This window comes from uncultured Adlercreutzia sp. (genome assembly GCA_910585575.1).
Classification (GTDB): domain Bacteria; phylum Actinomycetota; class Coriobacteriia; order Coriobacteriales; family Eggerthellaceae; genus Adlercreutzia.
Map to the genome: position 1 here is coordinate 1 of CAJUFS010000019.1, position 44,316 is coordinate 44,316.

A 44,316-nucleotide genomic window follows, 5' to 3' on the forward strand; every position below is an offset into this window, starting at 1 on the left:
CGGCGGCCATGCTCACGTCGTCGGGCCAGGCGGCGAACTTCTTCGCGGTGTTCAATATTGCCGGCGCGGGCGACCACGTGGTGGCGTCCTCGTCCATTTACGGCGGCACCTACAACCTGCTGGCCCACACCATGGGCCGCATGGGCATCGAGTGCACCTTCGTGGACCCGCACTGCTCCGACGAGGAGCTGGAGGCGGCCTTCCGTCCGAATACCAAGTGCGTGTTCGGCGAGACCATTGCCAACCCGGCGCTGACGGTGCTTGATATCGAGCGCTTCGCCGCGGCGGCCCACGCCCATGGCGTGCCGCTTATTGTGGACAATACTTTCCCGACGCCGGTGCTGTGCCGTCCCATCGAGTGGGGCGCCGACATCGTCACCCACTCCACCACCAAGTATATGGACGGGCACGGGGCTTCCGTGGGCGGCGTCATTGTGGACTCGGGGCGCTTCGACTGGACGGCGCACGCCGACAAGTTCCCGGGACTCTGCGAGCCCGACGAGAGCTACCATGGCGTGGTGTACACCGAGCGCTTCGGGCTGGAGGGCGCCTATATTACGAAGGCGACTGCCCAGCTCATGCGCGATTTGGGCTCCATCCAGTCGCCGCAGAACGCCTTCCTCATCAACCTGGGTCTGGAGAGCCTGCACCTGCGCATGGCTCGTCATGCGGAAAACGGTCGCACGGTGGCCGAGCACCTGGCGGCTCATCCGAAGGTGACCTGGGTGCGCCACCCCTCCCTGGAGGGCGATGCCGAGGCCGCGCTGGCGGCGAAGTACCTGCCTGATGGCTCCTGCGGCGTCATCAGCTTCGGGGTGGCCGGCGGCCGTGCGGCGGCCGAGACGTTCATGGCGAACCTGAAGCTGGCGCAAATTGCCACCCATGTGGCCGACGCCCGCACCTGCGTGCTGCACCCGGCCAACGCCACCCACCGCCAGATGAACGACGAAGAGCTGGCGGCCGCCGGCATTGGCGCCGACCTCATCCGCCTGTCCTGTGGCATCGAGGACGCTGCCGATCTCATCGCCGACATCGACCAGGCCCTGGCCTGCGTGGAGTAGGGGAGGCCGCCATGCCCATCCGCATTCCCGATTCGCTGCCGGCCACGGCGGCGCTTGAGAGCGAGAACATCTTCGTCATGACGGAGTACCGCGCCATGCACCAGGACATTCGTCCTTTGCGCGTGCTTCTGCTGAACCTCATGCCTACGAAGATCACTACCGAGACGCAGATTCTTCGCAAGTTGTCGAACACGCCCATTCAGGTGGAAATCGAGTTGCTGCAAACGGCCAGCCATCAGTCGAAGAACACGGCCGCCGAGCACCTGGAGTCCTTCTACACCACCTTCGACGAGGTGCGCCATCAGCACTTCGACGGGCTCATCATCACCGGGGCCCCGGTGGAGAAGCTGGAGTTCGAGGACGTGGACTACTGGCCGGAGCTCTGCGAGATCATGGAGTGGTCGAAGACCCACGTGCATTCCACGCTGCACATTTGCTGGGGCGCCCAGGCGGGCATCTACTACCATTACGGCGTGCCGAAGCACACGCTGGACCACAAGGTGTTCGGCGTGTTCGACCATCAGTTGGTGAAGACCACCTCGCCTTTGGTGCGCGGCTACGATGACTGCTTCTGGGCGCCGCACTCGCGCTTCACCGAGGTGGAGGCGGCCGACATCGAGGCGCACCCCGACTTGGAGCTCATTGCCGTGTCCGACGAGGCGGGCGTGTACATTGCGAAGTCCACGGACTCGCAGAACTTCTTCGTGTTCGGGCATCCGGAGTACGACCGCGACACGCTGAAGGCTGAGTACGACCGCGATATTGCCAAGGGCATGGACATGGCCGTGCCGGCCCATTACTTCCCGAACGACGACCCCGCCCAAACGCCGCGCTCCAGCTGGTTCTCCCACGCCCAGCTGCTGTACACTAACTGGTTGAACTACTACGTGTACCAGACCACGCCCTACGATATCACCCAGGCAGGTAGGGAGTAGGGCGCGAAAGGAGGCCGCCATGGCCATCGATCCTGCGCGTGACCCCCATGCGCGCATTGTGACAAAGCCGCTTCCCAGTCAGATCGCGGCGGCAAAGGCGGCGAAGGCGGCCCAGGAAAAGAGTGGGGAAGGGGAGTCAGACGACCCGTTCTTGCGCGCCGAGAACGAGGACGACGACGGCTACGACCCCTATTCCGACCGCCCCGCCGAACGCGAGCCCCTGTTCCAGGAAGATCCCTGGGCATAGGCGGCGGCTAAAGAGCTCTCGCGCAATCAATGAGTAAGGCCTTCGGCTGCAAGAGTCGAAGGCCTTACGTGCGCTTAGATGAAGATCATGAACATGCCCAAGGCCAGGCCGACCATGACGGCGAAGGCGGGCAGCTTGCTGCGGTAAATGAGGTAGGCCTCAGGCAGGATTTCACCGAACACCACGTAGAGCATGGCGCCGGAGGCAAAGCCCAGGGACATCGTCAGACCCAAGGGGCCGATGTCGCCCAGCCAAAAGCCCAGCCAGGCGCCGAGTACGGTGGGAAGCCCGCAGGCGGCTGTCAGCAGGGTGGCCTTCACGCGCCCCGTGCCGCCGGAAATGAGCGGCACGGCCACGGCCATGCCCTCGGGAATATTGTGCAGGCCGATAAGCACGGCCATGATCATGCCCGTACCCCACATAAGGTTGTCGGATACGGCGAAGCTGGCGCCGATGGTCATGCCTTCGGGAATGTTGTGCAGGGCAATGGCGCAGGCCATGACAATGCCGGCCACGAACAGTGACAGCTTCGAGTCGTTGTGGCGCTTGTGCATGTTCAGGTGGTCGGCATGGATAAGCTCGTCGATGTCGTCGTGGGTTTCGGGGTGGGCCGCATCGGCGGTGTGCGACACCTCGGCGCGGGTCTTGCGGTCGATAAGGTAGTTGAGCAGGTACACCACGGCCACGCCCAGCACCACGGCGCCAATGACAATGAGAACGCCCAGGTCGGTCATGGTCTTCGCCGCATCCACGGCCTCGGCCAGAAGGTCGAAGCACACCATAGCCGTCATGACGCCGCCGGCAAAGGCCAAAAGCAAGCTGATGGTGCGGTTCGATTCGCTCTTGAACAGGGCGCCAATCAAGCCGCCAACGCCCGTGCCTCCCGCACCGGAAATCAAGGTAACCAGCGTGACGAAGACAAAGGGCGAAAGAGTTTCCATGAGGGAGCCTAACTAATATACGATGTTGACTATCAGGTTCGCCTTCTATTGTCCCCCAAGCCCGTCGGAGCGCAACCCCTCTTTTGCGTCTCGTAAGAGATTGGGCATTCAATGGCGGAGCGCGTAGCCGCCTGAATTATGGCGAAGCGTACGCGTGCTCGCATTATGGCGGAGCACGCGACCTTTGGAAATGTTGTTCGAGGGGTGAAAAAATCTCGGCATCTCGATCGTGTTGTAGGTGAAGGGCCACGAAACGTGCAAGGTGCCTGCAGCAGGGAAGGAGCCGTGTGTCAGATCGAGGTATCTCTCTTGAGCGTCTGCTGAACGAGCATGGACGCATGCTCGTGAGGCTGGCGGCCACGCGGCTTGATTCAACGGCCGACGCCGAAGACGCGGTGCAAGATGTGTTTTGCAAGGTGGTTGCCAATCGCCTTGTTTTCCGCGATGAGGAGCACGCCAAGGCGTGGCTCGTGCGTGCAGTGATCAATCGCGCTACCGATTTACGCCGTCGTGCGGCTCGTCGCAACGTGCCTTTTGACGAGGCGGCGGAGCTGATCAATGGTGCCGATGACCTCGCTTGCGAGGTGGAACGTAACGAGATGCTCGAGGTATTGCGCTCGCTTCCCGAAGCATACGCCTCGGTCCTTCATTTGCATTACTACGAAGGCTATACCGCGCGTGAGATAGGCGCTTTGCTCGGCATACCGGCGGCAACGGTGGGCACTCGTTTGGCGCGGGGCCGGCAGCGGCTAGCGCGGATACTTAAGGAGGATCGGTAATGGACTGGAATAGCTATCGACGGGCCATGGACGCCCTGCCGATTTCTGAAGACTTTGAAGCACGGGCATTGGCGGCCGCCCTGGCGGTCGAGGGTGCTTCCCAAGAGGCAACCTCGGCGTCGGCTCGATGCGCAGGGGTTGCGGGTGCTGCTTGCGAGACATCCCAGGCGACCCCTCGACAGAGGCTGGCGAGGCGTTTCGTGGGGGTGGCTGCGGCGGTGGCGGCTACCTTCGCCTTTGCTGTCTCAGCATTTGCGATTGGCGGCTTTCTAGCGCCCGAGGAGGTGGCTCACGAGTTGCTAGACGCCTCTCTGGAAGCGGCATTTGCGGGGAACGATGCGGTGCCGGTGGACGAGACGCAACGCGTGGGAGATTACGATGTCACCCTAGAGGGCTTGGTGACCGGCGAAAATCTATCCGACTGGATCGACAACTATGACCGGAGTGCCACCTATGCCGTAGTGGGGCTGCGCCGCGCCGATGGCACACCTCTGACGGAAGAGATGCTTGCTGCCATGCGCGACAAACGATATGCAGCCGGGGAGATGATCGGGGCCGATGAATATTACTGGCCCGATGGCGCAAAGGCGCTCTCGAACCGCGAAACTCTGTCGGCTGAAGACACTGATCTGGAGCTTGTGACGTGCTACGCGTTGGTGCAGGGCCTCGAGGGGTCTGTCCTGAGCGACTATGCGACGGACGGCGCGAGCTGCACGAGCGTGCTGATCGATGGCGCTTATTATCTGGTGGCGGCCGTGAACGATCTGAGTGTGTTTGCGGATCGGCCCGTGTACCTGGCGGTGTACGAGGGCGTTGATAAGCCGGCAAGCATTTTGCAAGAAAACCCGGACGGCTCTTTTTCCTATCGCGAAGGTCATGGGGGCGCCCTGTTCAAACTCCCCTTGGATCCCGCTGACGCCGACCCGGAAAAGGCCGCTCAAATTGCAGCGGAGCGCAGCGCGGCTTGAGGCGCGCTGCCGAAAAATGGTCTGAAATGAACGGTTTAGCAGAAGCGGTGATTAAGCGCCCGTGTGCGACCTGGGGTTTCTCGGGCTCGTGAAGGGGCGACGCCTTGTAGTTGATCCCAAAGCGACGGTTTAGCATGTTAAACCGTCGCTTTGAGGCCATTTTTCGCGGGTGCTTCCGCGCACAGCCTCCGCGCCTCGCACGCGCGCCAACGGGCAAGTGCCTCACGCGCCCCCCGGCGCGCCGCCAGCCCCGTTCTCCGCGGAATCTTTCTGCAAAATGTGCCGTTTGCCGACCGTGCCCGTTGACATTCGCGGACGAACGGGTGAGAATGCAAAAGTTCGCTTTCAAAAGCCCCGTAAACGCATGCCTTTAAGGAAGCGCAAACGCCAAGGGAGTCCAGGCCCGCGGCACCGCGCGTCGGCGTAGGAAACCGGCATCCAAGAAGCTTGCACTTTTGAAAACAAACACCTCTGGCGGACGGTTCCGCCCCGGCTATCGCGGCTGCCACGCCGACGCGGGGGAGGAGGCTTCACCCGCCCGACAGAACCTGCAATCTATTGGAGGAAAACAGTGAAGACGTATCATGCAAAGCCCGGTGAGGTTGAGCGCGAGTGGGTCATCATCGACGCTGAGGACCAGGTCCTCGGTCGTGTGGCCACCAAGGCTGCTCAGATTCTGAAGGGCAAGCACAAGCCGCAGTACACCCCCCATGTGGACACGGGTGACTTTGTCATCATCATCAATGCTGACAAGATCAAGGTCACCGGTACCAAGGCTGCCACCAAGATTTACTATCGTCACAGCGGTTTCCCGGGTGGTCTCAAGCAGGAGACCTTCACCGAGGCTATGACCAAGCACCCCGAGCGCGTCATCGAGCATGCCGTCAAGGGCATGCTGCCGAAGAACACGCTGGGCCGTGCGATGGGCAAGAAGCTGAAGGTGTACGTTGGTGCGGAGCATCCCCATGCTGCGCAGCAGCCCCGTAAGATCGAACTGGAGGGTTAATCATGGCAGATGAGGCTTTGTACTACGGCACCGGCCGCCGCAAGAACGCGGTGGCGCGCGTCCGTCTCGTTCCCGGCACTGGCAAGGTGACCATCAACGGTCGCGACGGCCAGGAGTACTTCGGTCGCGAGGCGCTGTTCAACTACGCGATGACCCCCTTCAAGGTAACCGACACCACCGATCACTTCGACGTGAAGGCCCGCATCGACGGCGGCGGCGTGTCCGGTCAGGCCGGCGCTCTGCGTCACGGCATTGCCCGCGCCCTGCTGGAGGCCGGCGACTACCGCGCCGAGCTGAAGAAGGCCGGCTACCTCACCCGCGACGCCCGTATGGTGGAGCGCAAGAAGTACGGTCTGAAGAAGGCCCGCAAGCGCCCGCAGTTCTCCAAGCGCTAGTTTGGAACTGCCGCTCGGCTCGCTTCGGCGAACCGGCGCTGGCTACTTCATCGCATGCAAAGAGGCTCGTCCCCGCAGGGGCGGGCCTCTTTTTCTTGAGCGGGTGTGCTTGCAAGGGGAGGGGTGGCTCTGGCTGCGAGTTCGGAAAAGCGGGCTCTCAGCTGCGCGTAGCCGACAAGGATGACTGAAAGCCTTGCCAAAAACGGAGTTCTGCCGACGTTTGCCAACTTCTCTCCCGCAGCGCGCTAAGAAACGTTATTCTCAAGGGCGAACAGCAAGGCTTGGTCCCCTTTGCGAAAGGAGCGTCCCATGGGAACAACGCGGCGACAGCGAGAATACATCGGCTACCGCGTCTACTCCACGCAGCGGGCGCTGTATCGCAGCCTGGAAGCCTGCGTGGCCGAAGCGGGGCTCACCCCGGGCCAGTGGAACGCCTTGAGCCAGCTGGCCGAGCACGGGGCCATGACCCAGCGCCAACTGGCCGAGCGCCTGCAGAAAGAGCAGGCCACGGTCACCCGTTCGCTTGATCGTCTGATGCAGCGCGGTCTGGTGCAGCGCACGCAAAGTCCTCGCGACCGTCGCGCCAACATTGTGGAAATCACTCCTGCGGCCCTGAAGCTCCTCACCGATCTTGAGCCAAGCGTCACCCGCCGCAATGCGGAAATGGCCGCCAATATCTCCGATGAGGATCTTGCCGTGTTCCTCAAAGTGCTCGATCAGCTTGAAGCCAATGCTGAACACTCCGCGGGCGAGAGCGAGGCTTCGTAGCCCGTCTTTCCCCTGCAATTTCGTCAATAAATTATTCCAATAATCCAAGATTAAGCCCCGTATTCGGGGCTTTTTCGCTCTGTCAACTCCTTGCATAAATATTTTCCGATGCTACTATTTCCTCGTCAATATTTGCATAGCTAATTATTTACCCACTATGCAAATATGAAGAGGAGAGGGCAATTGAATAAGAGGAGGAGACTATGTCACTGAAGTTGACACGTCGCGACTTTGTCAAAGCCTCGGCCGTGGCCTCGGCTTCGGCTCTGGTGCTCGGCGCTGCCGAATCAGCTGTGGCCGACGAGGCATCCGACGGGGCAGGGGCAAGCGACGACGTCAAGGTGATTCCCAGCGCCTGCCGTCAGTGCTACGGGCGCTGCGCCCTGTTCGGCACCGTGGAAAACGGGCGCCTGACGAAGATCGAGGGAAACCCCGACCTGTTCAGCGAGGGAACGCTGTGCGGGCGCGCTTTCGCCATTCCCCAAGAGCTGTACAACCCCACCCGCGTGCGCTACCCGCAGAAGCGCGTGGGCGAAAAGGGCTCGGGGCAGTGGAAGCGCATCACTTGGGAAGAGGCCTATCAGGAGGCCGCCGATCGCTTCACCGAAATTGGCGAAAAGTACGGCTGGCATACCATCGCCCACCAGTACGGCACTGGCCGTGACATGCTTCAGTTCCAGGCCATCAACAAGCTGTGGCTCGAACTGGGCTCCACCGCCACCTTCGGCGTGGGCAACCTGTGCTGGGTAGGCAGCTACTTCACCAGCCAGCGTCTCTACGGCGACGAGACCCAGTACACCGGCTGGGACGGCAACAACACCGACTGCATTGTCATCTGGTGCCGTCAGGAGCGCAGCCGCGGCTACTACGACTGGCTGACCGTCAAGCGCGCCCAAGAGCGCGGCGCCAAGGTCATCTGCGTGGACCCGCGCTTCACCTGCACGGCCTCGAAGGCCGATCTGTGGCTGCCCATCCGTCCCGGCTCCGACATGGCGCTCGTGCTGGCGTTCATCAACGAGATCATGCACTCCGAGAAGTGCGCCACCGACTTCGCCCGCCAGTACACCAACGCGCCGTTCTTCATCGACGAGGAGGGCACCGGCTACCAGCTGCGTCAGTCCCTCATGCGCGAAGGCGGCAACGAGGAGCTGTACCCGGCTTGGGACGAGGCGCACGATCAGCTGATTTACTGGTCGGGCGACTGGCAGAACACCGCTGGCGTGGGCGGCCCCAAGGCCTTCCAGTGGCTGGACGAGAAGGGCAACATTGTGGCCGACGCCAAGCCGGCCCTGACCACCCCCGACGGCAAGGGTCGCGAAATCGAGGGCAAGACCTACCGCACCTCCTGGGATATCTTGCTTGAGCATGTGACTCCCTGGACTGTGGAGCGTGCGGCCGAGTTCTGCGAGCTGCCGGAGGACAAGATCCGCGAGGCCATCGATACCTATATTGCCGCGAGCCCCCATGCGTGCTTCACCCGCGGCCAGAAGGTGGAGTTCTCCATCAACACCTCCGGTATCTCTCAGGCCTTCACCATCATGATGGCTTTGGCTGGCAACTTCGATACCGTGGGCGGCCAGAACATCGGCCGCGAGCCTGCCACCGGCTATGACTCCTTCATGTTCGACGTAGTGCCGAACCGCGAGGGCCGCATGGGCGAGCGCCGCAAGCAGACGGCCATGAACATCAAGCAGCTGTCCGTGTGCCAGAACACCGGCTATCAGCAAATTCTCCAGGCCGACGACGTCACCGGTGAGCTGCGCGAGGTTACCCAGAACTCCGGCGGCCAGGTCATCTATGGCCAGCAGGGCGGCTTCGGCGCTGTGACTACCAAGGCTATGGCCCAGGGCGATCCGTTCCAGATTCATGGCTATTGGCAGCAAACCTCCGAGCCTATCTTGTCCATTGAGGGCGGCAAGGAGATCATTGAGGGTTTCAAGAATCTGGACTTCTTCGTGAACGTCGACATCTTCATGACTCCCTCGGGCGAGTTGGCCGACATCATCCTGCCGGCGGCCCACCCCAACGAGGTGGACCGTGTGGAGTGGGCCCACTCCGGCCACGGCTATCCCACGAGCCACACTTACCTCATCCGCCAGCCCTTCCATGAGCCGCTCGGCGAGGCGAAGGACGATATGGACATCTGCTTCGAGTTCGCCGAGTACATGGGCGTCGATATGTACTGGAAGGACAAGTACGAGTTCTTCGACTACATGGTGAAGGGTCCCGAGACCCTGCCGCCTCAGCTGTCCTGCGCTAGCTTCGAGGAGTTCCGCGAGCGCATTTCCGTCACCGGCGTGCAGATGACCGACGTGAAGGGCGGCGCGCCGAAGTACGAGACCGGCTTCATGCGCAAGACGAGCGACTTCCGCCCCGGCTTCAACACCATGTACCGCGGCAACAAGATGGGCTCGGTGTACCGCTTCCCCGGCACCACCACGCCCGACGGCACGGTCATCCCGCCGCACCCGCAGTCGGACAACGGCAAGATGGAGCTGTGGAGCGAGGACTTGCTGCTGTACGGCAACGGACCTTTGCCCATGTACATCGAGCCGCCGGTGACCGCCCGCTCTCGCGAGGACCTGCTGGCCGAGTACCCCTACACGCTGATCACGGGCGGCCGCAGCCACGCCTTCTTCCACACCGAGTACCGCAACTCGCCGTGGATGCGCGAGGTGCACATGTTCCCCACCATGGACATCAACCCCGCCACGGCCGCCGAGCTGGGCATCGAGCAGGACGACTGGTGCTGGATCGAGACTTACGTGGATCGCATCCGCCAGCGCGCCAACCTTACCGAGGCCATCAACCCGAACACCATCCACGTGGAACACGACTGGTGGTTCCCCGAGCGCGCCGCTACCGACGATCTGCACGGCGCCCTGGACGCCAACTGCAACATCCTGTTCGAGAACAACGGCCCCTACGACCCGGCCGTGGGCACCGACAACTTCGGCGGCCTGTGCAAGGTGTACAAGGCCGAAGAAGGCGCCCCGGACAACATTTGCATGACCAGCGAAGATCTGCGCGTGTTCCTGCCGCTTACCCGCGAGCAGCTGGCCCAGGACGGCCAGGAGAACGGCGTGACCACCGTCGAGACGTGGAAGGAGGCCTAAGCCATGACCCGCTACACTATGGCGATTGACCTGGACAGCTGCATTGGATGCCATTCCTGCGCCGTTGTCTGCAAGCAAGAGAACAACGTGGGCCTGGGCACCTTCTACAGCAAGGTGCTGACCATCGGCCCCTCGGGCACCTACCCCGACCTGGAGATGTACTACCTGCCCGTAGCCTGCCAGCACTGCGACAACCCCCAGTGCGTGACGGTGTGTCCCACGGGTGCCAGCTACAAGCGCGAGGACGGCATTGTGCTGGTGGACCATTCCAAGTGCATCGGCTGCCAATACTGCGTTATGGCCTGCCCCTACGGCGTGCGCGCCTACGATAACGATCGCGACAAGGGCGTTATCGAGAAGTGCACCCTGTGCGCCCACCTGGTCGACGACGGCAAGAAGCCGGCCTGTGTGCGCCACTGCCCCGGCCAGGCGCGCCTGTTCGGTGACTTGGACGACCCCGAGAGCGATGTGAGCAAGATGATCGCGTCCAAGCAGACCCATAAGCTGACCGACGTGGGCAATGCCCCCTCAGTGACCTTCGGCTTGGACAAGTGCGAGTGGAAGGGAAGTAACTAACATGGACGTACAGTGGCCCCTGCTGATCTTCAGCGTTCTATTGGGAATGGGCTCCGGCCTGCTGGTGTTCATCGGCATCGGCGAGCTGAAGGGCGCGTTCAAGAAGGTGCGCTTCGTGCTGGCTGTCAGTGCTCTGGTCCTTTTGGCTGCCGGCGGCGTTGCCTCGACGTTCCATCTTGGGCACATCGACCGCGCCTTCCATATTCTGGGCAACCTGAACTCGGCGTTCTCCCACGAGTTGTTCGCGGTGGCCTTTGCCGCTCTGGTGGCGCTGGTCTACGCCGTGCTTGCGCGCAAGGACTACCCCGGCGCTTCCAAGGTGGTGGGCATTCTGGCCCTTATCGCTGGCTTGGTATTGCCGCTGACGGCGGGTATCTCGTTCATGATGCCGGCCCGTCCCGCCTGGGACAGCTTCACCCTGCCGCTCATGTACCTGGGCACCGGCCTGGGCATGGGCATGGTGCTGGGCGCCGCCCTGGTGTACGCCAAGGGCGATGCCGAGGACGCACCGCTGGCCCTGCGCGTGGCCATCATCGGCGTGGTGTGCTCCATTGTCACCATGGTTGCCTATGTGGCCGCCCTGGCACTGGCGCCCTTCGCCCATGAGAGCCGTTCGCTGGCCCGCCTGTTCAGCGGCAGCTTGGCCGTGGAGTTCTGGGTGGGCGTCGCGCTGCTGGGCATTGTGGTGCCCGCGGTGCTGGTGGGGCTGGCTGCCAAGCGCAGCCCGAAAGCCAGCGCGGGCGGCAGCGCCGTAGCTGTCAAGCAGACGGCGGGCTACCTGTGGGCCGCCTTCGTCTGCCTGGTCATTGGCAGCGTGGTCTTGCGCGTCATCATGTACGCCGTGGCCACGTCGGTCGAGTCGCTCATCTACTAGAAGATCGCGCCGTCTCCATGGCGCTCTTCAAGGCAGCCTTTCTCTCCCTTCCTTTTGGAACGGCCGCCTTCCCGGCGCCCCGCAGGCCTCAGACCCTCGGGGCGCCCCCGTTTCCGTACCCGCTGCGGGCTCTGTCCCGCTCAATTGCAAAGGAGGTCCCTGTGAGCGACAACGCCATGGATCGCGAAACCCGCACGGCCCTCATTGACTTGATGGAAAGCCGCGCCCATGTCTACCAGGTGCTGTCCCGAAGCTATCGCACTGAAGTGGACGCCGCCTTCGCCCGCGAATTTGTCGAGGACTTTGTCTTCGAAAGCGACGATGTCGTCCTGAGCGCGGCCTTGACCGCCATGCGCCGTGCCCTGGTCGATGCCGACGAGCAAGCCCTCGAGCAGTTGGCTGTTACCTTCGATCGCGTGTTTTTCGGCATGGGACCGTTGACGGCCCGCCACGCCTTTCCCTACGAGTCGGTGTACACCTCCGATAAGGGCATTATGATGCAGGAGGCCTACACCAGCGTAGCCCGCGCCTATCGCGAGCAGGCACTGGCCAAGGACCCCGCCTTCACCGAGCCTGAAGATCACCTGGCCGTCGAGCTGGCCTTCATGGCCACATTGGCCGCGCGCGCCAGCCTGTTCCTCCGTGCCGAGGACGAGGCCGGCGACGAGGCGGCCACCGAAACGGTGCGCCAGTCCCTGGTCTTCGCCCAGACGCATTTGCTGAACTGGCTCGATCGCTTCTGCGGCGAGCTGGCCCTGGCCGCGCGGCCCGATGGCGAAGACGGCTTCTACGTGGCGCTGGCCCAGTTCACCGCGCGCTTTGTGGAAGGAGACGCCGCCCTTCTGGAAGAGATGCTATGAGCGGCGAGGTGACCCGGCGCCAGTTCTGCCTGGCGGGCGGAGCCGCTGCGGCGGTGGCGGCCTTGGGAGGGGGCGGTGCCCTGGCGCAGCAGAATGCCTCATCGGTGTACCTGCGTCCGCCCGGTGCCGTCAGCGAAGCGCATCTGCTGGCCCACTGCGACCGCTGCCAGCGCTGCGTGCAGGTGTGCCCCTACAACCTAGTGCAGCCGCGCCCGCTTTCCTGGGATTTTCCTACGGTGGGCACGCCTGAACTGATCTTCAAGGAGGGCTACTGCGACTTCTGCATGCTGTGCGTGGACGTATGTCCCACCGGCGCGCTGAGCTACGAGGCTCCCACGGCCGAGAACATCGGCGTGGCGAAACTCATCAGCGACGCCTGCGTGGCCTGGGATTGGGGCGGCTGCACCGTGTGCGCCGACGTCTGCCCCGTCGAGAGCGCCCTGACTTTGGACGAGAAAGGCCGTCCTCATGTAGACGAAGACCTGTGCAACGGGTGCGGCCTGTGCGAGCTGGAATGCCCGGCGCCGTCACTGCGCGCCTACGACCCCTCCACCGTGGCCAAGGGCATTTACGTGGTGAGCCGGATGAGCGAGGCGGCGGCCCTGCCCGGTGCGCTGACTTCGGCCGAGTACGAGGCCACCTGCCGAAAGGAGGCCGGCCATGAATAAGATGCGCTACCTGCGCATAGGGGTGGCCTTGGCCGTCCTGGTGGTAGTCTTCGGCTGCACTTTGGCCCACGTGCCCGTGGGCACGCTGTGCGCGCTGTGTCCCGTGGGGTTTGCCGAGCTGACCGTGGCCGGCGGGGCCGTGCCCTGGGAGCTGCTGCCCGGCGTGCTGGTGCTCCTGGCCGTGGTGTTCCTGCTGGGCCGCGTGTTCTGCTCCTGGGTGTGTCCGACGAGCCTTTTGCGCAACCTGTTCGGCGGCCGCACGCCTCGCGGGCTGACCGGCCAGACGGGCACCTGCGCCGGCTGCGCCACCGATCCTGCCAATCCCAACACGGCGCGCACCCGCAACAACCTGGCCTCTCAGGGGCTGGTGCTGGCGGTGCTTCTGGCGGTGTCCTTCATCGTGCACTTCCCGGTGTTCTGCCTCATCTGCCCCATCGGTCTGGTGTTTGGCACGCTGTTTGCCGCCAGCCGTCTGCTGGTTACCTGGCAGCCGGGCTGGGAGCTTCTGGTATTTCCCGCCATGCTGGTGCTGGAGGTGTTCGTGCTGCGCCGCTGGTGCTCGGCCATCTGCCCGCTCGGGTTCTTCTTCGGTCTTATGGCGAAGGCGCGCTCGCGCCTGACCTTCCTGCCCGACCCGCGGGTACGCAAAGACGTGTGCCTTCATAACGAGGGCTGCAACGTGTGCGCCACGGTGTGCCCCGAGGATATCAGCGCTGCCACCGCCGAGCCTCATGATCTGGAGGATTGCACGCTGTGCCTTGACTGTCGGGAGCACTGTCCGACGCGGGCTATTTCCCTGAAGGTTCCCAAGGAGTAGGGGGGTAACGGCGGGTCAAAGCAGCTCTGGTCTTGGCGGGACGAAAGAGGCCGCCCGCGGTGGGATGCAAGAGGCCACGGTCTCGCATTGCTGTGCTGCAACGCTCAAGCTTGTAAGAGGCGCCCGACCTGAAGGCCGGGCGCCTCTCTTTGCGGCAAGGAGCGGATGATGCCGCTTCGACAAGGTTTTTAGTCATCGTTGTTGATTTGTTACAGACGAGCACCTGTTTCTTTCTGTGGGGTTGAAACGGGACAGCCCCTGTTATAGTGAGCGCCGTATTGTTCATCGACCATAGTCTTTTCCAGGTAAAACCTAAGAAAGACACTCAAAGATAGGAAGATGCTTATGGCGCAGTCCGCATGCGAGACGGCCCCTGAAACCGTGTCTGGGGTGCGGCGCGATTGCTACGCCGCCGTCGACATCGGAGCCTCTTCGGGGCGCGTCGTAGTCGGCTTTGTCCAGGATGGGCGCATCTGCTTGGAAGAGGTGCACCGTTTCGACAACCGTCAGGTACGCCTGCACGGCCACGATTGCTGGGACATCGATCTGCTCTTCGGCGAATTGGTGCATGGCTTGGCCCGGTGCAAAGAGCAGGGCTTCGCGCCGAAGTCCGTGGGCATCGACACCTGGGGCGTCGACTTCGTGCTGCTGGACGGCGACGACAACCTGGTGGGCGACCCGGTGGCCTACCGCGATGAGCGCACCCAGGGGATGTTCGAGGTGGCCGACGCCATTATGGCGCCGGAGGAGCTGTACCAGCGCACCGGCATTCAGCGCCAGCCCTTCAACACGCTTTATCAGTTCCTGGCCCTGCAGCGTCAAAACCCCGAGCAGCTAGAAGCGGCGGAAACCTTCCTCATGATCCCCGACTATCTGGGGTTCCTGCTTACGGGCGAGAAGGCCATCGAGTACACCAACGCGTCCACCACCGGCATGCTCAATGCCGAGACCGGCGCCTGGGATGAAACGGTGCTGGCGGCCTTCGGCATTCCGCGCCGCCTGTTCCGCAACGTCACCATGGCCGGTGCCTGCCTGGGGCCCGTGAAGCCGGACATTGCCCAGGCCATCGGCTACGACACCTGCGTGGTGCTGCCGGCCACCCACGATACCGGTAGCGCCTATCTGGCCGTGCCGGCCTGCGATTTGCCGGCGGTGTTCCTCAGCTCCGGCACCTGGAGCCTTTTGGGCGTAGAGAATCGCAGCCCCCTCACCACGGGCGCGGCCTATGCCGAGAACTTCACCAACGAGGGCGGCTATCACTTCCGCTACCGCTTCCTGAAAAACATCATGGGCCTGTGGATGATCCAGTCCATCCGTCGCGAGCTGAACGGCATCAAGTACGTAGTGGACGAGAAGGCCATCCGCAAGGGGCGCCTGCATCAGTACACCGGCATCGAGGGCCTCGGTCGCGAGGTGGGCTTCGAGGACCTTATCAAGGCGGCCGACGACGCCGAGGCCGCCGGCGTGCAGGCTTCCATCGTAAACGTGAACGACGACCGCTTCCTCTCGCCCGACTCTATGATCGAGGAGATCTGCGCGGTGTGCGAGGAGACGGGCCAGGCGGTGCCGAAGACCTTGGGCGAGCTCATGATCTGCGTGTACGAGAGCCTTGCTCTGTGCTACCGCGATGCCGTCGAGGGCCTGAGCACTCTGGCCGGCCATCCCTATAAATCCATCAACATCGTGGGCGGCGGCTGCCGCGATAACCACCTGAATCGACGCACGGCCGAGCTGTGCGGCCTGCCAGTGTACGCCGGCCCTGTCGAGGGCACCGCTCTCGGCAACCTGGCCGTGCAGATGCTCGCCGACGGCGTCTTCCCCAACCTTCGCGCCGTGCGCGCTGCCATAGCCGAATCTTTCGACGTTCGAAAAATTGAGCCCTAAGGAAAGGACCGACGAATGACCACTATGTACGATCTTGCCAAGGAAGAGTACGCTGCCATCGGCATCGACACCGAGGCGGTCATGGAGAAGCTGGCAAAGAAGCCCATCTCCGTGCACTGCTGGCAGGGCGATGACGTGCTCGGCTTCGACCAGGAGGGCGGCCTGTCCGGCGGCATCCAGGCCACGGGCAACTACCCCGGCCGAGCTCGCAACTTCGAGGAGTTGACCGCCGACTTCGACGCCGCTATGGCCTTGGTGCCCGGTGCGAAGCGCATCAACCTGCACGCTTCCTACGCGGTGTTCACCGACGAAAACCCCTGGGTGGACCGCGACGCGCTGGAGTACAAGCACTTTGAACCCTGGGTCCGCTGGGCCAAGGAGCGCGGCTACGGCATCGACTTCAACCCCACCATCTTCGGTCATCCGGCCATGAACAACGAGCTGTCGTTGTCCTCGCCGGACAAGGAGACGCGTGACTTCTGGATTCGCCACTGCAAGGCCTGCCGCAAGATTTCCCAGCAAATTGCCGAGGCACTCGATGACGAGACGCTGTGCAACATCTGGATTCCCGACGGCCTGAAGGACGTGCCCGCCGACCGCTACGGCCTGCGCGAGCGCCTGCGCGACTCCCTCGACCAGATTTACGCCGAGAAGTACGACCGCGTTATCGACTGCTGCGAGTCGAAGGTGTTCGGCATCGGCCTGGAGTCCATGACCGTGGGCTCCAACGAGTTCTACCTGGCCTACGCCGCCATCCACCCCGGCGTGTACGATCTGCTCGACCTGGGCCACTTCCATCCGACGGAGAACGTGGCCGATAAGCTGTCGAGCTTGTTGGTGTTCTTCGACAAGGTGCCGCTGCACGTCACCCGTCCCGTGCGCTGGGATTCCGACCACGTGGTGCTGTTCGACGATCCCATCAAGGAAGTGGCCACGGAAATTGCCGCTATCCCTGGCGCCTGGGACAAGGTCATCATCGGGCTCGACTTCTTCGACGCCTCCATCAACCGTGTGGGCGCCTGGGCCACGGGCACCCGCGCCATGGAGAAGAGCCTGCTCTACGCGCTGCTGCAGCCGTCCGCCCGTCTGAAGGAGCTGCAGGACACCTACCAGTTCACCGAGAAGATGATCCTCGGCGAGCAGGCGAAGTCCATGCCCTTCGGCGCCGTGTGGGACGAGTACTGCCGCCGCCAGAACGTGCCCGTCGACGGGGGTCTCTTCGTCGAAGTGTCCACCTACGAGGCAAAAATCCTCCCCGAGCGCGCTTAGGAGTTCACATGACATTCTTAGATCAAGCCCAGGAAGCGCTTACGCAGGGCTTCGATACGGCCCGCGGCGCGGTGTCCGGCGTGGCCATGGAGCAGCTGGGATTCGTCCGCGGCTTCGTGCGGCTGTGCAACGACGGCTGGGACCAGGGCTGGCACGAGCGCAACGGCGGCAACCTCACGTACCGTTTGACTGACGAGGACGTGGAAACCGCCCGCAAGTTCTTCGACAAGGAACCGCGCGAGTGGACGCCCATGGGCGTTGAGGTGCCCAGCTTGGGTGGCGCGTACTTCCTTACCACGGGCACCGGCAACTACATGCGCAACGTGGCTGGCAATCCGAAGAAGAACATCGGCATTGTCCAGCTGAATGAGACCGGGGACGCCTACCGTATTGTGTGGGGTCTTATCGACGGCGGCCGACCCACGTCGGAGTTCCCGACCCACGTCATGAACCACGCCGTGCGCGTGGCGGCCACGGACGGGGAGTGCCGCGTCATCTATCACGCGCATCCCACGAACGTGATCGCCATGACTTTCGTGCTGCCCCTCGATTCGCGCACGTTCACCCGCGTGCTGTGGAAAGCCATGACGGAGTGCGTGGTGGTGTTTCCCCAGGGTGTGGGCGTCGTGCCGTGGATGGTGCCCGGCGGCGCCGACATTGCGAAGGCCACCAGCGAGTTGATGAAGGATCACGACGCGGTGGTGTGGGCCCAGCACGGGCTGTTCGTGTCGGGCGCCACGTTCGATTCCACCTTCGGGTTGCTGCACACCATCGAGAAGGCGGCCGACATCTACGGTAAGGCCCGCATGATGAACGGCGGCTCCGATGCGTTCATGAACACCATCACTGACGAGGGCCTGCGCCAGATTGCGAAGGACTTCAACATTTCCATTAACGAAAGCTACCTGGATTAGGAGACGTCATGGCACTGTCCCAAGAGAAGAAAGGCACCATTGCCGTTTCTCTGACCAACTTCCTGGACTCGGGCTGCATTGTGGCCTCGTCTGTGGCGCTGGCTGCCTGGGCCATCGCCTTCAACTTCGACAACGTATGGGTGTCCATCCTGGGTGCCGTGGGCGCGAACGCCTTCGGTGCTGCCGTGGGCGCGCTTATCGGCGGCTTCTTGGCCGACCGTTTCGGGCGCAAGTTCATTTACACCTACAACTTGCTGGTGTATGCCCTGGGCGTCTTCCTTATTATGGTGGCGCCGAACCTTATTGTGCTGTGCCTGGGCATTGTCATCTCGGGCCTTTCCGTGGGCGCCGGCGTGCCGTCGTCGTGGAGCTACATCTCCGAGATGTCCTCGTCCACCAGCCGTGCTTCCAACATCGGCATCAGCCAGTTCGCCTGGTCTTGCGGCCCGGCGGTCATCTTCCTCATCGCACTGTTGTTCTCGTTCATCTTCCCGACCTTTGGTCCCGACGGAGCGCTGCTGCCCGCAGGCACCTATGGCCCCTTCGATGGCCTGTTCGGCATGCGCCTTTTGTTCCTCATCCTGTTCGTGGTGGCGCTTATCGCATGGAACCTGCAGCGCAAGCTTGAGGAATCGAAGGACTGGACGGAGAAGCAGCAGGCCGGTGGCAAGCAGGACACCTTCATTGCCATGATGGGCCGCGCCCTGACGAACTCCGTGAACATCAAGTCCATTGTGTTCCTGGTGGCCGTGTACCTGACCTGGAACATTGTGGCTGGCACCATGGGCCAGTTCATGCCCTACATGTACGCGGCGGCTGGCCATTTGGACGACACCACCATTTCGCTTTTGCAGGCGGTTATGTGGGTGCTCACGGCGGTAGGCTCGCTGGCCATCTTCTCGAAGTTCGGCGACAAGATTCCGCATCGCATTCTGTTTGCCGCTACGGCGTTGATGGCTCTGGCGGCCTGGGTGGTCATGGTGTTCTTCGGCATGCAGCTGCAGGCCGGCACCGCCGATGCCTGGGGCTGGCTCCTGTGGGTGTTCGTGGCCCTGTGGGGCATTTCCGCCGGCTTCTCGGCCCAGTGCTTCTATGCGCTGTGGTCCACCGAGCTGTTCCCGACGCTTTATCGCGGTGGTGTGCAGGGCATCATGTTCTTCCTGGTGCGCGGCGTGCTGGGCATCTGGTCGCTGGTGGCTGTGGCTGGTCTGGGCGTGGAGACGTCCGCGGGCTTCGTGACGGCTGGCATTATCATGTGCGGCTTCTTGCTGGTGTCCTTGGTGGTGGGCGTCGTGTGGTGCCCCAACACCCAGGGCCGCACCTTGGATGAGATTACCGAGGAGCGCTACGGCAAGCACATCGACTAGTGCATCGGCGGACGCATCAACGAGCGCTCCGCTTATCACGGCAAGTACGACGGCCGGCTTCCTGGGGAGCCGGCCGTTTTCTTTTGCGCAGGTTCTTCGCCGTCGCAAACTCCTCGAAACAATGCGCCATTAATTTGATAAACGGACCCGCGCCGCGCTCGATGGAGAAGGGGCGTGGTATCTTTAGCCCCATCATCCCATGAGTGAGGAGCGGACACAGATGTCTAAAGTCACCGATATCTACGGATCCATGGTGTTCAACGAGCACGTTATGCGCGAGCGCCTGCCGAAGACCACATACAAGCAGCTGATGAAGACCATCAAGCAGGGCGAGCCCCTCAACGAGGACGTGGCCAACGTGGTGGCGCACGCCATGAAGGAGTGGGCCATCGAGAAGGGCGCCACCCACTACACTCATTGGTTCCAGCCGCTGACGGGCATCACCTCCGAGAAGCACGACAGCTTCATCGATCCCACCGACGACGGCCTGACCATCATGACCTTCTCGGGCAAGGAGCTCATCCAGGGCGAGCCCGATGCCTCCAGCTTCCCCTCGGGCGGTCTGCGCGCCACCTTCGAGGCCCGCGGCTACACCGCCTGGGATCCCACCAGCTACGCCTTCATCAAGGACGAAGTGCTGTGCATCCCCACGGCCTTCTGCTCCTACACCGGCGAGGCCCTGGACAAGAAAACGCCGCTGCTGCGCTCCATGAAGGCCATCGAGACCCAGGGGCGTCGCGTGCTGGCGCTGTTCGGCGACGACGCCACCGAGCGCGTGACCACCACCCTCGGTGCCGAGCAGGAGTACTTCCTCATTTCCGAGAAGGACTACGAGAAGCGCCTCGACATCATGCTCACCGGCCGCACGCTGTTCGGCTATCCGCCGGTGAAGGGTCAGGAGCTGGAGGAACATTACTTCGGCGCCATCCGTCCCAGCGTGAACGAGTTCATGAAGGAGCTCGACGACGAGCTGTGGGCCCTGGGCATTTCGGCGCGCACGAAGCACAACGAGGTGGCTCCCGCCCAGCACGAGCTGGCGCCCATCTTCGCCGAGACCAACCGCGGCGTGGACGAGAACCTGCTCACCATGGAGAAGATGAAGCTGCTGGCCAGTCATTACGGCCTGGTGTGCCTGCAGCACGAGAAGCCCTTCGAGTCCATCAACGGCTCGGGCAAGCACAACAACTGGTCCATTTCCGCTGGCGGGAAGAACCTGCTCGACCCCGGCGAGAACCCTATGGAGAACTTGCGCTTCCTGGTGTTTCTCACCTGCGTTATCCAAGCGGTGGACGAGTACCAGGAGTTGCTGCGCATGACCACGGCGTCGGCGGGCAACGATCACCGTCTGGGCGCCCACGAGGCACCGCCGGCCATCGTGTCCATGTTCCTTGGCGATGAGCTGGGCAACATTGTGGAAGCGCTCATTGACGACCACGACTATCGCTCGGCTGAGCGCGTGTCCATGGACCTGGGCGTCGACGTGCTGCCCAACTTCATCAAGGACAACACCGACCGTAACCGCACCAGCCCCTTCGCCTTCACGGGCAACAAGTTCGAGTTCCGCATGCCCGGCTCGGCCCAGAACCTGTCCGACGTGAACATGGTGCTCAACACCGCCATGGCCAAGTCGCTCAAGGAGTTCGCTGACCAGATGGAGGGCAAGACGGGCGACGAGTTCGAAGCGGCGGCCATCGATTACATCAAGCACACCCTGCGCGACCACCAGCGCATCATCTTCAACGGCGACGGCTACTCCGAGGAGTGGGAGGCCGAGGCGGCCCGTCGCGGCCTGGCCAACCACCGTACCACCGCCGATGCGCTGCCGTGCTTCGTGGATCAGAAGTCCATCGACCTGTTCGGCGAATTCGGCGTGCTCACGGAAACCGAGGTGCGCAGCCGCTACGAGGTGAAGCTCGAGAAGTACAACAAGATCATGAATATCGAGATTCGCGCCATGAAGCGCCTGGTGCGTCGCGACTACCTGCCGGCTATCAACCGCTATGCGGCGAAGCTGGCCAACGGCATTACGGCCATTCGCAGCGTGCTGCCCGACGGCGATACCTCATTTATGGAGGACAAGCTGCGCAAGCTGGTGTCGGGTGCGGCCGAGATCAACGTGCAGTTGGAGAAGCTGCACAGCCTGCATCGGGCTTCCCTGGAGATCGAGGACCAGCAGGAACGCGCCAACATGAACGCCCACGAGATTGTGCCGGTCATGGACGCCCTGCGCACCGCTGTGGACGCCATGGAGATCATCGTCGAGCGTGAGGCCTGGCCGGTGCCCACCTACAACGAGATCCTCTTTTATGCGTAGTTAGAAGGGTTCCCCTTCTAACTACGCCTGACGCTGCGGTTGCGACTGCACCTGGCCTCGCACTTCACCGCTTTCCTTCGCGTAACGAAGTACGCTCAGCCGCGGTTCAGCACGATTCCAGGCACCTGTCGAAACCTCGCTGACTTCCTTGGGCGCATCCCTGAGTTCTTATTAAATAATTTGAAAAGGCCCGTGAGGGCCTTTCGCTTATACACCCTGGCGGAGGCTGGCGGCCACGGCGTGGAGGATGTCGTTGCGCTGGGTGGAGGCCACCAGGCTGGCCAGGGGCGCCGCAGCCAGAGGCATGTCGGCATCGCAGAGGCCGATGAGGGCGCGGCCGACCACTTCCATGACGTCGTCGAGGGGTGCCAGGGGCACGCCGGCGGTGCGCAGGGTGGCCGTGGAGTCCCAGTCGCTGCCGGGCACGTTGTTGCCCATTTCCGCAATGAGGTCGTTGCGCTCGCGCAGGCCTGCCTCGCCCATGGGGCTCGACTCGGGGACGCGCAAATAGCAGGCAAGGGCCTCCAGCAAGCGACCCGTCTGCCAGTAGGCGAAAGCCAGGCGGTAGTACACGTAGGCGATGTCGTTGCCCGTGACGGCGACGCGCAGGGCCTCTTTGGCCACGTCGATGATGCGGTCGTAATGATCGCCCTCGGCATAGCAGGTAATGAGGTCGTTGTAGGCCGGAGTGCTGGTGGGGGCCAGGTCGATGCACACGCGCGCCTGGGCCTCGGCGGCATTCAGGTCGCCCATGTCGCGATAGATGCGCGAGAGGGACGAGCGGGCCGCCTGACCGATGTCGGAGGCGCGGCGATAGCGCACGGACGGATCGGACTCCACAATGCTGACCAGATAGCGGGCGAACACGTTCTCGCAGTATAGCAGCTTCAGGGGGTCGCCTTCGGCGTTCTCGGGCGGATCGAGGGGCTTGTCCGTCTCGGCAACGATGTCCTCCAGCTGGGCCACGGCCAGCAGCAGGGAATCGTCCTTCTCGTCCATGATGGCGCGGTAGCGCGCGCCCAGGGCCGCGTCCTGCTCGCTCATAACGTCGAGGTCGGACACGATGTCGGCATGGAGCAGGTTGCGCAGGTCTTCCGGCAGGGGACGGGAGTCTTCGGCCACGGGGGTGCGGTTGACTTTCAGCTCGACGGGCAGCGCCTCGACGGGCTGCAGCGCGCCGTCCTCTCCGAACTCCAAGACGCTGTTCTGCAGGAAGAGCATAGCCAGCAGGGCCTGCGGATCATATTCGGTTTCCGGGGCACTGAACTCGCCGCCGCGAATTTTCGCGATGGTGCCCATGGTGAAGGGGATGCGGGCGAATTCCAGGGAAAGGCAGGTGAGCCCGGCGATGCTGCCCTCTTTGCCGTTGACGACGACGTGGGTGACGCCCACGCTGCTGCCAAAGGCAGCGCTGGCGATGAGCGCCGCCAGGCGCAGGGCGTAGGATGCGGCCGCGGCGCCGCGCTGGGCGGAGCAGTCGACCCACTGGCCCGTGGCGGCGTCGAAGCGCGACTTCGGGAACACGTCGGCTGTGGGCACGGATACGTCGGCGACGATGGTGCCCGAGGCGCTGTCGCACACGAAGCGGTATTCCAGGCGGAAGGGGAGCACCATGGCCTCGCAGGCCGTGGCAAAGCGCGTGGACAAATCCCAGTTGCCGCCACGGGTGCCCGTGGTGCCGTACTGAGTGTCCAGCTTGTTGTCGCGCTCGGCGGCGCTCAGGTACTCCGGGGCCTCCGCGGCAATAGAGCGCAAGGCGGTCCAGTCCAGCTCGCTGCATTGGCCCTCGGAAAATTGGTTGACCCAGGCCACGCCCTCGCCGTCCTCGAGCGCCTTGGATACCATGGCCAAGCGGTCCAGGATGGACTCGATGCGCAGGATAGTGCCGCGATCGGCGGCGCTGATGGTGGAGTCGTCGAAGACCGACCAGAAGAGCCCCGTGGTGTTCAGGCGACGCAGCTCGATGGGGTGCTCCACGGCAATGGCTCGCAGTCGCGGCGCGTCGGCGTCGGACAGCAAGCGGGCGGCGTACTGCTCGAAACCCGACGAGGAAGCCGGGTCGGCCGGATCGGCCATGGACATGCGGAACAGCAGGCCGTCCACGGCGTCGGGCAAGGGGGCGCTGGTGAATTCCTGCAGGACGTCGCGGGTGGTTTTGGTGCCCTCGTCGGCTGCCGTAGTGTTGCCCGAGGCATCGCCACGGGCGCCTTCGTCATGGCTGTCGCTGTTCTGGTTCTTCTTGCGGAAAAAGTCAAACACGGTGTCTACCTCCCACCGGGGAGCTTTGGGTAAGTCGATTCATTCTCCCACAGCCCTTGACGAAAGACCAGGTAAAAAACGGGGAAGATGCCAGACCCCCACAGCTTTCCAGGGGTTTTGCCCTTCTCGTTGACAGCAACGTTCGATAGTCAATAACAAACATGAGGTAGAAGGTCATTAAGAGGGCTTGTCGAGGGCGAGACAGTTGGCCGCCTTATTGTCGGAGGAAGAAGAGGCGCTACGCCAGCTTGTAGCCCAGGCCCCAGACGGTTTGCAGGTAGTCGTCGGTGCCGGTGGGCTTGAGCTTGCGGCGCAAGTTCGAAACGTGCACGTTGATGGTGGAGTCGTCAACGGCGTAGGGCTCGCCCCATACCAGCTCAAACAGCTCTTGCTTGGTGAACACCTTAGTGGGACGACCCATCAGCAACGCGAGGATGCCGAACTCGGTGCGGGTAAGCGCAAGCGGCGTGCCCGCGGCGGAGAATTCGTAGGACTCGGGGTCGAGCGTCCATTCTTTATAGCGCAGGAGCTGGACGGCTCCTGCGCCCTGTGCAGCATCCGCTTCCGGGCTCTCGCTCGCGGTTGTCTTCTGCGCCATTCGGTGCCTGAGCTGCACCTCGATGCGGGCGGACAACTCCTCCAGGTCGAAGGGCTTGGTCAGGTAGTCGTCGGCGCCTAACTTCAGCAGCGCCACCTTGTCGGCCGGTGTTATGCGCGCCGAGATGACGATGAGGGGCAGGTCGGGGGCTTGCTCGCGCACCTTCTGCACCACGTCTTCGCCGCAGGCTCCGGGCAGCATGAGGTCGGTGATGACCAGATCGAAGGGCTCGGCGCCGAACTGCAACAGTCCCTCGCTTCCCGAGTAGGCTTGGACGCAGCGGTGGCCCGCGCGCTCCAGATGAGCGGCAACGATTTCATTGATGGAAGGATCGTCCTCGATGATCAGTATGTTCAGGGGCTCGGCCATGGGGAAAGCATAACGAGCCACGCCGCCCCTGTCAGCTATCTTCAAACTTTCTTAAGGCTTGCGTACGAGTTTCTTTATTTTCGCCGCGCACACTGAGGACCGTAGGAAATGCGGTATACCTAGGCAAGCGAAAGGAGACGAGATGGCGGTCATTGAGGCTCGCGGCCTGGCGAAGGCCTACGGCGGGCGACGGGTGGTAAGCGATTTCGCTATGACGGTGTCGCCGGGCGACATCTACGGCTTTGTGGGGAAGAACGGCGCGGGCAAGTCCACGGTCATGAAGATGATCTGCGGCGAGGTGACGCCCACGGCTGGCGAGGTGGTGCTGTTCGGCGGCGCTTCCGAGGGTGGTGCGCGGCGCATTGGCGTGCTCATCGAGCAGCCGGGGCTTTTGCCGGGGCTCACGGCTTATGAGAACGTGATGGCGAAGGCCCTGGCATTTGGCCTGGTCGATGCCAAGGAGCGTTGCGCAGAAGTACTGCGTTTGGTGGGGCTGGACGGCACGGGCCGCAAAAAGGCGAAGGGCTTCTCCCTGGGCATGAAGCAGCGGCTGGGGCTGGCCTCGGCGCTGCTGGGCAATCCGGACGTCCTGCTGCTCGACGAGCCGTTCAACGGGCTCGATCCGGAAGGCACCCGCGCCCTGCGCAACCTGATCGTACGACTGAACGAGACCTTGGGCGTGACCGTGGTGGTGAGCTCGCACGTGCTCGATCAGCTCGATCGCTTCGCCACGCGCTACGGTGTCATCGCCGACGGGCGCATGGTGCGTCAGATGACGGCCGAAGAGGTGGCAGCCGAGTGCGCCACCAGCTTGCGCGTGCGCACAGCCGATGCCGCCCGCGACCTGGCCCTGCTGGAGGAGGCCTTTCCTGCGGCGCGCTTTACGGCATACCCCGATGGCTCGCTCGTGGTCGGTGGCGTTTACGATGCGGAAAGTATCGCGCGCACCTTGCGCGACAACGGTGCCGTGGTTCTGGAGTTCTCCCAGGAAACGCGCGATATCGAGGACTACTTCGTGGCGCTGATGGAAGGAGGCCGCCATGTTTAACCTCCTGAAAAGCGACCTGTACCGTCTGGTGCACGGTAAAATGCTCTGGGTCATGACGGCCTGCGTGCTGGGCATCGCGGCGTTGACGGTCTTCGCCGTTGCCATGGTGTCGAGCCCTGAGTTTCTGTACGCCTCTTCCCAGAGTTTCGAGATGGCTATCGACTATGTTGAGGACGAGGGCTTGGGCGATTCTTCTGGGGGCGAAGGCTCGGCGGCGTATCCCGTAGAGAACGTTGTCGGTGCTGCCGGGGAGGGGAGCGCGGAAGGGCCTGCCTCGGTGAATGCTGGTGAGGTGGAGACAGGCTTCAATGACGATGATACCGGCGTCGCGGTTGCCCAGACCTTGGAAGCGACGGGCAAGTCGGCGGCGGATCTGACCGTGGCGGATTTCGAGGACGCCTCTCGCGATATGCGCACGTTTGCCTCTCCGACGGACATGCTGGGCGATGCCATGCTTTCCGGTGGCTTCGCATCGCTGCTCACCTGCTTGCTGGTGGCGCTGCTGTTCGCCAGTGATTTTGCGACGGGCTTTGCCCGCAATCTGGTGATGGATCGTCGCGGCCGGCTGTGCTATTACGGCGAGAAGCTGCTGTTGACAGGCATGGCGGCGCTGTACTTCGTGCTGCTGGCGGCCGCCGCCTGCGCGGCGTTCTTCGCGGTGGCCGGCTTCACCTATGCGGCGTCCAACAGCGTGGGCGAGGTGGCGGGCTATCTGGGCCTGGGGTGGCTGATCGCCTGGGCCTATGGCTGCCTGACGGCCGTTGTCGTGTGGATGACGCGCAGCGGCGGCGCGGGCATCGCGTTTGCCATTGTGGTGGGTACGGGCATGCTGGGAGCCATGCTTGGCCAGGTGCTTCTCATTCTGGCGGGAGGCATTGTCCCTTGGGCCGGCGCGGTGGAGCCGTGGCTCTTGGCCAGCTGCCAGGGCGCGCTGGGTCTGGGCATGCCCGATCTTATGGAGGGCGCGTTGGTCGGCCCTGGATCGAGCATCCTTCCTGCGGTGCGCGTAGTGGTGGTGTCGGTGTTCTGGATCGCCGCAAGTGCCGTGATCGCTTTCGCATGGCTTCGCAAGCGGGATGTGTAAAAGTCGATCCGCCAGGTACGATTCAATTGCTTGTCAGAGGGCGGGGCCTGGCCCTTGCCACTCGAGAAAGGAAGGCTTCATGGCGTTGGCAACCTGCCTAGGTGGCCTGGCGGTGTGCGCATTCGTCGTGCTCTGGCTTTATGGACGCGAGCTGTGCCGCATGGCGCGGTGGCTGCGCTATCACGATGCGGCCTCTAACGAGCGACTGACGACGGAGATGCCCGGGCCGGGCTTTACGGCCATGGCCCGGGCGGTGAACGACGCTCTCGATGCCGCTGCTGCTCGGCAGCGGCAAGCAGCTGCCGAGCAGCGCCAGTTCCAAAGCGATTTGGCAAGCCTGTCCCATGACATTCGCACGCCGCTTATGGGGGCGAAGGGCTATGTGTCCCTGGCCGCCGATGAGCCCGATGCCGCCCGTCGTGCTCACTACCTGCAAGCAGCTGAGGCGCGTCTAGGGGACATGGAAGGTTTGCTGAACTCGCTGTTTGCCTATGTGCAGGCGGTGGATGCCGAGCGGGAGTTGGATCTGCGGCCGGTAGCTGTGCTGCCAGTATTGGCCGACGTGCTGATGGGCCAGTACCCTGCGTTCGAAGCCCGTGGCTGGGAGCCCGAGGTGCGCTTCGAGAACGAGGCGTTCACCGTGGAGGCAGACCCTGATGCCCTGGCACGCATCTGCGAGAACCTCGTCGGCAACGCGTTGCGCCACGGGACGGAGGCGCCCGTCATCACCCAGTGCGGTCGCACGATAATGTTCGCCAATGCTGTGGTCGATGGAGCCGCCATCGATCCGGCGCGCCTCTTCGAGCGTTTCTATCGCGCCGACTCCACGCGCACGGGGGCGGGCGCGGGCCTCGGCTTGGCCGTGGTGGCCTCCTTGGCCGAGGCCCTGGGAGCCACCTGCGCCGCCGAGGTGCAAAACGGCCGCTTTGCCATCGCCCTCACGTTCCCCGATGTTCTCTAACGATCGATCCCATCAATCCCATTTACAATCCCATTTACAATCCCATCAATCCCATTTACAATCCCATCAATCCCAATTTGGGACAGTAAATGGGATTGATGGGATTGATAGCAGTGTAAGGGGGCAGCTATGGGATTGCCGACGAGCATTGACGCGCTTCTTGATGGCGGCATTGTTGAGAATGCGCGCATCGAGTTCAAGGCTTCTTGGGACCCCCAGACTTCCCTGAAAACCATCTGCGCTTTCGCCAACGACATCGACAATTGGGGCGGCGGCTATCTAGTGATAGGCGTGACCGACAACGGGGAGGGCGGTCGCGCGGCTGTGGGCGTTCCGCCCGAGAAGATCGACGGTTACCTGAAGGACATGCTCAATAAGTGCAAGCTCATCCAACCGAGCTATATGCCTCTCGTGGACGTCGTTGATTATCAGGGCACGAAGCTCATCGTCTTATGGGCGCCGGGCGGAAGCACGCGGCCCTACTCGTCCCCCAAGACCATGGGGAGGCCAAGCGAGCGCATCTATTGGATCCGCAAAATGGCGAGCACTATCGCGCCAACGGAGGACGACAAGCGCGACTTGTACAGCCTGGCCAATCAGGTACCTTTCGATGATCGCATCAATCATGGAGCCGAAGTAAGCGACTTGAACCTAACGCTTATAAAGGAGTACCTTCGCGAGGTAGGAAGCTCGCTCTATGCGGAGGCCGACACCCTCGACTTCACCGAGCTGTGTCGCGCCATGGGTATAGTGGAAGGGCCTGCGGAGTTCACGAAGCCAAAAAACGTGGGCTTGCTTTTCTTCTCGATGAATCCCGAGAAGTTCTTTCCCTACGCGCGCATCGACATTGTCGACTTGCCCGACGGCGAGGGCGGCGATCGGCTCGAGGAGCATATTTTCAGGGGGCCCATTCACCAGCAAATGCGGGAGGCGATGCTCTATTTACAGAATCGTGTGATCGAGGAGCATGTGATCAAGCGTCCCGATGCGGCCGAGGCCGATCGATATTTCAACTACCCCTATGCCGCCTTGGAGGAGGCGCTGGCGAACGCCGTGTACCACAAGGGCTACGATGTGCGTGAACCTATCGAAGTGCGTATACTGCCCGATCGCATTGAGTTCCTGAGTTTCCCGGGAGCTGATCGCTCCATTAGCATCGAAGGCCTGAAGCAGTTTCGTGCCGTGAGCCGCCGCTATCGCAACCGGCGGGTGGGCGATTTTCTCAAAGAGCTGCACCTCACCGAGGGGCGCAACACCGGCATGCGGAAGATGCTGAACGCCCTGCGCCGCAACGGTTCTCCCGATCCGGTTTTCGAAACCGACGAGGGTCGACTGTACTTCCTTGTGACGATTTACGCTCACCGGAGCGCTGAGGCCGAGGGCGGAGAGGATTCGCTTGGCTCGCCGACTCGGCCAGTCGAAGAGACGGGGCCCGGTGCCGAGCGTGCCACTGCGAAAAAGCCCCAGAGCCAGATCGTCTTCGGTGGCGTGGCGCAGCGCCAGGATGAGCTGCTGGACTTTTTCGCGCAGCATCCTGCGGCCACCGTGGCTCAAGCTGCCAAGGCCCTTGGGGTAGGAAAGTCTACTATCAACCGGGATATCGAGTCGCTCAAAGTTGAAGGCCGCCTGCGCCGGCACGGCTCGGCCAAGGCCGGTACTTGGGTGGTGCTTTAGAGCCGTTTCGGGTACAGCAGCGAATCCCGGTCGGGGTAGGCGCAGGGGACCGGGAGCTCCTCGGCTGCTTGTTGGCTTGAGCAGAAGGCGTCCGCGTTGCCTTAGGGGTGCGTTTTCGCTATACTCGCAGGTGGGGTTGGGGCTGTGTCTGGAAGAGAGGCGACATGGCTCCTTTAGCGAACGCGTTTGAGTTGTTCGAGAAAATTCAGAGCGCCGATATCTCGGTGCATCCGCAGCGCTGTGTGGTGGTGCGCAACCGTCGGGCCACCTGCTCGAAGTGCGCCGATGCCTGCACGTCCGGTGCCATTTCCGTGCGAGACAACGAGCTTTTCGTAGCGGGGGAGCAGTGCATCGGTTGCGGCACCTGTGCCACCGTGTGCCCCACTTGCGCCCTTGAAGCCCACCGACCCAACGACGTCCAGCTCGCGACAGCGGTTCTGGCGGCAGCCCGGGCCAACGGCGGCGAGGCGGTTATCGCGTGCCGTCGGCTGGTCGAGGCAGCCGCCGATGCGTTGGATGCGGAGAAGGTCGTGGCGGTGGAATGCCTGGGGCGTGTGGAGGAGTCGCTGCTCACGGCTCTGGCAGCTGCCGGGGCGCGCCGCGTGGTGCTCGTAGGCCGCGAGTGCGAGGCCTGCGAGCATGTTGCCGGCTTCCGCGCGGCTGGCGCCGTCTGCTCAACTATGGCTGAGCTTATGAGCGCGTGGCAGTGCCCGACGACCGTTGAGTTGGCCGAGAAGCTGCCTTCCTCGGTGCGCGCTGCCGGCCCCAAAGGCTACGACGAGTCGCGGCGCAACTTCTTCTTCCGCGCTCAGGAAGGCGCGCGCCTGGTGGCCGGAGTGGCTGCGGAGGCGGCCGTGCGCGAGGCAGTGGGCGCCCCCGAGGAGGCGGAGCCGCCGCTCGTGAAAGTCATGGACGACGGAACCCTGCCCCATTTCGTGCCCGATCGGCGCGAGCGCATCCTGGACAACCTGTCGGCCCTCGGTGAGCCGGAAGACCGTCTCTTGATGACGCGCCTGTGGGGCCATGTGGTCATCGATGCGGAAACCTGCAACTCCTGCCGCATGTGCGCCACATTCTGCCCGACGGCGGCCATCACGAAGTTCGACGATGACGACGGCACTATCGGCATCGACCATTACCCCGGCGACTGCGTGCTGTGTCGGTGCTGCGAGGACATCTGCCCCACCGGCGCGCTCACGCTGTACGACGAGGTGTTCGCTGGCGACCTGCTTTCCGGAACCGTGGAACGCAACGAGATGAAGCCGCCCAAATACGACCTGACGAGCCCTAAGAAATCCCTGTTCATGTTCAGAGACATTCTCGACTGTCCCGATATCTACGAGCGCTAGGAGAACCGGCCATGACTCACGCTGCTGCTTTCCGAGAAGCTCCCAATCCGCGTATCGCCGCCTTCGCCCAGGCCGTAGCGACGGGAGACGCCGCCGCTTACGACGGGGCCGTGGCCCGAGGGGAGATAGATGCCGCCGATTCGTCGGTGACGGTGCTCAAATGGCGCACGAGCGCGGCCGAGCAGGACGCCGTCGCGCCGTTGGTGCGGGCCCTGCTCGCCGAAGATGCGAGCTTGGCGCCCCATGACGTCTACGTGGCCGCCTGGAGCGGGCCCCAGGCCCAGCGGGTGGTCGACGACCTGCGGCGCCATCGCTTGGAAAGCTCCCTGGGTCTTTTCGGAAACCCCTTGGCTGCCGATGCGCGGATGCCCGAGCAAACGCGAACTCGCGAGGCCTATGCCCGTCTGGCCCTGGCGGCTGAGGGCGATAGGCGGGCCGCGCGATTGCTGCGGTGGGGCCCCGAAGAGGCGGCGGCTTTCCAGGGGCGCACGCGGGCTCTGCGCGGGCTTTCCCTGCTGGCAGCCTGCAACCCCGAAGGCGACGAGATCTTCTCTCGCCTATGCGGCGCGATCGAAGGCGACGAGGCCCCTGCCGACCTTCTCGCTCGGGTGCTCGACCGCGCTGGCCGGCAGGCGCCCGACTCGGTGACGGGCGCTGTGAACGTAGGGCCCTTGGCGGCTTTGGCGCAGCGGCCCTGCCGCGTGGCCCTCGTGCTTTCCGCCGTGGAGGGGCTTCAGCCCGCATCCACCGAAAAGGCGGCGACCGAAGATGCCGAGGCGCCCTTCAGGACCGAGCGCCGGCGTGTGGCTCGGGCCTTTGCTGCCGTGAGGGACAAGCTTGTGATCTCCACCTTCTCGCTGATGCCTGAAGCGCAGGCGCGCTCATGCGGCGCAACCATCGTGCGAACGCGACGCGATAGGGGAGAGACGGTGGCCCTTATGCGTCCGAGCCGGTTTCTCGCCGATGCGGGCAACGCCGCGCCAGGCACGGAGTCGGGCGAGCAGTACCTGACGGCGCGCTTTTAGGCGGCCCCGTCTCGCTTCGATTCCACCAAATCGAGCAGCTCCTGCTTGGAGTGGACGCCGGTCTTGCGGTAGATGTGCTGCAAGTGCGTGGTGACGGTGCCGCGGGAAATGAATAGCTCCTCCTGAATGTAGGTGCTCGAGCGGCCACGGGCGAACAAGAGCAGAATCTCGGTCTCGCGCGGCGTGAGCCCTGCCTCGCTGGCGAGGGTCATGCAGCGGTCGCGGAACGACCCCGGCCGAATGCCGTCGGCATCGCCGTCCCCCGTCGACTCGCCGGCAGGGGTGGCCTCGCTCTCGCTCTCCTCACTGGCCTCTACGGTGAACTGCATCTTCTTCAGGTCGACCAAATCGTCGTCCTTCAGCACGAAGACGAGCATGGCGAAGATGGCAAGCGTGGTGAGCGCCGTGATGAGGCTCAGGGTCAGCGACGAAAGCTCTACCGCCGAGATCATGGCCGATCCGATGATATGCCCCATGGTGTTGCCCACCGTGAGCAGCCCCCAGCCGAAGCCGAACACGAAGGTGGCGGGCAGGCGCAGGGAGTAGGCGATGTTGGCCAGCAGAATCCAGACGAACACGTTGAAGGTGTTGTAACCGACAAGCACGAGCAGGCTGTCCCAGGCGGCCGACTCCACGAACACCGGGGTAAGCACGATAGAGGCGGCGATGATGAAGGTGATGAGCTTGTACAGGTCGCGGAAGGTGCCCTCGCGGCGCAGAAGCAGAAAGCCGATGAGTAAGACGGCCATGACGATGGAGCTGACGAGCATGCCCGGGTGGTAGAACTGGTGGGGGCTTACCGATGCCACGGTCATGAACGTTTGGCGCATAATGCCGTCGGCCAGGCTGATGACGCAGGTACACAGGCCGATGCGCAGCAAGAATCCCACGGCGCCTTCAAGCGACGTGCTCGCCTTCACCACGTGCGCTGTGGCCCAGGTGTGCTGCTGGAGGGTCATGATAAGGCCCGAGGCCAGGGGCAGAAGCGACACGATGGCCACGGCCGCCACAGAGGGAATGTTCGAGATGACAGCGTAGAGAATGCCGGCGAACAGCGCCGCCGTGGGAATTTCGATGCCCACTTCGGAAGGGGGGCGGTTTCGGTATATCTCGCCATAGCCTAAATCGAGCAGGCCGCTGCCCGCGCCTGTGCCCACGCCGCCCACCAGGGCCAAAAGCCATACGGGGGCGTCAATGGCGGTTAAGACAAATGCGCCGAGCGTGCAGGCCGATGTGAGGATGGTGGCGAACCAGCGCACGCGCCGGTCGTAAAGGGCCTGCTCCATGCGCCGGTAGGCCACCGCGGCGAGAAGCAGGGTGGTGCAGAGGGCCAGAGACGACCATTGGTAGACGGCAGGCGGCAACGGGCTGGGAGAAAGCCCCACCGAGTTGGCGCCCATGCCGACGAACATCACATAGACCCAGGCGCGCTGGAAGGCGAAGCCCCAAACGCGCATATTGAGGAACATGGACAGGGAAACTGAGTCTCCTCCTTGATACTCTGAAATACGAGCGAGAATGCCCCTCATCAACTCCCCCTGTTGCCTTGGTCTAACCCTTTTGATTCTATCACTCACCGTGGCTGACTGGTGGAAGTCGTTCTTTCTAAAACAAGGCTATGAACAGGTAATTCTTAAAAGTCATATGAAACGCATGATGGGATTTGAGGCCAATTCTGGCTAAACGCATGATGCCTTTCCCCCTTCTTGTTGATAGGTTGTAAATGCTGGGTTTCATAGCTCGGCTTACGAGGGGAAGCGCCTTTTGAAGGTCGCGGTGGGCCGCACAGCTCGGGGTGAGTGCTGATGGCCGCACGGCGGGGCTGCATCCCCATACCCGACAGAGAGAAGTAGAGGAGGAGAGACGCATGGGTAAATTGTCCATGACGCGTCGCACGTTCGCGAAGCTGTCGGCTACCTGTGCCGCCGCCACTGCCGCCATCGGCACTTTCGGCGCCGGCACCGCGCTTGCCGCCAACGAGACGAGCGAGGCCGAGGCTTCCGAGATCAAGCGCATTCGCTCCTGCTGCCGCGGCTGCGGCAAGATGGAGTGCGGCGTTTGGGTGACGGTGCAGAACGGTCGCGTCATCAAAACCGAGGGCGATCAGTCGTCTTCCCAGTCCCTGGGCAACCACTGCTCCAAGGGTCAGGCATCCCTGCAGGCGTGCTATCACCCGGCGCGCATCTACCATCCCATGAAGCGCACGAACCCCAAGGGCGAGGATCCCGGCTGGGTGCGCATCTCGTGGGATGAGGCTATGACTACCATAGCCGAGAAGTTCAATGAGGTTATCGACCAGTACGGCGGTCAGGCCTGCTTCGGCATGTGCGGCACTTCGCGTCAGTGGGTGTACGGTCCCTACGCCTTCTTCAAGTGGCTGTTCGATAGTCCCAACAGCCGCGTGGCCTCGTCGATTTGCAAGGGCCCGCGCCGCTTGATGGGCTCCATCACCTCCATCGACGGCGCCCCGTGGTTTGCCCTGCGCGACGGGCCGCGCGTCTACGTGCAGTGGGGAACGGCGCCCGAGAACTCGAACTACGACGACAGCTGCCGCAACATCGTGGATAAGATGACCGAGGCTGACGTGCACATTTGCGTCGACCCGCGCCTGTCCGGCTCGGGCAAAGAGGCCGATTACTGGCTGAACTTGGAGCCGGGCACCGACTGTGCGCTGGCCCTGTGCTGGCAGCATCTCGTCATCAAGAACGATTTGGTCGACTGGGAATTCGTAAAGCGTTGGACCAACGCCCCCATTCTCGTCGTGGACGACATGGAGCCCACCGGCGGCCGCTACCATACGATTTTCACCAATGTCCAGGTAGCGCCCGACCTGACGGGCGAGAAGTTGCAGACGCGCCTGTTGAAGGAGAGCGATCTGAAGGAAGGCGGTTCCTGCCGTCGCTTCATGGCGTGGAACAAGAACGCCAACAATGGCGAGGGCGGCCTGGTGTTCTGGGACACCGATACCACCCAGTGGGAGGGCTGCAACCATGTGGCGCCCACCCGCGATCAGATGGAAGTGGTCTACGAGGGTACGTCCCAGGAGGGCTATCTGCCGCCCATCTCCTATAACGAGCTGGTAGAAGCCGGCATCGATTTCGACATGACGGGCAGCCACGAGGTTACGCTTGCTGACGGCACTGTGCATACGGTGCGCCCGGTGTGGGCCTACCTTGCCGACTCGGTGAAGGACTGCACGCCGGAGTGGTGCGCTGAAATCACCAAGCTCGATCCTGCGATGGTGGAAGAGGCCTGCCTCATTTGGGCCACGCGTCCCGAAGGTCAGAGCTACGGTAACGGCGGCATTCACCTGAACCTGTCTCCCGACCAAGAGGGCAGCTGCACTCAGACGGTTCGCGCGGTGCTAAACCTTTCCTATACCACGGGCAACTTCGACGGCCCCGCGGGCAACCGCGGACTGACTCGCACGCCGGTGGACGAGCAGGCCACAGGCGCGCCGGGCACCAATATGCCCCAGGCGGTGAAGCACGTGCTGTCGGGCCTGGGCGCTCTGCCGCCCATGTACGAGGGCACGGTGCCGCAGTACGACATTACCGAACTGCCCGATCAGTACGAGGTGCATGCCAACATGGTGGGTGCCGACAAGTACCCGCTTTTGGCTTACTACAACGAGTGGTGCGATGTGGTCAGCATGTACGAGGCCATCCTCACGGGCGACCCGTACCCCATTCGCGTGGGCATCAACGAAGCTGGCTCCTTCATGAACGAGGGCAACGCCCTCATGGCGTGGGAGGCGCTGAAGTCGCTCGATTTCTGGGTCGATATGAACATGTTCCACCATCCCTCCACGGAGATGGCCGATATCATCCTGCCGGTGGCCCACTGGCTCGAGATTAACAACATCCGCGTGTCCCAGGGCGCAACGGGCGGCATCGGCATGACCTGCCGCGCCGTGGAGCCGCCGGCGGACGCCAAGTTCGACTACGACGTGAACCGCCTGCTGTTCGAGGCCTTCGAGAAGCAGGGCAACCCCAACGGCACCTGGACCAACATCGCGGGAGACGCGCCTGGCGCCTACGACTCCGACGACCGCATGGAGGACTGGTTCCGTGCCCACAACGAGGTCGATGGCTTCAGCACCCACTACCCGGGCTGCAAGTGGCAGCACATGCAGGACTTCGTGGACGACTTCCAGGATCACGGTTGGTTCAACGCCAAGGTGCTCGAGCCCGAGCGCTGGGGTACCTACCGCCGCTTCGAGACCGGCTGGATGCGCATGGGCAAGGACGCCTGCACGGCGGCTCCTTGGTCGATGGACGAGAACGGACAGCCCGTCGCCAACTTCGGCTGCCCCACGCCGTCGGGCCTGGTGGAGATTTGGCCTATGCTGTTCGAGACCTACTGCCTGGATAAGGCCAACGAGTTCGAGCCGGGCAAGTTCGATGTGATGAAAGAGATCATGCCGAACTACGAGCCGGCGCGCACGGCTCCCGGTGGCGAATGGGATTCCGAGGCCTCGGCCGAGGAGTACCCGATCATCCTGACGACGGGCCGCCGCATTCCCGTGTACTTCCATTCCGAGCATCGCCAGCTTCCCTGGTGCCGCGAGCTGTGGCCCGTGCCTCGCCTGGAGCTGAACCCGGCCGATGCCGAGAAGCTCGGCCTCAAGCAGGGTGATTGGGCGTGGATCGAGGTGGAGCCCCATTCCGATCTGGGCAAGCAGTACTGCAGCAGAATCCGCGAGTGCGTCGATATCTACGAGGGTATCGCGCCGGGTTGGGCCAATGCCGAGCACGGCTGGTGGTTCCCCGAGCTTCCCGCTCCTACCCACGGCTTCGATCTGGTAAACGCCGAGTGCCTGTGGGATCCCCTGGGTGCCGACAAGTTCATCGCCTCTACCCACATGCGCGGCGTGCGCTGCAAGATCTACAAGGCAACGCCCGAGAACTCGCCTTACGGCAACCCCATTCCCTGCGCGACCGAGGACGGCACGGAGATCATTCACGACTGCACCGACCCGCGTCTGAAGGAATGGCTGCCCGACTACGACATTCGAAAGGAGGCGTAAGTCATGACTCAGTACGCTATCGTCACGGACCTGAACCGCTGCGTGGGCTGCATGGCCTGCATGGTGAGCTGTAAGGTCATCAACAACGTGCCCATCGGCAATTACTGGAACAAGATTCTGCGTATCGGGCCCTACAAGCGTGCCGACTACCAGAAGACCAACGATGTCGACATGTACTACCTGTGCGTCCAGTGCCAGCACTGCGAGAACCCGAAGTGCGTGGATGTGTGCCCCACGGGCGCGTCTTCGAAAATGGAAGACGGCACCGTGCAGATTGACAAGTCGAAGTGCATCGGCTGCCAGTTCTGCGCCATGGCCTGCCCCTACGGCGTGCGCTATCTGAATGAGGAGGAGCGCGTCGTTGAGAAGTGCACCCTCTGCGAGCAACTGACGGCTCAGGGTGGCCTGCCCCAGTGCGTGAGCCAATGCGGCGGTCGTGCCCGCTTCTTCGGCGACTTGGATGCCGGTATCGAGACCTTCGAGGCCCCGCGCAACGCCTACCAGGCCGACCGCGAGAACGCGGACTTCTCCTACGATCAGCTGTTCACGGGCAACCGTATCACCGTGGGCGAGCTGGCCGAGCCCTACGACGAGTCCGAGGTGCACCACCTGCCCAACGCCAACAACAACCCGAACTTCGTGTACATCCTCCGCGGACGTGAATGGAAAGGAGCTGAATAATGGAACTGCAATGGCCCCTCATTCTGTTCACGACCTTCGTCGCCTGGTGTGCCGGCACCTTTGCCACCCAGGCCTACCTGGCCCTGCGTGGCAAAGGTGAGAAAATCCAGTTCACCTGCTGGATAGTGTCAGCGGTGCTGCTGGTTATCGGCGGTATTGCGGTATTCCTCCACCTGGAGCACTGGGAGCGCATCTTCAACGGCTTCGGTCATCTGACGAGCGGCATTACCCAGGAGTTCATCGCCATTGTGGTGCTGGCCGTCATCGCCCTTATCTACCTGGTGATGATCAAGCGCAACGATGGCAAGGTGCCTGCGTGGTGCGCCATCTGCGCCATCGTGGCTTCCGTTGCCCTGGTGTTCGTGGCCGGTCACTCCTACCTGATGGAGGCGCGCCCGGCGTGGGACAACATGTTGTGGGTGGTGTCGCTTCTCGGCGCTGGCTGCATCATGGGCCCGGCCACCGTCGCCGCCGTCAGCGGCTTTATGGGCGAGGATGCCTCCGAGCTTTCGCCGGTGGTGCTGATCGGCTCGATCGTGAATGCCGTGGCTTCGGTGGCGGCGGCCATCAGCATCAACATGGCCTCGGTCAGCGAGGTGGGCTACTACTACGACTTGACCCATCCCACAAAGGACATCACCGCTTCGGTGGACAGCCTCAACGTGTTTGCCGGTGAGAGCGCCCTCATGATGATCGTGGGCGTGCTTATCATCGGCTGCGTTGCCCCCATCGTCTGCGCCGTACTCGGCAAGAAGATGGGCAACTGGAAGGTGTGGGGCACGGTGGCCGCTGTGTGCGGCGCCATCGGCGCCATCTGCCTGCGCGGCGTCTTCTACACCGCCGGCCTGTCGGTATTCGCCATCTTCTAGGTTCGGTTGGCCGTCGCAGGGCCCAAGGGGCGCCGCGATGGCCGGCTGGCGCGGGGAGCGCCCCTCCGCTCCCCGCGCCCATCCTTGCGCGCGCTGCAGGAGCGCCTGAAATCCTGCAAAAAAAGAGAAGGCTCCTCCGAGGATCGATTCGCTCCCCAACCCCCATGCAAATGACGAATCGATCCCCGGAAGAGCCTTCTTTTCGTTGTGCGGCCCCGCTACCTCAGAAGCACGCTGCGGCTTACGCGGGCCATGCGGGTGCCCTTGTCCGCATAGAAGCGCTCTATGTGGAGCCCTTGGGCCTCGGCATCGACGGCTCGGAGCGTCTCGAAGGAGAGCAGCAGCGCACCACGGGCGCCCAGAGAAAGCGGAGCCTTGAGAAGCCCTGCGGCCCGTGCCGTAAGCGCGGCGGCCCTCTCCGGGCTCGTGCGCGTGCGGTCAAACACGGCTCGCGGCGGCGTGAACCCGTTCACCAGTCCGGTGACGACCACGTGCGTCGCCTCGAGGCCGAACGCCCGCTCGGTGCGCACGACGGCCACAGCGTCCTCGTCGGGAAGACAGGGGCAGGTCATGGCGCGCTGGAGGCGGTCAGCCAGCTTCACTGCGTCGTCGGTCTCTTCCAGGCCGCCCAGAAGGCCGGCTATGGCCGAGGGAAGCGGCGCGCCGGAGCGGCCCGCCACGCAGTCGGCGGCGGCTTGGACCAGGGCGCTTCCCGTAAGCCCCCGAAGCGCCTTCAGGCCGCGCTCCAGCTCGGCCATGCGAGCGCTTACGCCCTCGGCGTCGCTTTGGAAGGTCAGGCTCTGTCCCGGGGTTGCGCCCAGCTCGCCCAGCAGGGCTGCCAGGTCGCGCCGGGGGCTGCACAGGGGCAGCAGCTCCGAGAACAGGGCGCGATGGGTAAGGTAGTCGCCGAACCCGCACCAGGCGCGCAGGGCCGCTCCGTCGCGCGGGTCCGCCGCCAGGGTGACGAGCGTGACGAATTGGGCCGCCTCAGATAGGTCGGCGTAGCGCACGTCGCCCGCCACCGGCCCGGCCTGGCCGCCGTTGCGCACGGGAATACCCGCGGCCTTCAGGGCGCGCACCATATTGCGCTCCCAGGTTTTGTTGGGCACGACAACGGCAAGGTCGCGCGGGCGCGCTCCGGTGCCCAGGACCTCCTTGATCCAGGCGAGGGCGCGCCGGCCCTCGTCGGCGGGCGTGGGGCAGCTTTCGATGCTCAGCCCCGCTTCGGAGGCTGCCGGCAGTCCGCCGGGCTTCGGAAGGCCGTCTTCGAAGGTCGCCTGGCTCCGGATCAGGCGGTTCAGGTGGTCTATGGCGCTCTGCACGCCGGGGGGAAGGGCGCTTTCGGTTAGTTTCGTCACGGTGGCGTAAGGGCAGGCCTCGGCCAGCTCGTCGGCGCCTGCGGCGTAGGGGTAGCGCTCGAAGATGGCGATGCAGGTGTCGGGGTTGCACGTCACCGTGAGGGATTTACGAGCTGCCAAGGCTGTCAGGTGCTGCGAGGCCCGGCTGAGGTTCTGGTAGTCGTCGACCAGAACGTGCGAAATTTGTCGGGCGGCGAGGGCCGCCTCGTCGTTGCTCAGATAATGGTAGCCCGCATTTGCCACCTCGGTTGCCAGATAGGCGCCATAGGCGGCAAGCACGTCCTTAGCGAGTTGGTGCAGCTCGCGCTCCTCTTCGAAGATAAGCCAATGCTCATCAAGGTCGGCCAGGTCGGACCAGCTGCGGCCGAAGAATTTCAGCAGCGAGCCGATGCGCCCGGGACGTACCCCGCTCACCTTCATGTCCTCTAAAAGAAAACTCTCCTCGAAGGGGGCAAGCAGGCGCGGGCGCCGCCCGGTGAATGTCTGGGCGTGCGGGTCGGACAGGACATCCAGGGCCCAGGCGCGAGGGGTGGTGACGGTTGCCGTTGCCAGGCGCGGGTCGGCCTCGATGAGCCGGCGGTGCAGCACCGCGGCCCCGTCGGGGTTCGCAGCGAAGACGAGCAGGTCGTCGGGGCTCGCGCCGTCGCGCAGAAGGGAAGCGGCACGGGCTACAAGAGCGGCCGTCTTCCCTGTTTTCTCAGTACCCTCGAAGATCGTCGTGCTCGGCGGCGCCGGCGGGACGCCGGGCAGGGGTGCGGGCTCGGCCATGGCCTAGTCCACGGCTTCCGGCGCCTCGGTGAGCACGTCGGCCAGCAGCTCGCCGTCGCTCTCGAGGAATCCATCGGTCATGCAGGCGAGGCCCCGGTAGAAGTCGGTTTTCGCAAAGTGGCGCATATCCACGGTTAGCAGGGGTGCCCAGGCGCCCACGTGGTCGCCAAGGAAGTTTCTCTGAGTCTCCAGCAGGTTGAAAGCCGCTTCTTCGTCGCCTTGTCGCAGGGCATCGGCCGTGCGCCGGCAGAGCGTGCCCATGAACTCGAGCTCGAGGGCGATATGATCCTCGCCCTCACGCCAGGAAGGATCCTTGTCGATGCCGAAAGCGCGGTAGATGGCTAGCACTTCGTCGCGAGCCTGCTGCATGAGAAGGCGCTTCTCCGAGGTGTACACGCTCTCAAAGGGGAAGGCGGCGCCGTCCAGCTCGTTGGTGTTACCAATGAACGCGCGCACGTAGTCTACGGCGAGCTCCGTAAGGGTGTTGTCCCACTGTTGGCTCAGGTACGAGGCAATGAGGCGATGACCCCGATCACTTTGGACGTTTCCCGTGGCTGCGGGAAAGCGCATGGCAGAAAGGACTTCGAGCAGCTCCTCGTCCACCTCCTTGCGGTACAGGCGCGAGAGCAGCTCGTAAGTGGCAGCGCGCTGCTCGCACAAGTTCGCAAGGTCATCGAAGAAGTTCTGCTCCTCGGGGGCGATAGTAGTCATGGGTTCTCCTATTCTCCGCTGTTCATCTCCGCCAGAACGGTGCGTCCCAAATCGGTGATGCGCCATCGCTTGCCCTCCCATTTCACGGCATCGCACTCGTTGAGCTTGCCGATGAAGCGCTGGGGGTACATGCGCGGCTTTTCGAGCACCGGGTCGTCGCCGATGAGGGCCGCCACCTCTTTCTCACTGGTGCCGTCCTCTGCGGCGGCCGCCTCAAGCACGGCGCGGAAAAGATGGCGGTACTGCGGCTCCGATTCTAGCTGCCAGGCCAGGTGGTCGGCAGGGCGGTTGCCGGCCAGGGCCGCTTGGCCGTCGGCGGTGGTATGCCAGTAAATCTCCGGAGGGACAACGGGCGTGAGGTACTCGACGCCGTCCTCGACGACAACGCTCGGTTCCAGGTTAAGGCTCTCGTAGCTGCTGCCGTCTTCGCACAGGCGCTCGAGGGCGCCGGCGCGGTGAAGGTGATGAAGAATCAGGTCGGGTGTGAAGACGCTTTTGGCGTGGCGCTGGAACTCGGCGATGAAGGCGGTGATGTCCTCGTTGGCCTGGGGCGCGGTGCAGCGATCCATAAGAGCGAAGAGCAGTTTGCGTGAGGGCTGCATGTTGTCGAGGAGGGTGGCGATGCGCACCGCGGCGGGCTGAGCGGCCAGTGACTCGGATGCTTGGGCGAGGGCCTCGGCGGAGGGAAACTCCTTGGGCTCCGCGCGGATGACGCCGCTTTCGATGGGCGCGTCGAGGTCGTCTTCGCTCGGCCCGAAGTCGGCCAGAGGGTCGAACGTGCCGTAGTCTTCCTCAAGGGAAAGGTCGAAGAAGTCGTCGGTCGTCATGGGGCGCGTCCTTTCGTCGTGGGGTTGCGGTTTAATCGTCAAGGCCGATAGAGGCCGCCAGGGGAAGGTCCTCGTCGAGAATTGGCGCATCGGCCTCTTTCTGCTTGCGAGTTTTTCTGCTTTGGGAGGGAGGCTCGGTGTCATCGGCCCGCGCTGGCAAAAACGGCATGGTAATGGCGCGGCCCGGGCAGGCGTCTACGCAGGCCCGGCATTTGGTGCACTCTGACCAATCTGCCCCGCGCTCGGGGTGGCGCGGGTCGATGCCCTGTTCGCACACGCGTGCACAGACGCCGCAGGTGACGCCTCTCGAGGTTTCCAGGCAGGCCTGGTCGTTAATGGCCGGGCGGAAGGTGCGGTTCGCCTTGCCGATGAGGCTCATGAGGGCTGAGAGCGGGCAGAAGGTGCTGCACCATTTCCGGAAGAAGACCACCTCGGCTGCCAGCAGCGCCGGCACTGCCACAATCGACCAGGTGACATCGCCGCCGGTAAATAGCAGCATGACGAGCAGCACCGTGGCGAAGGTGAGGCCGATGGGGCAGATCAGGCAGAAGACGGGGAAGCCGAAGATGGCCGCGGTGAGCAGGGAGCCGCCGAGCACGACATGGCGCGAGTCGATGGCGCCCCGCTTCTCAGCGCAGGAGTCGCAGCCTTTCACTTTGCCGCATCCGGTGTGGATGACCTTAAGCTCTTCGACCGAGAGGGGCTTGACGGTGCGCTCTGCTTCCGAGGAGGCTTTCCCGTCGGTTTCCGTCGACAAGGCCGCCTCCGTAGCCGCGTCCGTCTTCTTGTGGAAGATGTCGCGCAGCTTCGAGACGACGGGCACGGGGCACACCCAGCCGCAGAAGGCGCGCCCGAGAAGGAGAATGGCCGCAACGGCCAGCCCGAGCGATACAAGGGCGCGGGGCACGAGCATCTTCGAGGCCAGCATGGTGCCCAGAGCCCCCAGGGGGCAGAGGATGGAGATGGAGCCCCAGCCGAAGGCGGAAAGCGTGCCCACGCCGGAATGGAAGGCAAAGCCGACGCCGATGACGAGCAAGACGGCCAGGGGAACAAGGATTCTCAGGGTCTTGGTGTTCATAGCGTCCTCCCTAGGCTTCCGTGTCCGGCACGACGATGATGGCGCGGCTGGTGGCGCCCGAGGAGATGGAGCCGTTCTGCAGCGATACGCAGACGCTCTCGCAGGCCCCGCAGCCGTTGCATTTGTCGGCGATCACATGCGGACGGCTGTCGGCATCTAGCTCGATGGCCTCGTAGGGGCAGGCGTCGTAGCAGTAACGGCAACCGGTGAGGCGGTAGGCCAGGCACCAGTCCTCGATGACGATGGCCTTGCCGAGGATAGTGGTCTCCGGTTCGGCTCCCTGCGGGAGGGCAAGGGCCTCGGTGGGACAGCGCTCAACGCAGAGGGGGCGGCCGTCGTTGGCCTGCTCGCACCAATCGCACCAGTGGTTGTCGAAGTACATGACGGGCGTGCGCATGGCTACGAGGCCGTCCTCGATGTGGGCTGGCCTGATGACGGAGTGCGGGCATACTTCGAAGCATTTCTCGCAGCGGATGCAGGCCGAGATAAGGCGTTGCTCGTCCTGGCCGCCGGGGGGCCGCACCAGGGCGTCGGCATTGGCAACTTTGACGCCGCCGAGGGCAGCCAGCACAGCTACGCCCCCCACGCCCAAGCAGAGGTTGCGACGGGTGATAACAGGTCTCTTATTAGTGGATTCCATAATCCGCCCTTCGGACATCGCAAGCGACGGCACGCGAGTGCCGGCAGGTTCCCCAACCTGCTCGTATCGTTATGCAAATGATGTCCGCTCGAAACTTCGGGCGGTTTCCCCGTTGATCATAATAAGATGGCCGTTGACCCCTGTCAAGGACAAGCCGTCCTCCCCAATGTGGCAGACGGCGTGACTTTGATGGGGGCAGCATCCCCTCGATCTCCTACCAGCCCGTTCC

Annotated in this window: 37 protein-coding genes; 28 read left to right on the top strand and 9 right to left on the bottom strand. The window is 63.5% G+C overall.

Annotated features, from left to right (window positions below; genetic code table 11):
- The 3 genes from QZ307_RS03780 to QZ307_RS03790 form a co-directional block, all read left to right on the top strand.
- Positions 1–1,061: PLP-dependent transferase (locus QZ307_RS03780; protein WP_295996086.1), on the top strand; the 1,061-nt coding region annotated here is incomplete at its 5' end.
- An 11-nt stretch (positions 1,062–1,072) separates the two neighbouring features.
- A complete protein-coding gene (gene metA, locus QZ307_RS03785; RefSeq protein ID WP_295996089.1) occupies positions 1,073–1,996 on the top strand; it encodes a homoserine O-succinyltransferase in 924 nt (307 codons plus the stop codon).
- 19 nt (positions 1,997–2,015) lie between these two features.
- A complete protein-coding gene (locus QZ307_RS03790; RefSeq protein ID WP_295996093.1) occupies positions 2,016–2,243 on the top strand; it encodes a hypothetical protein in 228 nt (75 codons plus the stop codon).
- Between the two features lie 74 nt (positions 2,244–2,317).
- Here the strand turns inward: QZ307_RS03790 and QZ307_RS03795 are convergent, their stop codons facing one another.
- Positions 2,318–3,184, bottom strand: coding sequence for a ZIP family metal transporter (locus tag QZ307_RS03795; RefSeq protein WP_295996096.1), 867 nt, complete (start codon positions 3,182–3,184; stop codon positions 2,318–2,320).
- A 287-nt stretch (positions 3,185–3,471) separates the two neighbouring features.
- Between QZ307_RS03795 and QZ307_RS03800 the strand changes: the two genes are divergently transcribed.
- The 16 genes from QZ307_RS03800 to QZ307_RS03875 all read left to right on the top strand — a co-directional run bounded on the left by QZ307_RS03800 (position 3,472) and on the right by QZ307_RS03875 (position 21,759).
- The gene (locus QZ307_RS03800) at positions 3,472–3,963 is read left to right on the top strand and encodes a sigma-70 family RNA polymerase sigma factor (RefSeq protein ID WP_295996098.1); all 492 of its coding nucleotides are present in this window, start codon (positions 3,472–3,474) and stop codon (positions 3,961–3,963) included.
- A complete protein-coding gene (locus QZ307_RS03805; RefSeq protein WP_295996101.1) occupies positions 3,963–4,931 on the top strand; it encodes a hypothetical protein in 969 nt (322 codons plus the stop codon). Before QZ307_RS03800 ends, QZ307_RS03805 begins: the two co-directional genes overlap by 1 nt.
- 571 nt (positions 4,932–5,502) lie before the next feature.
- Complete coding sequence (gene rplM, locus QZ307_RS03810; RefSeq protein ID WP_295996104.1) at positions 5,503–5,937, top strand: 50S ribosomal protein L13; 435 nt, start codon at positions 5,503–5,505, stop codon at positions 5,935–5,937.
- A 2-nt stretch (positions 5,938–5,939) separates the two neighbouring features.
- Positions 5,940–6,332 (top strand): 30S ribosomal protein S9, encoded by a 393-nt coding sequence (rpsI, locus tag QZ307_RS03815; protein WP_295996106.1) that lies wholly within the window; start codon positions 5,940–5,942, stop codon positions 6,330–6,332.
- A gap of 309 nt (positions 6,333–6,641) precedes the next feature.
- Positions 6,642–7,100 carry a MarR family transcriptional regulator gene (locus QZ307_RS03820; protein WP_295996109.1) on the top strand — a complete coding sequence of 153 codons (459 nt, stop codon included), beginning with the start codon at positions 6,642–6,644 and terminating at the stop codon, positions 7,098–7,100.
- Positions 7,101–7,303: 203 nt separating this feature from the next.
- A complete protein-coding gene (locus QZ307_RS03825) occupies positions 7,304–10,216 on the top strand; it encodes a molybdopterin-dependent oxidoreductase (protein ID WP_295996112.1) in 2,913 nt (970 codons plus the stop codon).
- 3 nt (positions 10,217–10,219) lie between these two features.
- Entirely contained in the window at positions 10,220–10,792 is a 573-nt protein-coding gene (locus QZ307_RS03830) for a 4Fe-4S dicluster domain-containing protein (protein WP_275206188.1), read from the top strand.
- 1 nt (position 10,793) lies between these two features.
- Entirely contained in the window at positions 10,794–11,666 is an 873-nt protein-coding gene (locus tag QZ307_RS03835) for a DmsC/YnfH family molybdoenzyme membrane anchor subunit (protein WP_295996117.1), read from the top strand.
- 161 nt (positions 11,667–11,827) lie between these two features.
- Positions 11,828–12,526, top strand: coding sequence for a molecular chaperone (locus QZ307_RS03840; protein WP_295996121.1), 699 nt, complete (start codon positions 11,828–11,830; stop codon positions 12,524–12,526).
- Positions 12,523–13,194, top strand: coding sequence for a 4Fe-4S dicluster domain-containing protein (locus tag QZ307_RS03845; protein WP_295996124.1), 672 nt, complete (start codon positions 12,523–12,525; stop codon positions 13,192–13,194). The genes QZ307_RS03840 and QZ307_RS03845 overlap by 4 nt, the downstream gene beginning before the upstream one ends.
- Entirely contained in the window at positions 13,187–14,011 is an 825-nt protein-coding gene (locus tag QZ307_RS03850; RefSeq protein ID WP_295996126.1) for a 4Fe-4S binding protein, read from the top strand. Before QZ307_RS03845 ends, QZ307_RS03850 begins: the two co-directional genes overlap by 8 nt.
- Positions 14,012–14,356: 345 nt before the next feature.
- Entirely contained in the window at positions 14,357–15,895 is a 1,539-nt protein-coding gene (locus QZ307_RS03855) for a rhamnulokinase family protein (RefSeq protein ID WP_295996129.1), read from the top strand.
- 15 nt (positions 15,896–15,910) lie between these two features.
- Positions 15,911–17,164, top strand: a complete 1,254-nt coding sequence (locus tag QZ307_RS03860) for an L-rhamnose isomerase (protein WP_295996131.1) — start codon at positions 15,911–15,913, stop codon at positions 17,162–17,164.
- A gap of 8 nt (positions 17,165–17,172) precedes the next feature.
- Positions 17,173–18,078 carry a rhamnulose-1-phosphate aldolase gene (gene rhaD, locus QZ307_RS03865; RefSeq protein WP_295996134.1) on the top strand — a complete coding sequence of 302 codons (906 nt, stop codon included), beginning with the start codon at positions 17,173–17,175 and terminating at the stop codon, positions 18,076–18,078.
- A gap of 8 nt (positions 18,079–18,086) precedes the next feature.
- Positions 18,087–19,445 (top strand): MFS transporter, encoded by a 1,359-nt coding sequence (locus QZ307_RS03870; RefSeq protein WP_295996135.1) that lies wholly within the window; start codon positions 18,087–18,089, stop codon positions 19,443–19,445.
- 220 nt (positions 19,446–19,665) lie between these two features.
- Positions 19,666–21,759 (top strand): glutamine synthetase III, encoded by a 2,094-nt coding sequence (locus tag QZ307_RS03875; protein WP_295996138.1) that lies wholly within the window; start codon positions 19,666–19,668, stop codon positions 21,757–21,759.
- Between the two features lie 207 nt (positions 21,760–21,966).
- On the opposite strand, the gene QZ307_RS03880 is transcribed toward QZ307_RS03875, so the two are convergent.
- Entirely contained in the window at positions 21,967–24,018 is a 2,052-nt protein-coding gene (locus QZ307_RS03880) for a tetratricopeptide repeat protein (RefSeq protein WP_295996141.1), read from the bottom strand.
- A 238-nt stretch (positions 24,019–24,256) separates the two neighbouring features.
- The gene (locus QZ307_RS03885; RefSeq protein WP_366143037.1) at positions 24,257–25,006 is read right to left on the bottom strand and encodes a response regulator transcription factor; all 750 of its coding nucleotides are present in this window, start codon (positions 25,004–25,006) and stop codon (positions 24,257–24,259) included.
- A gap of 121 nt (positions 25,007–25,127) precedes the next feature.
- Here QZ307_RS03885 and QZ307_RS03890 point away from each other — a divergent pair, with 121 nt between their 5' ends.
- The 6 genes from QZ307_RS03890 to QZ307_RS03915 all read left to right on the top strand — a co-directional run bounded on the left by QZ307_RS03890 (position 25,128) and on the right by QZ307_RS03915 (position 32,126).
- The gene (locus QZ307_RS03890) at positions 25,128–26,033 is read left to right on the top strand and encodes an ATP-binding cassette domain-containing protein (RefSeq protein WP_295996145.1); all 906 of its coding nucleotides are present in this window, start codon (positions 25,128–25,130) and stop codon (positions 26,031–26,033) included.
- Positions 26,026–27,117: a hypothetical protein gene (locus QZ307_RS03895; RefSeq protein ID WP_295996147.1), complete on the top strand. Its 1,092-nt coding sequence runs from the start codon at positions 26,026–26,028 to the stop codon at positions 27,115–27,117. The genes QZ307_RS03890 and QZ307_RS03895 overlap by 8 nt, the downstream gene beginning before the upstream one ends.
- A 79-nt stretch (positions 27,118–27,196) precedes the next feature.
- A complete protein-coding gene (locus QZ307_RS03900) occupies positions 27,197–28,078 on the top strand; it encodes a HAMP domain-containing sensor histidine kinase (RefSeq protein ID WP_295996150.1) in 882 nt (293 codons plus the stop codon).
- Positions 28,079–28,207: 129 nt separating this feature from the next.
- A complete protein-coding gene (locus QZ307_RS03905) occupies positions 28,208–29,752 on the top strand; it encodes an RNA-binding domain-containing protein (protein ID WP_295996154.1) in 1,545 nt (514 codons plus the stop codon).
- Positions 29,753–29,916: 164 nt separating this feature from the next.
- Complete coding sequence (locus QZ307_RS03910) at positions 29,917–31,101, top strand: 4Fe-4S binding protein (RefSeq protein ID WP_295996157.1); 1,185 nt, start codon at positions 29,917–29,919, stop codon at positions 31,099–31,101.
- A gap of 11 nt (positions 31,102–31,112) precedes the next feature.
- On the top strand, positions 31,113–32,126 hold the full coding sequence (locus QZ307_RS03915) for a hypothetical protein (protein ID WP_295996160.1): 1,014 nt from the start codon (positions 31,113–31,115) through the stop codon (positions 32,124–32,126).
- Here the strand turns inward: QZ307_RS03915 and QZ307_RS03920 are convergent.
- Positions 32,123–33,595: a helix-turn-helix transcriptional regulator gene (locus QZ307_RS03920; protein ID WP_295996163.1), complete on the bottom strand. Its 1,473-nt coding sequence runs from the start codon at positions 33,593–33,595 to the stop codon at positions 32,123–32,125. The genes QZ307_RS03915 and QZ307_RS03920 overlap by 4 nt on opposite strands.
- 398 nt (positions 33,596–33,993) lie before the next feature.
- On the opposite strand from QZ307_RS03920, the gene QZ307_RS03925 reads away from it, so the two are divergent.
- The 3 genes from QZ307_RS03925 to QZ307_RS03935 are packed head-to-tail and all read left to right on the top strand — an operon-like array spanning position 33,994 to position 38,705.
- Positions 33,994–37,155, top strand: a complete 3,162-nt coding sequence (locus tag QZ307_RS03925) for a molybdopterin-dependent oxidoreductase (protein ID WP_295996166.1) — start codon at positions 33,994–33,996, stop codon at positions 37,153–37,155.
- Positions 37,156–37,158: 3 nt separating this feature from the next.
- Positions 37,159–37,836, top strand: a complete 678-nt coding sequence (locus QZ307_RS03930) for a 4Fe-4S dicluster domain-containing protein (RefSeq protein ID WP_295996169.1) — start codon at positions 37,159–37,161, stop codon at positions 37,834–37,836.
- On the top strand, positions 37,836–38,705 hold the full coding sequence (locus QZ307_RS03935) for a DmsC/YnfH family molybdoenzyme membrane anchor subunit (RefSeq protein WP_295996171.1): 870 nt from the start codon (positions 37,836–37,838) through the stop codon (positions 38,703–38,705). The genes QZ307_RS03930 and QZ307_RS03935 overlap by 1 nt, the downstream gene beginning before the upstream one ends.
- A gap of 218 nt (positions 38,706–38,923) precedes the next feature.
- Here QZ307_RS03935 and QZ307_RS03940 read toward each other — a convergent pair whose 3' ends face one another.
- The 5 genes from QZ307_RS03940 to QZ307_RS03960 are packed head-to-tail and all read right to left on the bottom strand — an operon-like array spanning position 38,924 to position 44,087.
- Positions 38,924–40,831 carry a hypothetical protein gene (locus QZ307_RS03940; RefSeq protein ID WP_295996172.1) on the bottom strand — a complete coding sequence of 636 codons (1,908 nt, stop codon included), beginning with the start codon at positions 40,829–40,831 and terminating at the stop codon, positions 38,924–38,926.
- A gap of 3 nt (positions 40,832–40,834) precedes the next feature.
- Positions 40,835–41,542, bottom strand: a complete 708-nt coding sequence (locus QZ307_RS03945; RefSeq protein ID WP_295996176.1) for a molecular chaperone — start codon at positions 41,540–41,542, stop codon at positions 40,835–40,837.
- A gap of 8 nt (positions 41,543–41,550) precedes the next feature.
- The gene (locus QZ307_RS03950) at positions 41,551–42,369 is read right to left on the bottom strand and encodes a hypothetical protein (RefSeq protein ID WP_295996178.1); all 819 of its coding nucleotides are present in this window, start codon (positions 42,367–42,369) and stop codon (positions 41,551–41,553) included.
- Between the two features lie 31 nt (positions 42,370–42,400).
- Positions 42,401–43,447 (bottom strand): 4Fe-4S binding protein, encoded by a 1,047-nt coding sequence (locus QZ307_RS03955; RefSeq protein WP_295996180.1) that lies wholly within the window; start codon positions 43,445–43,447, stop codon positions 42,401–42,403.
- A 10-nt stretch (positions 43,448–43,457) separates the two neighbouring features.
- Positions 43,458–44,087, bottom strand: a complete 630-nt coding sequence (locus QZ307_RS03960) for a 4Fe-4S dicluster domain-containing protein (protein ID WP_295996183.1) — start codon at positions 44,085–44,087, stop codon at positions 43,458–43,460.
- Positions 44,088–44,316: the final 229 nt, after the last annotated feature.

Excerpts from the sequence above, each read along its gene's own strand:
- QZ307_RS03895 (WP_295996147.1), top strand. The coding sequence starts at position 26,026 with ATGTTTAACCTCCTGAAAAGCGACCTGTACCGTCTGGTGCACGGTAAA.
- QZ307_RS03910 (WP_295996157.1), top strand. The coding sequence starts at position 29,917 with ATGGCTCCTTTAGCGAACGCGTTTGAGTTGTTCGAGAAAATTCAGAGC.
- QZ307_RS03835 (WP_295996117.1), top strand. The coding sequence starts at position 10,794 with ATGGACGTACAGTGGCCCCTGCTGATCTTCAGCGTTCTATTGGGAATG.
- QZ307_RS03945 (WP_295996176.1), bottom strand. The coding sequence starts at position 41,542 with ATGACTACTATCGCCCCCGAGGAGCAGAACTTCTTCGATGACCTTGCG.
- QZ307_RS03935 (WP_295996171.1), top strand. The coding sequence starts at position 37,836 with ATGGAACTGCAATGGCCCCTCATTCTGTTCACGACCTTCGTCGCCTGG.
- QZ307_RS03845 (WP_295996124.1), top strand. The coding sequence starts at position 12,523 with ATGAGCGGCGAGGTGACCCGGCGCCAGTTCTGCCTGGCGGGCGGAGCC.
- QZ307_RS03790 (WP_295996093.1), top strand. The coding sequence starts at position 2,016 with ATGGCCATCGATCCTGCGCGTGACCCCCATGCGCGCATTGTGACAAAG.
- QZ307_RS03940 (WP_295996172.1), bottom strand. The coding sequence starts at position 40,831 with ATGGCCGAGCCCGCACCCCTGCCCGGCGTCCCGCCGGCGCCGCCGAGC.
- QZ307_RS03925 (WP_295996166.1), top strand. The coding sequence starts at position 33,994 with ATGGGTAAATTGTCCATGACGCGTCGCACGTTCGCGAAGCTGTCGGCT.
- QZ307_RS03950 (WP_295996178.1), bottom strand. The coding sequence starts at position 42,369 with ATGACGACCGACGACTTCTTCGACCTTTCCCTTGAGGAAGACTACGGC.
- QZ307_RS03825 (WP_295996112.1), top strand. The coding sequence starts at position 7,304 with ATGTCACTGAAGTTGACACGTCGCGACTTTGTCAAAGCCTCGGCCGTG.
- QZ307_RS03930 (WP_295996169.1), top strand. The coding sequence starts at position 37,159 with ATGACTCAGTACGCTATCGTCACGGACCTGAACCGCTGCGTGGGCTGC.
- rhaD (WP_295996134.1), top strand. The coding sequence starts at position 17,173 with ATGACATTCTTAGATCAAGCCCAGGAAGCGCTTACGCAGGGCTTCGAT.
- metA (WP_295996089.1), top strand. The coding sequence starts at position 1,073 with ATGCCCATCCGCATTCCCGATTCGCTGCCGGCCACGGCGGCGCTTGAG.
- QZ307_RS03915 (WP_295996160.1), top strand. The coding sequence starts at position 31,113 with ATGACTCACGCTGCTGCTTTCCGAGAAGCTCCCAATCCGCGTATCGCC.
- QZ307_RS03960 (WP_295996183.1), bottom strand. The coding sequence starts at position 44,087 with ATGGAATCCACTAATAAGAGACCTGTTATCACCCGTCGCAACCTCTGC.
- QZ307_RS03820 (WP_295996109.1), top strand. The coding sequence starts at position 6,642 with ATGGGAACAACGCGGCGACAGCGAGAATACATCGGCTACCGCGTCTAC.
- QZ307_RS03905 (WP_295996154.1), top strand. The coding sequence starts at position 28,208 with ATGGGATTGCCGACGAGCATTGACGCGCTTCTTGATGGCGGCATTGTT.
- QZ307_RS03855 (WP_295996129.1), top strand. The coding sequence starts at position 14,357 with ATGGCGCAGTCCGCATGCGAGACGGCCCCTGAAACCGTGTCTGGGGTG.
- rpsI (WP_295996106.1), top strand. The coding sequence starts at position 5,940 with ATGGCAGATGAGGCTTTGTACTACGGCACCGGCCGCCGCAAGAACGCG.
- QZ307_RS03830 (WP_275206188.1), top strand. The coding sequence starts at position 10,220 with ATGACCCGCTACACTATGGCGATTGACCTGGACAGCTGCATTGGATGC.
- QZ307_RS03875 (WP_295996138.1), top strand. The coding sequence starts at position 19,666 with ATGTCTAAAGTCACCGATATCTACGGATCCATGGTGTTCAACGAGCAC.
- QZ307_RS03805 (WP_295996101.1), top strand. The coding sequence starts at position 3,963 with ATGGACTGGAATAGCTATCGACGGGCCATGGACGCCCTGCCGATTTCT.
- QZ307_RS03955 (WP_295996180.1), bottom strand. The coding sequence starts at position 43,447 with ATGAACACCAAGACCCTGAGAATCCTTGTTCCCCTGGCCGTCTTGCTC.
- QZ307_RS03900 (WP_295996150.1), top strand. The coding sequence starts at position 27,197 with ATGGCGTTGGCAACCTGCCTAGGTGGCCTGGCGGTGTGCGCATTCGTC.
- QZ307_RS03890 (WP_295996145.1), top strand. The coding sequence starts at position 25,128 with ATGGCGGTCATTGAGGCTCGCGGCCTGGCGAAGGCCTACGGCGGGCGA.
- QZ307_RS03860 (WP_295996131.1), top strand. The coding sequence starts at position 15,911 with ATGACCACTATGTACGATCTTGCCAAGGAAGAGTACGCTGCCATCGGC.
- QZ307_RS03920 (WP_295996163.1), bottom strand. The coding sequence starts at position 33,595 with ATGTTCCTCAATATGCGCGTTTGGGGCTTCGCCTTCCAGCGCGCCTGG.
- QZ307_RS03850 (WP_295996126.1), top strand. The coding sequence starts at position 13,187 with ATGAATAAGATGCGCTACCTGCGCATAGGGGTGGCCTTGGCCGTCCTG.
- QZ307_RS03795 (WP_295996096.1), bottom strand. The coding sequence starts at position 3,184 with ATGGAAACTCTTTCGCCCTTTGTCTTCGTCACGCTGGTTACCTTGATT.
- QZ307_RS03870 (WP_295996135.1), top strand. The coding sequence starts at position 18,087 with ATGGCACTGTCCCAAGAGAAGAAAGGCACCATTGCCGTTTCTCTGACC.